Origin of the sequence: Roseibacillus persicicus (assembly GCF_014651675.1) — a bacterium.
Lineage (GTDB): Bacteria > Verrucomicrobiota > Verrucomicrobiia > Verrucomicrobiales > Akkermansiaceae > Roseibacillus > Roseibacillus persicicus.
Genome location: NZ_BMXI01000022.1, coordinates 1 through 57,671 on the forward strand (window position 1 = coordinate 1; position 57,671 = coordinate 57,671).

At 54.7% G+C, this 57,671-nt stretch carries 29 protein-coding genes (1 of these 29 running past the window's edge); 11 read left to right on the forward strand and 18 right to left on the reverse strand.

What is annotated here, in order from left to right; all coding sequences use genetic code 11:
* Window positions 1-94: 94 nt before the first annotated feature.
* The 3 genes from IE099_RS19370 (at window position 95) to IE099_RS19380 (ending at window position 6,692) form a co-directional block, all read left to right on the forward strand.
* A complete protein-coding gene (locus tag IE099_RS19370) occupies window positions 95-2,185 on the forward strand; it encodes a PKD domain-containing protein (RefSeq protein WP_189574018.1) in 2,091 nt (696 codons plus the stop codon).
* 367 nt (window positions 2,186-2,552) lie between these two features.
* Complete coding sequence (locus IE099_RS19375; protein WP_189574020.1) at window positions 2,553-5,066, forward strand: autotransporter-associated beta strand repeat-containing protein; 2,514 nt, start codon at window positions 2,553-2,555, stop codon at window positions 5,064-5,066.
* 141 nt (window positions 5,067-5,207) lie between these two features.
* Window positions 5,208-6,692 (forward strand): sulfatase, encoded by a 1,485-nt coding sequence (locus IE099_RS19380; protein ID WP_189574022.1) that lies wholly within the window; start codon window positions 5,208-5,210, stop codon window positions 6,690-6,692.
* Between the two features lie 52 nt (window positions 6,693-6,744).
* Here the strand turns inward: IE099_RS19380 and IE099_RS19385 are convergent, their stop codons facing one another.
* A complete protein-coding gene (locus IE099_RS19385; RefSeq protein ID WP_189574025.1) occupies window positions 6,745-8,148 on the reverse strand; it encodes a sulfatase-like hydrolase/transferase in 1,404 nt (467 codons plus the stop codon).
* Window positions 8,149-8,462: 314 nt separating this feature from the next.
* On the opposite strand from IE099_RS19385, the gene IE099_RS19390 reads away from it, so the two are divergent.
* Together IE099_RS19390 and IE099_RS19395 are read left to right on the forward strand one after the other, a co-directional pair.
* A complete protein-coding gene (locus IE099_RS19390) occupies window positions 8,463-12,062 on the forward strand; it encodes a pilus assembly PilX family protein (RefSeq protein ID WP_189574028.1) in 3,600 nt (1,199 codons plus the stop codon).
* A 44-nt stretch (window positions 12,063-12,106) separates the two neighbouring features.
* Window positions 12,107-12,814 carry a hypothetical protein gene (locus IE099_RS19395; protein WP_189574031.1) on the forward strand — a complete coding sequence of 236 codons (708 nt, stop codon included), beginning with the start codon at window positions 12,107-12,109 and terminating at the stop codon, window positions 12,812-12,814.
* 698 nt (window positions 12,815-13,512) lie between these two features.
* Here the strand turns inward: IE099_RS19395 and IE099_RS19400 are convergent.
* The 5 genes from IE099_RS19400 to IE099_RS19420 form a co-directional block, all read right to left on the reverse strand.
* Entirely contained in the window at window positions 13,513-16,056 is a 2,544-nt protein-coding gene (locus IE099_RS19400; RefSeq protein ID WP_189574035.1) for an autotransporter-associated beta strand repeat-containing protein, read from the reverse strand.
* Between the two features lie 397 nt (window positions 16,057-16,453).
* On the reverse strand, window positions 16,454-19,120 hold the full coding sequence (locus tag IE099_RS19405) for a BNR repeat-containing protein (protein WP_189574037.1): 2,667 nt from the start codon (window positions 19,118-19,120) through the stop codon (window positions 16,454-16,456).
* 189 nt (window positions 19,121-19,309) lie between these two features.
* Window positions 19,310-21,262, reverse strand: a complete 1,953-nt coding sequence (locus tag IE099_RS19410) for an ulvan lysase-like protein (RefSeq protein WP_189574040.1) — start codon at window positions 21,260-21,262, stop codon at window positions 19,310-19,312.
* 300 nt (window positions 21,263-21,562) lie between these two features.
* Complete coding sequence (locus IE099_RS19415) at window positions 21,563-25,024, reverse strand: PVC-type heme-binding CxxCH protein (RefSeq protein WP_189574042.1); 3,462 nt, start codon at window positions 25,022-25,024, stop codon at window positions 21,563-21,565.
* 96 nt (window positions 25,025-25,120) lie between these two features.
* Window positions 25,121-26,251, reverse strand: a complete 1,131-nt coding sequence (locus tag IE099_RS19420; RefSeq protein ID WP_189574044.1) for a Gfo/Idh/MocA family protein — start codon at window positions 26,249-26,251, stop codon at window positions 25,121-25,123.
* 121 nt (window positions 26,252-26,372) lie between these two features.
* Here IE099_RS19420 and IE099_RS19425 point away from each other — a divergent pair, with 121 nt between their 5' ends.
* Window positions 26,373-27,119: an AraC family transcriptional regulator gene (locus tag IE099_RS19425; protein ID WP_189574046.1), complete on the forward strand. Its 747-nt coding sequence runs from the start codon at window positions 26,373-26,375 to the stop codon at window positions 27,117-27,119.
* Window positions 27,120-27,126: 7 nt separating this feature from the next.
* On the opposite strand, the gene IE099_RS19430 is transcribed toward IE099_RS19425, so the two are convergent.
* The 3 genes from IE099_RS19430 to IE099_RS19440 all read right to left on the reverse strand — a co-directional run bounded on the left by IE099_RS19430 (window position 27,127) and on the right by IE099_RS19440 (window position 34,218).
* Window positions 27,127-28,623, reverse strand: a complete 1,497-nt coding sequence (locus IE099_RS19430) for a tryptophan 7-halogenase (protein WP_189574048.1) — start codon at window positions 28,621-28,623, stop codon at window positions 27,127-27,129.
* Between the two features lie 145 nt (window positions 28,624-28,768).
* On the reverse strand, window positions 28,769-29,656 hold the full coding sequence (locus IE099_RS19435; protein ID WP_189574050.1) for a LamG-like jellyroll fold domain-containing protein: 888 nt from the start codon (window positions 29,654-29,656) through the stop codon (window positions 28,769-28,771).
* A 185-nt stretch (window positions 29,657-29,841) separates the two neighbouring features.
* Window positions 29,842-34,218, reverse strand: a complete 4,377-nt coding sequence (locus IE099_RS19440) for a beta strand repeat-containing protein (RefSeq protein ID WP_189574052.1) — start codon at window positions 34,216-34,218, stop codon at window positions 29,842-29,844.
* 347 nt (window positions 34,219-34,565) lie between these two features.
* Here IE099_RS19440 and IE099_RS19445 point away from each other — a divergent pair, with 347 nt between their 5' ends.
* Genes IE099_RS19445 through IE099_RS19455 form a run of 3 tightly spaced genes read left to right on the forward strand, consistent with a single transcriptional unit; the run spans window position 34,566 to window position 42,245 of the window.
* A complete protein-coding gene (locus tag IE099_RS19445; protein ID WP_189574053.1) occupies window positions 34,566-40,118 on the forward strand; it encodes a LamG-like jellyroll fold domain-containing protein in 5,553 nt (1,850 codons plus the stop codon).
* A 21-nt stretch (window positions 40,119-40,139) separates the two neighbouring features.
* Window positions 40,140-41,444, forward strand: coding sequence for a hypothetical protein (locus IE099_RS19450; RefSeq protein ID WP_189574055.1), 1,305 nt, complete (start codon window positions 40,140-40,142; stop codon window positions 41,442-41,444).
* 27 nt (window positions 41,445-41,471) lie between these two features.
* Window positions 41,472-42,245 (forward strand): SHD1 domain-containing protein, encoded by a 774-nt coding sequence (locus IE099_RS19455; RefSeq protein ID WP_189574058.1) that lies wholly within the window; start codon window positions 41,472-41,474, stop codon window positions 42,243-42,245.
* A 41-nt stretch (window positions 42,246-42,286) separates the two neighbouring features.
* Here IE099_RS19455 and IE099_RS19460 read toward each other — a convergent pair whose 3' ends face one another.
* The 8 genes from IE099_RS19460 to IE099_RS19495 all read right to left on the reverse strand — a co-directional run bounded on the left by IE099_RS19460 (window position 42,287) and on the right by IE099_RS19495 (window position 52,267).
* On the reverse strand, window positions 42,287-43,948 hold the full coding sequence (locus IE099_RS19460; protein WP_189574061.1) for a GH39 family glycosyl hydrolase: 1,662 nt from the start codon (window positions 43,946-43,948) through the stop codon (window positions 42,287-42,289).
* Window positions 43,949-44,369: 421 nt separating this feature from the next.
* Window positions 44,370-45,668 carry a TRAP transporter large permease gene (locus IE099_RS19465; protein ID WP_189574064.1) on the reverse strand — a complete coding sequence of 433 codons (1,299 nt, stop codon included), beginning with the start codon at window positions 45,666-45,668 and terminating at the stop codon, window positions 44,370-44,372.
* A 3-nt stretch (window positions 45,669-45,671) separates the two neighbouring features.
* Complete coding sequence (locus IE099_RS19470; RefSeq protein WP_189574067.1) at window positions 45,672-46,166, reverse strand: TRAP transporter small permease; 495 nt, start codon at window positions 46,164-46,166, stop codon at window positions 45,672-45,674.
* The gene (locus tag IE099_RS19475) at window positions 46,163-47,188 is read right to left on the reverse strand and encodes a TRAP transporter substrate-binding protein (protein ID WP_189574070.1); all 1,026 of its coding nucleotides are present in this window, start codon (window positions 47,186-47,188) and stop codon (window positions 46,163-46,165) included. The genes IE099_RS19470 and IE099_RS19475 overlap by 4 nt, the downstream gene beginning before the upstream one ends.
* A 9-nt stretch (window positions 47,189-47,197) precedes the next feature.
* A complete protein-coding gene (uxuA, locus tag IE099_RS19480; RefSeq protein ID WP_189574073.1) occupies window positions 47,198-48,412 on the reverse strand; it encodes a mannonate dehydratase in 1,215 nt (404 codons plus the stop codon).
* A 3-nt stretch (window positions 48,413-48,415) separates the two neighbouring features.
* Window positions 48,416-49,234, reverse strand: coding sequence for an SDR family oxidoreductase (locus IE099_RS19485; protein ID WP_189574076.1), 819 nt, complete (start codon window positions 49,232-49,234; stop codon window positions 48,416-48,418).
* Window positions 49,235-49,242: 8 nt separating this feature from the next.
* Window positions 49,243-51,342: a hypothetical protein gene (locus tag IE099_RS19490; protein WP_189574079.1), complete on the reverse strand. Its 2,100-nt coding sequence runs from the start codon at window positions 51,340-51,342 to the stop codon at window positions 49,243-49,245.
* Window positions 51,343-51,508: 166 nt separating this feature from the next.
* Window positions 51,509-52,267 carry a hypothetical protein gene (locus IE099_RS19495; protein WP_189574081.1) on the reverse strand — a complete coding sequence of 253 codons (759 nt, stop codon included), beginning with the start codon at window positions 52,265-52,267 and terminating at the stop codon, window positions 51,509-51,511.
* Window positions 52,268-52,449: 182 nt separating this feature from the next.
* Here IE099_RS19495 and IE099_RS19500 point away from each other — a divergent pair, with 182 nt between their 5' ends.
* A complete protein-coding gene (locus IE099_RS19500; RefSeq protein ID WP_189574084.1) occupies window positions 52,450-53,649 on the forward strand; it encodes an AraC family transcriptional regulator in 1,200 nt (399 codons plus the stop codon).
* A gap of 3 nt (window positions 53,650-53,652) precedes the next feature.
* Here the strand turns inward: IE099_RS19500 and IE099_RS19505 are convergent, their stop codons facing one another.
* A complete protein-coding gene (locus IE099_RS19505) occupies window positions 53,653-56,967 on the reverse strand; it encodes a hypothetical protein (RefSeq protein WP_189574087.1) in 3,315 nt (1,104 codons plus the stop codon).
* Between the two features lie 428 nt (window positions 56,968-57,395).
* Here IE099_RS19505 and IE099_RS19510 point away from each other — a divergent pair, with 428 nt between their 5' ends.
* Window positions 57,396-57,671, forward strand: partial view of a c-type cytochrome gene (locus IE099_RS19510; protein ID WP_189574090.1) — the beginning only. The gene runs 726 nt beyond the window's last position; 276 of the gene's 1,002 nt are visible here — the first part of the coding sequence; it begins with the start codon at window positions 57,396-57,398; the stop codon falls past the right edge of the window.

A 57,671-nucleotide genomic window follows, 5' to 3' on the forward strand; every position in this document is an offset into this window, starting at 1 on the left:
GATTTTATCTGGGTTTCGAGGCATTCAATAACTTGAGGCCCCTTGATGCGGTGTACCAGACTTTTTGCCTTCTATCTGCGGTAGGATCCCTAGCTTGATCGCCCTGGGTCGCATCGCCATTGTGGCGGATGGCAATTCACCCGATCCGGATGATATTGGTGCGACGGCGGTGATGCTGGGGCTTTTCAAGGGGGCCGGTTTGCGGGACAAGTTGGTTCACCTTTCACATTCCTGCGACTTGGACCCATTTCGGAATCCCGGTCGACAGGTGATTGATGCTACCAACGAGCTGCGCCGCCAGAACAAGTTGCATGAGTTGTGCGGGGAGGGAATCGACTTCTTCGGGCCTTTTGAGAAGCTGGTAAATTACTACAATTGCAGAACCTCGATGGTGGGTGAATACAATGTGCAAGCAGTCAATGATCTTCGTAATGCGATCAATGCCTCCAGCGTAGAGGATCCGTTGTGGATCATCGAAGCAGGGGAGCCGGATGTGATCGGATATGCTCTGCAGGCAGCAATTCCTTCAAGGCGCCAGCATGTGCACGTCATTTCGCATCATCCAGCAAACGACAATAGCGGTGATTTTTTTACCTGGCAGCAGATTCTGGATTTCGGGGTAACCGAGCATCAGGTTGGTGACCAGAATGTTGGGCTGCAGGTGCTCATCAGTAGTGGGCTTTGGGATTGGGCTGAAAATCATTCCTCTCCTGGAATAGCGTGGATCTGGGACCAACTGGATTATGCTGAGAAAGATGGCGTGGTGAGCTTTCAGAACAACAAGTTCGATTGTTCCGATGCTGGCATGCTGTATTGGTGGATGACGGGTGGACCCAATGGGGGCGACGGAAACTCCACTCCAGTGGAGATGCGCAACCTGCTGCTGAGAGAGCACGAGGATGCAGATCCTGCCCGCATCGAGCTACTGGCAGCTTGGGACCAATGGAGCAATGGAGAGGCTCCGAACCCGACCTTTTTGGCCGCGAACGTTACGGCCACAGCGGCCGCTACGAGCGAGGGCTTGTCTTGGGGAGTGAACGATGAACGGGGGGCGAGTAACGACGGGTCCTGGGGGAGCTTTGTGGGAGAACCCGCGGCGAGTGTCGGAGTTGCAGATCAGGAGAACCTCTCTCTTTTCAACGCGACCACTGGCGGGACTTTGACTTTCACGATTTCTAACAATGGTCCTCAGGCATTGGTTCTGGATGGCTTTCATTTTGATGCGTATGCCTTCCGGCCGAAGGCCGCACGAAGTTTCCGATTGGAAGTGTTGCCAGGAGGCGGTCTAACAGCAGGAACGGTTTTTACCTCGGCCGATCAAGCGATAACAAGCGTCGCTGGAGCCAATAACAACGGAGCTCATGATGACATCGACCTTTCTCTGACCGGGTTGGCGGACCACACCCTGGCTGTGGGAGAATCAGTTTCGCTGCGCCTCACGTTCACGGGAGGGGAAGGGGACGGTTCGGGTGGCCACCATTTGTTTGTGGACAATGTTGCGGTTACTCATGCAGTTCTTGAGGGCGCAAAATTAGCTCCTGAGGTTGAGGCGGGTGCGGGGGCTTCCATTAGCTTGCCGGTTGATGAGGTGATTCTAACAGGGAGTGCTTCCGATGATGGGGCGGTGGCTTCGACAGTATGGACTCAGGAATCTGGGCCAGCGATTGCGATGCTCAGTGATAGTGGCTCTCTCAACCCCGTAGCCTCCGGATTAAAGGAGGGGACCTACCTTTTTCGGCTGACCGCGATTGATGATGAGGGAAATAGTGCCTTCGACGAGGTGGAGGTGGTTGTGCTTCCTTCCGACTTCACGGTTTGGGCGCGCGGACAGATTATTCCTACTGAGTTGGACACGAGCGAGAATGGAGATCCCGATGGAGACGGGCTCAACAATCGGGTTGAGTATCTTTTTGGCTTGAACCCAATGGACAGTCGATCGGCGAATCCCTTTGCGGAAGGTCTCAGCAAGAGCGCTGGCACTTTTCGCTACACTCGCCGGAACCCATCCTTGAGTGGCACCTTTGATTACCAAATCTGGACCTCTGAGAATTTATCTCAATGGTTCCAAGACCTGACTGCTAGGCAAGAGGTCCGGATAGATAACGATGTGCAAGAGGTGGAAGTCACTCTCACGGGAGAAGGCCGATCGGAGAAGACTCTTTTTGTCCGCATTGCCGTGGAGTAGGGATGGGAGGATTCAATGAGGATGGTGGGTTTAAGCCAAAGTTCCTCGACCTTGCCGCAGAAAACGAATCCCGGTGAGGAAATTTGTAGTCAGACAGCAGGGCATTGATTCACCTGCGTTCCTGAAATTCTATGCACGTTCTTCACTGGAAAGTAGAATGAAAACCCTACTTTGCGTAAAGAATCCCCATGATCGCTTAGTCACTGATTTGTTAGATTAGGCAATGGTTTTGGGCGTAATTGAACTTGTCAATGCGGGGGCAAACCGAGGAACTTTAAAAGAATCCTTTCTTTTCGTGAAGCGGAACAAGCTTTGTTTTGCAGAACTATCGAAAGTAAGAGCGACACCAAAGATCCCATCAAATAAAATGAAATTCAGAAAAAAATCCGTTTATATATCGGTGCTTCTAACAGCCTGCATCGGACAATGTGCGAGTGCTCTCACAGTTGTGAGTGGAACGCCCTCCAGCTATGGAGTCCTTCAGGGTGAATTCCAAGCTGACCCGGAAAGTGCCCCTACCTGGGGACCCTCCAATAATAATGCCGACCGTTCGGGGGCGGGCGGCGGGAATACTGCGCAGCGGGTTAATGAACCGGTTTGGGGGTTTCAGGTTCCTTCAATTACCGCTGGAGAGTCTGTCTCCGAGGTGGTTTTCACATTTGATATGGCCAGCACAGCGGTTCAATCAGGGGCCAATCACACGGCGGTGGTGAGCCTGATGACTCACGATGATTTTACTGACTTTAGTGGCGGTGATTTTGTGTCGAGTCAGACTGCTCTCGGTGCAGGAGTTCTGGTGGGAACCTTTGACAATACCGACCTTTCCAATGGAGCTACTATTTCCTTCAGTCTGGAAGGCGCGGCGCTTACCCAGTTTGCCGGGCTTTATGATGCTTCGGGAAATCCTACCCAAGCTGAAGTTTGGTTTCGGATTTCCTATGACAATTTCACTTGGGAGTGGCCGGTAAACGCCAATGACCGATATCAATTTGCTGATAACAATGATGGCAATGTGACGCGAACCCTCACTGTCACCTCAATTGATGCCGCCACGATTGCGGACAGTTTGCGGGTGGAAACTGCCGATGATGGGAGTGGGGTCGTGGTTCCTTCTCAAACTTTAACTGCGGGAGATCCTGCTTTGACTGTTTTCTCTATTGGTCGAGACGCTTCCAACGGGTTCATTGGAAATGCTCCAGCCAGTTGGAGTCTCAATGTCATCGAGGGCAATATCACTGCGGCGGACCTTGTTCCGGCTGCGGATAATCAGAGCGCTCTTTTCTTTCCGACTGGGCCTGGTAGTGCCGAAATTGTGGTAAGTGGAGCGGCAAACAATTTCGTTTCTTCGGGCGTGATAACCGTGGTCGCAGGTCCTGCCGCAACCCTTACGGTTGAGACCGCCATTGATGGTAGCGGAGAAGTAGTTGGAGATACCGTTCTTCAGCCGGGTGAAGATTTCAATGTCTATGCCATCTTGCGGGATGCCGCTGGTAACTATCTCGACAGTGAACTCAGCGCCGACGCCACCTTTACCCTGGCCAATGTGACAGGAGATATCGAAGCGATCGATTTGTTGGACTTCACCGATGGTAGCGCGAACTTCTTGGCAGTGGGATTGGGAACAGCCAATATCCGGGCATCTCTAACAGGTTTCGCTGACGCTGATTCCGGGCTCATTACTGTCGAGCCTTTGCAAAATCGCTGGGTTTCGACGGGGGCTTCCAGTTGGCCGGTTGCCGCTCATTGGCTCAACGGCGTGTTGCCGGATTTCGACAATACCACGGACCTGTTTTTTCACGACGCTAGTGCGACCAAGAGAAACACCTATCTGCAAGGGAACCACACTGTCCGCTCGCTCAATTACAACGAGTTTGCGGATTCTCCATTCAATGTTAGATACACTACGAACGGATTGACTGGAGCGGAGAATCTGACCTTTGACACTGACTCGGTCGATAATCCCGCTGAGATTAATATTGATGCAGGAGCGGAAGGTAGCTTCAAACTTGGAAATGTGGGGAGCACTGCCAACGAATATGGAGTAACCATTCTTGCCGATGATTTGTTGATCACGCACGAAGGAACGGGAACTCTCACGTTTGACGTGCCCATTACAGAGGTGAATGGTTCGAAAAGCATTATCAAGACTGGCGCAGGCACAGTCTCCTTTGCCGCCGAAAATACTTTCACGGGCACAACGACCGTCAACGAGGGTCTCCTGTTGCTCAATGGCAAAGCGATCCACGACAGTGCGACTCTCTCCATCGATGGCTCCGGCCAAGTGCAGGTCACGGAAGGAAACATTGAAAATGTGGGCTCACTAGTGCTCGGCGGGATTGCGCAAGCCGATGGAACCTATGGACCCACGGGTTCAGGCGCAGAGACCATCAACGATCTCTACTTCGCCGCTACTTCGGGTCTCGTGAATGTGGGGGCGCCCGTGTTGAATGCATATGAGAGCTTTGTTTCAGTGATAGTGGACCCGGCTGATAGAGGTATCGAAGATGATCCTGATGGGGACGGAATTCCTAACGGAATCGAGTTTGTAATCGGCGGTTCTCCTCTGGACTCGAGTGACCTGGCCTTTTTGCCGACAGGAGAGTTCGTGAATGTGGACCTGGGCAATGGACCTTCGGATTATATTCAGTTCACCTATCGCTCTAGGTCGGATGTCGCTCCTTTGGCGCCTGGTGTTGAGTATGATACAGACCTTCAAGGGGATGATTGGGTCTTGTCGGCTGATGGAGTGAACGGGGTAGTGATTCAGACAACTGGCAATGGCTTCGAAGCGGGCATTGATCGAGTTGATGTTTATCTCCCCAGTAGCCTCGCTATTGACGGAAAAATCTTTGCCCGTCTTTCTGTTCGTCTTACCCAGTAATCTGCTAAGAGGACTTTGAAGTCTGCTTCGTGAAAGCGAGGCAGGCTTTTTTGTGTCCCGAGAAGAGGGGACAGCAATTGCGAGTGTTTTGTTTGGTTGTTCAAGCAGTATTGGGGACACTCGGGACTTATCCATATTAGAATGAAACAAAATCTCTCGCTGTTCAGTTCAGTTTCGCGCGCATTGATAGCCACCTTTCTCTGTTGTCCGCTGCTATTGGCGGAATCTGATGGGAAGAAGAATGTCCTCATCTTCTTTATCGATGATCTCAGGCCCGAATTGGGATGCTATGGGGTGGACAAAATTCAGAGTCCGGCAATCGATGCCTTGGCTTCGGAGGGGGTTCTCTTTGAGCGGGCCTATTGTCAGCAGGCGCTCTGTGCACCTTCACGGATTAGCATGATGACGGGGCAGTATCCTGACCACAATGGGATCGACGGCCTGTTCACTCCCTTGCGCCGTCACGACAAAGAGGCCATGACATTGCCGCGATATTTTCAGAAGCAAGGCTACTTCACTGCTTCGTATGGCAAGGTCTATCACCACCAGATTGACGACAAGGAGCATTGGTCTGATCTCCCGGATATTTCGCGGGAAAAGTTTGCCAATCCTGAGACCCTGGCGCGTATTGCAGAACGAGTCGTTGAAGCCAAAAAAAGTGGGAAAACTGTGGATGAAGTTCGTGCCGCAGGAAAGGGGCCGGCTATCGAGGTGGTCGAAGGACCAGACGAGCTCTATCGTGATGGTAAAGTCGCGAAGGCGGCCATCGAATCCCTTCGGAAAAACAAGGAGAAGCCATTCTTTATGTGCGTTGGATTCGCCAAGCCGCACCTTCCTTTCGCCGCACCCAAGCGCTACTGGGACCTGTATGAACGTGAGCAGTTTATGGTTCCTGAGCGTATCTTACCAGAGGGTGCTCCTTCACTGGGGGTCACCAAGTGGAACGAATTGCGTGGCTATCGCGGAATCCCGGCAGAAGGGCCATTGAGTGACGAATTGACTCTGGAGCTTCGGCACGGATATGCGGCGAGCGTGAGCTTCGCCGATGCTCAGGTTGGCAAGGTGATGGCCGAGCTGGATAGGCTGGGTTTGCGAGAGGAGACCCTTGTGATTCTGTGGGGAGACCACGGATACAAGCTGGGTGAGTATGGGCTCTGGTGCAAACACACCAACTTCGAAGTCGATACCCGGGTTCCTCTTATCGTTTCAGCCCCCGGGGGAAAACAGGGCAAGCGGTCCCACGCGCTCGTGGAGATCGTTGACCTCTTTCCAACCGTTGTAGAGATGACTGGAGGCACTGTTCCCGCCGGACGTGACGGAATGTCTCTTGCTCCTGTGTTAGAGGATCCGAAGCGCAAGTTTCGTCCCTTTGCTTTCATGCAATATCCCCGTGGTTCACAAATGGGATACGCGCTGCGCAATGAGCGCTGGCGTTACATCGAATGGATCAAATTCGATACTCAAGAAGTCGTGGCTAGGGCTCTCTACGACCACCAAGAGACACAGTTTCCAGATAAGAACCTCGCAGCCGATTCAGAGTATTCGGAGCTAGTTGCCGAGCTTTCCAAGCAGTTGGACGCGGCGCGGAGAGTGAAGGAAAGTCGGCTGAACCCTGCGAACAAATAGCAACAAGCGAACTCCAAGACTTTGCCACTGTGTTGATGGTGGCAATGACCGGCTAGTCCTTATACTTCTCCAAGAGTTCGCTGAACTCGCGATGGATTTCTGGTTCGGAATTGGAAAGTTCAGTTTCTTCACCGGGATCGGAGTCGAGGTTGTAGAGCTCGACGGGGCCTTGCATGGTGTAGCGGACAGCCTTCCATGGGCCTCGGCGGGCTGCCTGAAAGACGTCGCCGATGATTCCTGAGTTCGGATCTCCGGCTTGTTTCCCAAACTCCCAGTAGAGGTAGCGTTCGGGGAGTTCTTCGGGAGAGTCGCCGAGACGAGGGACTATGGAAGTTCCGTTGGTCTTGACGCGTGGAACCAGGTCGAGGGAGACGCCTGCAAGTTGAGCAAAGGTCGGCAGGACATCTGCGAACGCCCACGGAGTGTCGTCGACGCGGGCTTCCTGAATCGCTGCAGGCCAGCTCACGATCATGGGAACATGGATTCCGCCTTCGTAAAGGTCCCGCTTCATGCCTTTGTAGGGGGCGGAGGCTTTAAAGAACTGAGGATCGGCTCCGCCCTCGTCGTGGGGACCGTTATCGGAAGTGAAGAAGATGAGGGTGTTCTCATAGAGACCCTGAGCTTTGAGGGTTGTGATGATCTCCCCCACATAAGAGTCGAGCGCAGTCACCATCCCAGCAAGGGTGGCATGGGGATGTGGGACAGGTTCGGGATAATACCAGGCATACTTGTCGGACGGCTGTCCATCCACCACTCCTGAGTAGGGGGCCTTCGGAAATCGTCCTCGATAGGGCTTTTCAAATTCTTCGGGTGCAGCCAGTTCGGCGTGAGGCGAGGAGTAGGAGAGCATTACGAAAAAAGGACTCGTCCTCTCTTCCTTGAGATAGGATATGGTCTCATCAGTAAAGAGTCTCTGCGCGTAGGCTCCCTTCTTGCCTCCCTCGTTCTCCTGAATGCGAATCTGCCGACCATCGCGCCACAAAAAGTGCGGATATTGGCGATGGCCCTCGAGAATTGAATACATGCCATACCAAGTGTCGAAGCCCATTGCGAGGGGATCGGTGACACCCATCTGGGAACCAATGGAATACTTTCCGAAAAGGGCCGTATCGTAACCGGCATGTTTCAGGACGTGGGCGAAGGTGACGTCAATATCGCGAAGCTGGACGGTGTTCGAATTATTCTCCATCAGCCTGCCGTCCCGTCCGGTAAAGAGTGAGACCCGCGAAGGAGAGCAGACCGTGTTTCCCGAATAGGCTTGGGTGAAGCGAATGCCGTTGGCTGCCAGCTGGTCCAGATTCGGGGTTTGAATGGGCGTGTCCCCATAGGCACCAATCTGGTTGAATCCCAGGTCGTCAGTCAGGATGAAGAGGATGTTCGGTTTTTCGCGTGAATGGGCCGAGGTGATATTGGCGAAAAAAGCGATTGCTGCGCAGAAAAGGTGAGACTTCTTCATTTTGAGAATAGAGAGGCTGAATTCTGGAATTTAAGAACTGATTCTTTCATGATTCTACAGACCGTGTATTACTTGGCTAGCTCATCTTCGAGGGATGGTTTTTTTTGCGCCGAAGAGTGAACGCAGGCTGTTTTGATTCCTATTGCCAAGGCACGGAGAATCTGGCTAAAAGTCAGATGTCCCTAGGGTTTTTCTGTGGAGACGGTTTGAAGGAGAGACAGGTTGTAGCCTGTTTTTGTGACAAGAGATGACTTGTCAGAAACTCATTCGAATCTCATATTTATCCCGTATATCATTTGTAAACCCGCGAACCCATGAAGAACCCATTCTTGTTAAAAGCCGCCAGGACTCACCAGACTGAAGCGGGATTTTCGCTTATCATCACCGTGACGATGCTAGTTCTGCTCTCTCTGATTGCAGTGGGGCTATTGTCTCTCTCGTCAGCCACACTGAGGAGCTCGGGGAATGAGCAGGCCTTTCGCGAAGCTCAGGGGAATGCCCGGTTGGGGCTTCAGCTGGCAATCTCGGAGCTGCAGAGGACGATGGGGAGTGACCGCGCGGTTTCGGCCCCTGCTGCCGCTTTCGTTGCGGGTGCTGCACAGCCACACCTGGTGGGAGCTTGGGAATCGTGGTCATGGGATCCCTTGGCTTCATCCGGCGCTCCCGACTACCTCCGGGAAAAAAAGGACCGCTTTCGTGGGTGGTTGACAAGTCGCCAGTCGAGCGAAAACAGCGGTCAGGAGGTAGACTACGCTGCGACCCTGCCAAGCGGAAAGACGGTAGAGCTTCTCGGAGAAGGCTCATACGGCACAATGAGTGATGAAGAGCCAGTGGTGAGCGAACTAGTTTCTTTGTCTACCGAAGATGAAGGTGGAATTGAGAAGGGGCAATACGCTTGGACCGTTCTTTCCGAGGATACCAAAGCACGCATCGATTTGATTCGAGATGAAGCACGGCCCAAGGATGGTGAGCATCTGGCATCGAGTTTGACATTTCCCGAGCGCTTCCATCGCGACGCGCTCGAGCTTCAAGGTTACAATCCAAGTGATGAGAAGGAATGGGCTCGATTGATCTCGAGTCGAACCTTGGATGCTGCCGCAGATGTGGGAGGGGATAATTCGATTTCCCAAAAGCATTTTTTCGATTTCACCACCTATTCACGAGGGGTCCTTTCCGATGTTAGGAAAGGGGGCCTCAAGCGGGATTTAACAACGATTCTCGAGGAAAGGCTTCTCGACGGGGAAAGGGTCTATTCCGAGACCACCGATCCGATTGGAGTTGCCGATCCTCATTGGTCGTACTTGTCTGACTACTACAACCAGTATCTATCCTTCCAGGGAGGAGGCTCGGTTCAACCTATCGACGTGACTCGGAATATTACCGAGCCACGATATGATGCGAATGATTCAAGCCCCGAGCAGCTGACCTTGAAGCCGGTCATTGCCAAGATGCAGATCGTGTTTTCAATGGTCACGCATCCCTTGAATCTGAAAGATCGGCACAATCTGGCACCAAAGTATGCCACCGCTGACCGCCGCTATGCAGGCCGGCACTTGCGGCCTTGGCTGGTGTTTGAGCCCATCGTTACTCTTTGGAATCCCTATTCGGTTCCAATTGAATTCGAGTCTCTGTCAATCGGTTTGGATAAGATTCCAGTCGCCTTTCGTTTTGGCAAAGGGGAAGGGGGAGAAGAGTATGACTTCCGTGTGGTTGAACGGGGAGGAGGTCGCAGCAGCCGTTCGTATTGGCCTCTGTCTCACTTCGTCCATGGCGGGGGCAAGAACGATGCGATTAGTAATTTTTCATTCAACATCCGGGGCGGCAATATGGCAGAAGGGATGAACCGTGACCCGATTGTTCTCCAGCCCGGCGAGAACAAAATCTTCTCTTCATTCGTCAAGGAGGGGCAGAACTGGGGGAGCGTCATGGATGACTTTTCGATTGTTGGCTCGGACACCGTGGGTGCGGGTAACCAGCGTTCGCTGATCAAGGATGTGGACCTCGTCGAGGGATGGAACACGGTGGGTGGCTTCCGATTCGATCACCTGTCGCGGAACCATGAGAACCGAAATCCTCTCAGTCTTTATCCATTTGAGAAGAAGGACCCGGTTCGTTCCGGTTCCTATCACTCGGTCGCATTGAGGCCGCAGGATTCGATTATCGTCAAGGCAAAGCTCTCTAACAACGATGCCAACTCAGATAGCGAAGATGATCAACGGCAGGACTTCACAATGTTGGTTGAGATGGATCGGATCGGAGGAATCGAGAGCGACAAGATTCTAGGAAGTTCCTTCACCGTTCGGGAAAAGGAGCTGCTCTACGAGGAGGATGCGGACACCTTGATTGAAAGAAAGTTTCCAGCAGTGACTCTCCTGCAACAGGCCTCCGACACCACACGAGGCGGAAAGACTCCATTTGCCGTTTTCACCATGACAGCCAAGTCATCTCGCAATCTTCTAAGCCCGACCAAAGGATGGTTGTTTGGTAACCCTGTTCTGACTGCCTATGAACAGGATGAGAACGAGGCACCGCAGCCGCTGCAAAGCTATGAGTTTAGTTTTCGCGAGGTCAATTCCATCAACTCCTTTCCCATGGTTGAAATTGATCCCAATACGAACCGGGGATACTTCGGTTCCGGACAGAGTGCGGAATATGGACTGACGGCCACTCCCATGTTCGTTCTTCCGACAAGCCCCATGGTTTCATTGGGACAGTTTCAGGCCGCTAATCTGATATCAGCAGTCAAGCCACCGTTCTTTAACTATCCGTTGGGTAACTCGTTTGCTCATCCTCTTCTGGATTCGAACTCGGTGGTCTCAGGGACTTTCGTTGACCATTCCTATCTTCTCAACCAGCGACTGTGGGACAGCTTCTACTTCTCGGGGTTGAGTAAAAATGGAGGAAGCAGCAACAAGCGATCCCTTGAAGAGTTCTTTGACGGCAACAGCACTCTCACTCCTCGTCTCCAGCCGTATTTAGGGAAAGGTCGCTCCAAGGAAGACGTGGTCACCGAACTAGCGGCAGACCCTGACTTTGCTTCGCGTGAGATTGCGGCGAGTCAGATGTTGATGGGCCCGTTCAATATTCATTCGACTTCGGTGAAGGCGTGGAAGGCTCTTCTGCTGAGCGCCTTTGATGTCAGTGTGCCTACTCGCGATGCAAACGAGCATGAAGTGAAAGGGGCCGGTGCTTTCACTCGCTTGCTGCCAAGTTACAGCGAGAGGCTCGGGGACTTGGAGCGGGCCGCCGGATCGGGAGACGTCGGAAATGATGGCCTGCGCCGAGCGGAACGTTGGTTGGGATTCCATCAATTGACTGAAGAAAAGGCTGAGCTTCTGGCCGAGCAGATCGTGGAACAAATCAAGTTGCGGTGTTCGGAAGACAAGGGCCCCTTCCTGTCCCTTTCAGAATTCGTGAATCGTCGGGTTGGTCGTTCGAATGAAAGCTTCACCAACCGGGGGGTCTTGCAAACCGCAATTGACTTGGCCAATGACCCGCAGGAGCAGTCCAGTCAGCCGGGAGAGGGGTTCGAAGGTGAGCTTTTCTCTTTGGAGGATGGGGTCGGGATTAATAATATCGACGCCCGGGTCACCAATCCTGAAGCTCTTCGCGGAAACACAGCTGAAGGTTCTCCCGCGACCTTGATTCAGGGAGATCTCTTGCAGCATTTGGGCTCGGTGATTTCGGTTCGGTCCGATACTTTCCGCATTCGTTCTTATGGCAATTCGATGGCTCGGAATGGCGAGATTCAAGCCGAAGCCTGGTGTGAAGCGATTGTTCAGCGGGTGCCAGAATTCGTCGACTCCAAGCAGACCGCTGGAACGCCCTTTGACGAACTCAATCCTGTGAACCAGACTTTCGGCCGCCGCTTCGAGGTCGTCTCCTTCCGCTGGATGACGGCAGATGAGGTTTGAGTGAAACCTGTTGTTAAGCCCTTCAATTCAACCATTTTAGATTTATGATTCGATATATTGTTCTCTTTGCCCTTGCCGGACTCTCTCCCTTGCAAGCCCAGTCTCCTCGCTCTCTGGAAGTCCGGACTCTTTGTTTCGGCTATTCGAACCGAGTCAAAGAAGTCACTTTGGCGGGGGATGCCGAGGGCCAATCATCGATTGACTGTAAGCTCGTGAAATATTTGGAGCCCCAGCAGAAAAAGATGACTGTGTCGGAGGACTTTATCCTGATCGGAGAACCTGGTGCCGACGGCTTCGATGAGTGGAGTAAGGTAAAGATTGAAAAGGGGATCACGGAAGCTCTGCTCGTCTTCTTCCCTCTGCCTAGCGCTGAGCAGCCCTACAAGGTCGTGGTGCTCGACGATTCCAGCAAAGAGTTTCCGCTCGCGTCTTTTCAAATCGCCAACATGAGTCCCAAGGCTCTTCGGTTCATCGTTGGTGAGAATCCGATTCAGATCCAACCAGGGGAGACCAAGTTGATCTCGAAATTCAAGAATCAGAAAGCCAATGGTCAAGTTTCCTACTTCGCATACTATCAGGATGGAGATGAGTGGAAGCGATTGAGTACAGGTTTTTGGGATGTTATCCCTACCAAGCGTAACCTTCAAATTGCTTTCGGGAATCCCAAGTCCAAAACTGTCGAAATGCGTGGGTATGAGGATGGGCTCCCGGTTCTGAAGGCGCTGTTGCAAGAGCAGCAGGAAAAGAAGTAGCTGCGGGCGATTCCGACTCCTGTCGGAGTCCTTCGAAAGACGGAGGGTCGTGTCCAGAGTTCCTTGTGCTCAAAATTGGAGCGTCATTTGAATGAAGTTGTGAGGGAAGTACGCGAGGCCCTGACATCTGCGCATCGTCAATTCGCTCGTGCTGTGCCGGACTTCTGACTCAGTTCTTTCTGCTTCCTAAGTTTGATAGCTGCACTTCGGATGTAAGACGAAAGCCAGAAAGGTAATTTTTCCCCTCGGTTCTTTTTTTCAAAGTCTAGCCCTGAGGAATCCCTTGGATGTTTCGGCGGCGCTTCGAGGTCGGAAGTAGGGGCAAAGATTTGCGAAGGCGCGTGCGAAGTGAAAAATTCTCATCGGACATCGTTTGAACGTGGATGTGGGTTTGAGCTTTTCTCGGGCTAGCTCGTTAAGAAATTAGAATCGGTCTTTACCTTGGACCTTGGATGGACCGTGCCCGGACGAATGATGAAGAAAGGGTGAGTCACGAGCCCCAACCCTGTGCTCGATGAATCCCGGTCGAACGCGTGATTGGTCCCAGATGGAGTGTGGCTGAAGGATGCTTCTTGAGCCGTTTTGTTGAAACGTGGCGCCCTTTAGGAACAAAAGGGGAGTGATGGGTTCTATCCGCCTCAGCGTAAAAAAGCCCGCTCCGTTTTCACGAAGCGGGCCTTCAAGCGCAATGGAAAAGACTAGTTTTGGGAAACAGCGCTCAAGCGCGCAAAGAGCTTTCCATCCACTGCAAGGCTAGCCGGAAGGTAAGTGTCAACTCTGTCGACTCCTTCGCCGTAACCATTTGGCATTACTTCGATTACAATTCCATCGAAACCATCGAGAGCAAAGGTCCAAGGGTCAGCTAGCAGATTGGTGTCATATTCGACCCCTGGATCCACAAGAGCTGCGTCAGCTACCGAGCGGTAGCTGTAGAGTAAGTAGTCCGTTGGACCGTTACCGAGGTCGGTATTCACAACCTGGGCTGTGGGAAGGAGGGAAAGGTCGCTCCCATCAAGGGGAGTTCCTCCAATCACAAATTCAATTCCGTTGGGAATTCCGTCCCCGTCCGGATCGTCCTCGAGGTCTCTATCCGCAGCATTCGTGATGACTGAGGCGAAAATCTCGTAAGCATCAAGCACGGGAGCGCCCACGTTGATGAGGCCAGATCCTGCAGTGAAATTGACATCATCGATGGTGTCTGCACCTGAGCCGGTCGGACCATAGGTTCCGTCTGCTTGAGCGACTCCGCCAATGATCAGCGAGGTGACACTCTCAGTCTCCCCGAAAGCGACTTCCACTTGTCCCGTGCCTTCGACGACCAGAGTTCCGCTGTCGTTGATGGCATTTCCATCCAGAAACAGAATACCGTCACTGACAGTTGTGGTGCCGGTGTAGGTGTTGTCTCCCAGCAGTTCCAGTGTTCCGGTGCCAGCTTTTGTGATGCCGTAGGAGCCACCCATTTCGCTAATCACGCTATTCAATCGAAGGTAGCCAGTGCCGTTGTGAGTGACGAGAAGGTCGTCGGCCAGGACTGTTTGACCTGCCTCCGGAAGAGCGCCGTTGGAGCCCCCGAAGGTGATGTTGGTCGCGCATATTGCGTCGACATTGAACTCTGCCGGCTCGGTTGTCGAATCGGTGTCGAAGATCAGATCGACCGAATTGCTCAATCCGTTCTGCACATAACTGACGATGAGGTTCCCGGTGGTGGCTTCGTTGAAGTTGACTGAGCGAACGCTCTTCTCGATTCCGTCGAGTGGAATCCCGAGATAGTGGTTTCGCTTGGAGATGCTATCTTCGAAGAGGAAGATATCGGTTTGGTTGTCAAAGACCGGAAGAGTGTCAGCTTCCCACACAATCGCAGAGCTCCAGTTTGGAGAAGAATTGGTTCCGCCATCATAGCGATTGACCAGGTCTGCTACCGTTATCAGTCCGGAGACAGCGTCGGTGAATCCTTCAACGGCGGCACTGATGTTGGCTGTGCCATTCAGGTTGGGAGTGAAAGTGGCGCTGCCATCGAAGTTGTCGAACAAGTCGTTGGCATCGATTTCGCCTGTGATGTTGATAAGTGAGAATTCAGCAGCAGTTTCCAGGTCGACGAAGTTTCCGGATGAGTCACGGGAAATTGCGAAGACCTCGAAAGGATTACCCAAGAATGCGGACATATCTCCCACGACTGAACCGGAGCCGTCGCTCTCGGTTTCGATGGTGAGTTCTGTTCCCAGCCCGGCCGAAACGGTGATTACCGTGCTCTCTTCGCTCAGCAGGAGTGGGTCGCCGCTGGTTTGGGCGGCAGCGAGGGTGATGTCCTCTGCCGCTGTATATTGCACCGTGTTGAGGGTCACTGAGCTCGTCCCACTGAGGATTGTAGCAGTGTTTCCAGTCAAAGTGCCGCTACCCGAAGGAGAGAGAGAAATCTCTGTATCCTGAGAGACATTGAGAGGATTGCCATTCACATCCTGGGCTTCCACCGTGACCGAAAAATCAGACCCGGCGGTGGCGGTCGCGGGGACCGAGGTCACGGCGAGCTTGTTGGTGAGGTCGGAGACCAGAGTCACCGCGACGTTGTCGAGAAAGAGGTGATGGCCACCGCTACCGTCGCCTGCGCCGCCGGTAAACCTCAGTTGAAAGATTGCAGTGCCCCCGATCTCGAGTGTCGAGTCGGCTAGTCCGGTGAGGTCGATGTCAATTTCATCGTGCTGGCTGTGGCCCGAAAGACCTCCTCCAAGGCTGGTGATGGCACCTTCTTCCGATGTGAAAACGATCCCTTCGGTAATATCGCTACCCGATAGCACTTCCAGCTCATATGTTCGCGCAGCCTTGGGGCGGAAGGCTACCGCATCGAAGTTGAATGCGCCTAGATCCAAATCGACGGCATCTACTCCGTCATTGAAGATGGTGAAGGTGATTTCGCCATCGGTCTTGGCATTGGTTAGAGTGAAGTTGGCTGGCCCCACATCGGTGATCGTGCTTGCTGCGACGCCTGTGCTGTAGCTGCCCCAGGTGGTGTCGTCGCTGGAGCCCCGGCCGCTACCGTCATTGTTCGTCCAGTTTCCCTGGCCGCCGGATGCCGATGCGGTGGCGTCTACTCCTGTCGCAAGCACAGAAACAAAGGGAGCCGTCGGGCTGTCCCATGTGTCCCAACCAGCGACCACTTGGGCATATCCGGTTGTGGTTGATAAAATACCGAGGGCGAGTGCGGACCAGCACAAGCTCGGGGTGATAGGTGGATTTTTGAATTTCATTGCTTAGTTTTTTTTGGGGATTTTGGCACCTCTCGTGGTGAAAGAGCTGGCGCAAGAGATAGCCTTCATCTCATACACCCTAGTCAAAAGAATCAGTTCTTGTCCTGTCCCGTATTGATGTGACAAGTGAGATGAGCCGGGTCTTCAGTTTCAGAAATCGAAATTGGGCTTTTGGAAGGTTGAAGGACGGAAATGAGGGCGATCACAAGGGAATTCCTGAGAGGAGCTAATAGGGAGGCTGCTCGATAGGTATCGGTTCTTGATTGTTTGGCTTGATTTGAAAAATGCTGCTGGCCTTTCGGACAGCAGCAGCCCTAGAGATAACCAAAAACTCCGAGGACAGATGACGTTAGCATGAAGTCCGATTTCGTCTTGTCCCATGAACTAGTGTCAGGTTTTACCGGGTGATCCGCAGCCGGACGAAACGGCGTCCATTACGTCCCGTAGGGAGGCTGATGTTCACTAGTTGGACGAATGGGTCATCGGCTTCAAAAGTCTCAGCAACGCCCTCGGTGGACCATGAGTCGGGAAGAAGGGTTTCGCTCCACTCGACGATAAATGGAAGTTTGTCCGCGAGAGCCGCGCTACTGCGCGGATACTCGAAAATCAGCGTGGTTTGCTCTGGGCTGAGGCGGAGAGGTGTGGAGGCGAGACTGGTCCCGTGAGGGTCCTGTCCAGTGGCGAACTCTAGGAAATTGGATTCGCCGTCCTCGTTGGGGTCGGCAAGGGGGTCGGCTGTTCCGGTAGGAATGATTGTTCCGAAGTGCTGGTATCGCCATTTCTCTTCTTCGGTCGCAGTATTAGTCGTTCCAAATTGAATTTGAGGTCTTGTATCACTGCCGGAAGAGTTGCTTCCCCCCTCGGACATGGTGATCTTTGCCCGGTTGATGCCGCCACTGTTGGCAGCGGTATTGAGGCGAAGAAAAATGTAGCTGCCTGCTCCGGCTCCACCATCATACTGGGCGTTGAGGTAATCCCCAAGCGCACTCTCTCCAGCCGTGGAGGTGGTGATGATGCCGAACGGAGTGCTATTGTCCAAAATGCCGCCTTGGAAAAAGGTCGCGTCGCTCGGATCCAGGGAACGAGTCTGCCCGTAGTAGTCTTGGGCGAGAACGGCTTCAGAATTTCTACGGCCAAGCCCGTAAAGGTCGCAGACCTCGAGGTTGCCATCCTTATCGGTGTATTCGAATTGAAGGGTTGCGTGAGTGAACGGGGACTCAACCACTCCCAGATTGGGCAGCTGAAAAACGAAGACCGTGCAGCGATCAACTCGTGCACCTGAGGGGCCTCCGGTGCCGAGCAAAGTGGTGTTGCTGTCCGTGTCGATGACATCTGGAATGTCGCGTATGCTGGCATCGCTGGAGAGGGAAAGGAGGACCCCGTCCTCAATTGACGGAGTCGCGGCAGTGGTGAAGGACCAAACCTTTCCCTCTCGGATATTGTTGCTGCTGTCGACTTCGTCGATTCGCCAAAAGTAAGTGGTCGCTCCGGCGAGGGGCGAGGGAAGAAGATAGCTGGATGAGGAGAATTCGCCCCTGAATTCCGTAGACGTTTGGGAAGCCGCTTGGACGGCATTGGGATCCGTTCCCAAGTAGACGTGATGCGCGATGGCATTGAACCCCGGGGTCCATTGCAGGGCGGAGGGGCTGACCCCGCAGGTCTCGGGGAAAGGGATGGGTTGAACCGCACGGGTGGAAACTTGATAGTCGCGGATGTGGAGAGAAGTGGCAGCCCCATCGGAATTTGCTTTCTCCTGTCCGTAGACCGAGAGGACGTTGTCCAACTCCCAGCGGGTCGTGTCGATATGGCCTTCGCCCCCTTCGGTCGAATCCGACTGGGTGTGAATCAGGGACCAGTTCCAATGACTCTGGTTGGCGTGAGGCGTACCCTTCGCAATTCGGAGCCTATTTCCGGACGCATAGGCGAGGAAGAGATTGCCATTGTCTTCGCCTACCAATTTGGGACGGCTTCCGTTCAAAGGGAGGACCGAATAATGCCAAGTGCCGGAGGCGGACCGCCAATGGTGGTGGTATCGACGAGTGGACGTTCCCGCTTCATGATATGAGAGCATGATATGGCAGCTTCCGTCCGGATAAGCGTAGTGGGTGAACTGGTTCGACAGGCCGGTATTCTGGGGAATAGCGGCGACGACGAGACCCGGTGAATCTATGGAAAGAGCGCCCGAACCAATGGTGCCAATCTGACTGCCGGCGGAGTTGAACCAAGTTCGGCCATGGTCGTCGCTATAGGCATAATTGAGGTCATGGTTGTTGCTGGAGCCATTGGAGCTCTCGCGCCATCCCCAGGAAACATGCAAGCGATTGCCGCCGTAGGAGATACCATTGAGATAAGGGTTTCGGCTCGAGCTATTGGTGGAAACCGCCCCAGTGTAGCTGCCGTTTTTGGAAATGATTTTTCCCATCCCGGCACTCCATTGGCTGGTGGTGCCGTCGTATTCTTGCAACATCCCGTCTCCATTGCCCGAGCCACCGTCGCGATAGTAGAGCATCAGGTCGCCATTGGGGGCATTGAAGAAGGTCGGGTATGTGAAGCTGCTGCCTACCGAAACGGAGCCGAGTTGGTTAGAGACCGAGCCAAAGAGAGCGGAGTTCCATTCGACCGTTTCGGGTTCGCTGGCTGCGCCGGGGGTCGAAACGAGGTAGTTGAGTGGATCCGCGTGATGGTCGAAGGCGAGGTGAATGGTGCCATCCAGATGGCAGATTCCTATCGCTGTCGAATTGTGAGAGTCATTGTTAGTGATGTTGTAGTCAGGGTAACGAATCACCTCCCAAGTGCCCGAAGGCAATTTGCGACGTCCGACGCAGACTTGGCGATCCTGGTCGTAGTAGGTCGTATACTGATAACCTTTGAAGGTTGTCATCGGATGCCGCTGATAGGTGCGACCATTCACATTCTGGCTGAAGTTCGCGGCAGAGGATGAGAAATTGAGAGCGTTGGGATCGACGATGTCGTCGCCCAAGACCACCAAATCCTGGCCAAACAAAGAATGGCTCAGAGCGAGAGCAAGCAAAGTTGTGGTCGAGAGGAAAGGTGGATGCCGCATGAGTTTGTTCAATTGCCTGAGTCTTGGAATACGACAAGTCCCCAAAAATTTGGGAGCAAGCCGACTCTCCTTTCTACGATGTAGACACGACTACTCTTAGCCCGAACATCGCTCAATTCATGGTCTTGGCAACATCTGATGTCTCGTTCTCACAGGAATACGACTTGTCTCCGCTTTTGCGAAAACTACTTACAATACAGATATCGTGCAGGTCGCCCTCATCCCGGAATCCCGTGGGAGTTGGGCTATGATGGGGACTGCTTCGGCTCCGGGAACCATGTTGAAGACGCGGCCTCTCTTCGTCTCCTGAATGGTGAGGGGCACGGTGGACTCAATGACCACGATGCCATTTGGTTTGGAAATTTCGATGCGGGTCTCGGAGACTTGTTTGACCGCCTCTCCGGTTGGAGAAAGAACGGGCAGGATGAGAGAAGCTTGCTCTTTGGAGGCGTCGCCGTTTGTGCTCTGGGCGGTGATGACGGTTCGATTTTCCTCAAAAAGATATTCTAGATCGAATCGAGAAACTTCGTCCGCAAGGGCTTGGTAGTTGAGATTCGTCAGGGTTGTTTGCACGTGAAAACGGATTTGTTTTTCATTCTCCTCATGGGTGACCTTGGCGGTCAAATCGTAGAGATTGGTAAACCACTTTCCGTTTTTTCTGATCTCGATTCGTGGAGTGAGGGGGAAGTCTCCGCCGGGGTTTTCTTGCTGATTGAGAGGTTCGACTTGGAGATACTTGGGCATGCTTCCAGCGAGGAGGAGACCAACTTTGTCATGGTAAAGGACGGAGAGCGAACCACCGGTTGCATGCAAAATATGCTCGGGCTCTGATTTAGTGCGGTAAATGGAATCATAGGCCGAGACCGTGGCCCGCCAGGGCCCCTTCGCAGCGAGGGAAACTGCAATTTCTGGGAAGTGTTTGACGCCTTTGGCAACTTCACGGGGAAGGGGGGTGGCGTCGTCGACATGCTCGAGCGACTTTTTGTGATCTTGCACGAAAGCGAGAGTCTTGGCGTGGGCGAAGGTGTGATGGATGCAGGGTCTGACACCGTGCGAGACGTAATGCGGACCCCCATGAAGCAAGCCGTTTGCGGTGCAGCGGGCCAGAAGCTCGGTGCTTCTCACTGCTGCGGTGCCAAGGGCCGGATTGCGGTGAGCCATCATGGCAAAGGCCGGCTGGCAACCATCACAGGTGCGGCTACCCCAGTAGGTCCATTTGAACTGACGGGTGCCCCAGCTATTGTCCCATCCACCGTCGGGCAACATGAATTGAAGGTGGCCTTCGAGGGATTTCTGCAACAGTTGGAGCAGTTCCTCGTCCTTTTGGTGGAGGGCATAGAGGGTCACTCCGTTGAGGGATTCTTCGACGTTGTAGCCGAGGTCTACTGGCAGGAGGTTGCGAGCGCTGCGGACGTCGTATGGCTTCCCTTCGCCAAAGAGGAGCTTGTTGGGCTCTGTGAAGTATTCTTTGACTCCACTGGCTAGTTCGCTGCTTCGGTCGAGGTATTTTTGCTCGCCAAGAACTCGTCCCAAGAGGTCGAAACCATGAACGGCGGTGAAGCCATAGTTGACGTTGGTGAAATTGAGAGTCTTGAATTTTTTCCAAAGGTAATCGCTGGCGGCGTGTTTCAGCCGTGCTTTCCAAGTCGCGAGCTGCTCTTCGCTCAGTAAATCGCCGTGATACTGAATCGCCTCCGCCAGCGCGATTGCTCCGAAAATGGAGGTGCCGTGCCAAGACTTTGGATTCAGATCGTTGGTCCAGCGTCCATCAGCACCCGAGACGTTCTTGGACCAGTCGAAGAGTTTGATGGCTGCGGCGAGATACTTCTCGTCGCCGGTAGATTTAGCCATCCGAAGAATGGGGTAGACCGCCTCCCAACAACGTCCGTGAATGTGTTCGCAGGATGGGCAAGCGAGTGCGCCATCATGAATGGGATTGTCGGGTTCGTCGATTTGGTGGGCAAGCATGCCATCGACCCAATCCGCGAGGAGATTGCCGCTGAGAGAGTCAAAGTCAGAGAGCGATTTTCCGGCGCTGTCGTCGGCGAGGGCCAATGAAGAGGTGAGAATTCCCCCGGTGGAGAGAAAGATTCCGGCGGAGCCGAAGGAGAGTGATTCGATGAAGGTTCTGCGATTTTGCATGAAGGTGCGACAAGGTGGGGAGTTGGCGTTCTCGTTAGCTTTTCAGGCTAGAGACTGGGACAACTTTGTCGTGTCGCTGAAAGAGGGGACATTTCTCCCGCCCCATCGAACTTTCCTAGCAAGACGGTGTTCTTAAAGAATCGTCGGGGTAGAAGGGTGGGCATCGGAGAAGGAACAGTGGAGCTGAGCTCGCTGTACCTTTGAATTCTTGGATCGGCTGACGGCGGGGAGGGGGCTCTGGACACACTTTTCCATCAAGGTGCCGGAGCCATAGAGCCCCCAGCTGATTTGAGATAGTTCCTAGTTCTCCAGCTCTTTGACCTGATACATCATCTGCTGCTTGGAGGTGTCTTGGCGGACTTTTTTAACAAAGTCGGCCGAGACAGGAGAAGCGTCGTTGCTCCATGTCTGGCGCACATAGGTCATCACGTCGGCGATTTGCTGGTCGTCAAGGGTGGAGCCGAGGGGCGGCATGGCACTATTGAACTGATCTCCATTCCGTTCCAGCGGACCCATGAGACCGTGGAGGACAATCTTCGCCACACGTTCGGGGTCTCCCGTAGCCCAGGAAGAACCATCGAGCGGTGGGAAGGAGTGTGGAACGCCCTTTCCGTCCACGCCGTGACAAGCGACACAGGTAAGGCTATAAACGGCGAGACCACGTTCGTGGATTTCGGAGTCGGGTTCGAATTTTCGCTGGGTGGGAACGCTCGGTTTGTCACCCTGATCGGCGAAGGTCTGCAGGCTCTCGAGGGCACCCGCGAGGCTGTTGCTATTACCGAGCGCAATCAGAGAGAGGTCGTCGAAATAGACGGTCCCGCGGCCTACGCCATACCCGCTTAAGAGACAGTGGATGAGAGCGTCGCGGTCGGAGCCGGCCTCGAATTCGACTGAGACTTGGGTCCATTCGTTTGTTCCTTTGAGGCTCCGCGTGCGTTGCCCGCCGTGCAAATTGATCAATGCTCCTGGTGCATTGTTGCGAGTTTCCAAGTTCTCAGTTTTGAGCCAACCGGAAAGACGGTAGCGGACGCCACGCTTGACGGGGACTGAAATGGCAACACCGCAGTCGGAGTAATCCTTGGCGGTTATCTTCAGGCAGTTGCCCGAACGTCCGTCGGGAGAGGTAGAGACCGTGATTTGATCGGCACCTGCGCCGGCGTAGACCCTGAGGTCGTTCCAGTTGCTGGGCTGACCATTGTCGGCTTCCTCAAAGTCTCCGTTGGGCAGGAGGTTTTCAGGCTCGGATTTTTCTTCCGTGGTCCTGTCCCCGGCGGCGGCGAGAACTGTGGTGGCGTGGCGTCGGGCGGCGATGTTCCATGCGTCGCGCAGAGTGGAGTCCTCAAAGATGACCCCAGGCTGGTTGGCCGCCAGATTGTGAAGAGCCTCCCCGATTGCTGGGTCTGAGCCGGCGAGGGAGAGTCCGACCAGAATGTCGGCTAGTTCGCGACCTTCCGCCTTGATGGTTCCGTCCGAGAGGAATGCTCTCTTCAACTGGTCGGGATTCGCCAGAGCGATGGCAGCCCGGCGGGCTGCAGGCTGCCCTTGCGTCAGGAAGTCAGTGAGTAGCGAGGGTGTGAGCTGTCCCAAACTGTCGAGGGCGTAGAGAGCATGCGAGCCTGCCTCCGCGTTGGTTTTTGCCAAGCTAATCAACTCCTTCGCAAGAGTGACATCACCTTGTTCTTCAAGAAGTCGCTGGGCGGTAAGGCGCCAGAAGAGATTCGGGTGTTGGAGTCCCTTCAAAAGGCTGGCCGGCCGGGACGGGTCGAGTCCGGGATTGGCGTCATCTTTACTCCCTGTTGGATAGAGTCGATAGATTCGACCATGTTCCTTATCACGATGAGGGGTCTCGTAGGCATTGCCTTTTCCTGTTTGCGCATTGATTCCGGCGGAGTTGCGCGAAGGCGTCGGGTTGTGCTGGATGATGATATTATACCAGTCGCAAATCCAAAGGGCTCCGTCGGGTCCAACTTCCGCGCAGACGGGAGCGGACCAGGCGTCGGCCGAGTTGTAGGTATTGTTCGGGGACTGGGTGGCCTTCCAGCCCGCTCCTTGACGCTCGAGGTCGAAGTGACCGACTAGCTTCGCCGTTGGGCCACAGATGAACGCCACCTGATTGTGATAGGAACTCGGAAAGCGGTTGGCAGTGTAGATGGCGTGACCGGCAGCCGCAGTGTAACGGTCGAACTGATCCACCTGACGAATGTCGGCCGAAGACGGATTGAGCAGGGGATTATCATCCGCGCGCGGGGTTCGCCCTTGGTCTAACGAGACCGAATCGTAGGTCTTCCTCGGAAAGGTCATGTAGAAGCTGGGGTTGCCATTGGCAGTGGAACCGAGGATGTCGAATTCTGCCGTGAAGCCGAGTCCCCAAGTATTATTAGTAGTGGGTTGTAGCCATTCCATCTGGGAACCGTCGGGAAGAAAGCGGAAGAGACCTTGCGCGAAGCGGTGGTTCTCGTCACCAACCTTTCCATTGAAACCAGAGTAGCCGATGGTGGCATAGATCCAACCGTCGGGTCCCCACTTGAGATTGGAGGGGCCGGCATGGGTATCGCCCATATTGAAGCCGTCAATAAGGACTTCGCGAACGTCCGCCTTGTCGTCTCCATTAGTGTCTTTGAGAAAGAGAAGCTCGCTACCATTCGTGCAAATCACGCCACCATTGGCAAAGACGAGAGAAGTTGGGATGGAAAGCTTTTCCGCGAAGCGGGTGAATTTGTCGGCGCGGCCATCGTTGTTTGTATCTTCGCAAATTGTGATGCGGTCGTGACCGAGGTTGCCCCGCTGGAGGTTGTTGGGGTAATCAATGGTCTCGATGACGAAGGCGCGGCCGCGATGGTCCCAATTGACGTAGATTGGATTGACGATGTCGGGTTCGGACGCGAAGAGGGAGAGCTCGAAGCCGACGGGCACTTGTGCGAGCTTCATTGACTCTACGGGAGAAAGAGGCTTCTGGGCCATGGTGATTTCCTTCCGCTCGCGATAGCCGGGGAGTGAAACCTCCTCTTGTTCCAAGGTAGGGATAGCGAAGCCCTTCAGGAGACGGTATCGATCGGAGCCAACGGACCAGTACACGGCCCGCTTAATCAGTTCGTGAAACTCGGGAGTGTCCCACACGCGGTGGTCGTGTCCGGAGGCGGTGTAAAAGACCCGGCCTTGACCCACTTCGCGGACCCAGGTCCAGGGTTCGTCATCCCGTTTCTGAAGGATAACCCGGTCATCATTGTGGTCGGAGTGGACATAGGTCTCATCCCAAGCGTTCACCGGTTCCAGATCTTTCGTGATCGGATGGGTGCGATTGACATTTTTCGGCGAGAATACTGCGTCGCGGTGGGAGCGGAACTTGGCACCCACCAGCTCGACGAACTTTTGGGATTGTCCGTAGCAAGCAGAGGCACAATGGATGGGGAGAAAGGCTCCTCCGTTCTCCACATAGGAGATCAGAGCCTCTTCCTGCTTGGGTGGCATGGTGCCATTTTGTTCCCAATTTCCATACATGAGGACCGCGTCGTATTGCTCGAGAACTTCGGGATTGAAAACCACGGCGGGATTTTCCGCGTAGGTGAAGTCGATGCCGTCCGCCCCGAGGTGCTTCTTAATCGCCCGGTAGCGAGTGACGGGATCGTGGCCGGGGCCGTTCCCGGTTGGCGCTCCGAAGAAGAGAACGTTGAGACGGCGGGCATCCTCCTTGGGGATGACGAGCGCTTGACCAAGGGCCAAGGCCACTAGAGCCAGAGTGAAGAGAAGAGGCAGTTTTTTCATGTAATGGAAATTTGCAGAACGGATAGAAGAGGCTTTCCGGCTTCGGTAAAAGAGGCCGAAAAGCCTACGCTGAAGATCAGCTGGTGAGTTGAAAGGCTAGCTCAAGGTGAACTCGGGAAGCCTGACCAACTCGCCGCCTTTTTGCGCGGATTCGTGGGCCAGAATACCCGTGCAGGTAATGTTCGCCGATTGGACGGCGTTGGGATAGCCCTCGCCCCGTCCCGCAATATACTCGAGGAACTGGTGGACGAGGTGTGGGTGGGACCCGCCGTGGCCTGCACCTTGGGTGAAGGAGAGATGTTCTTCGCCTTCTTCTCCGCCGTAGACTCCGCCGGTGGTGAAGGGGGCGATCTCTTCGGGAAGGAGGTGGGCGAAGTCCGGGCATTCCACTCGTTCGGGAATTTCCGGCTCAGGCTTTTTGGCGGTGTGAATGACGAGCGGCTCGTGCTCGATAAGAGGCCATTCGACGGACTTCTTGGAGCCGTAGACTTCGATGGATTCACGATACTGGCGAGCTACGTCGAATAGGGACCGATAGACGAGAGCGGAGAGGTCGCTGTCCTTGAACTTGATGTGACAAGTTTCCACTGCATAGGGAGAGCCATAGCAATCGTGCATCTCCTCGGCGATGGTGCCCGAGGGAAAACAAGACACATACTCCGCCTGATTGCGTCCCAGGCCGAGAACGGGGCCGACGCAGTGGGTGGCATAGTGCATGGGGGGGAGACCGGGCCAATAGCCGGGCCAACCCTCCATGTCCTGCTGGTGCGACCCTTTCAGGAACTGGAGTTTGCCGAGCTCGCCCTTGTCGTAGAGGTCTTTCATATAGAGGAATTCCCGTGCGTAGACGACGGTCTCCATCATCATGTATTTCAGTCCAGTCTGCTGAACGAGATCCACGATGGTCTTGCAATCTTCCACGCTGGTCGCCATCGGTACGGTGCAAGCGACATGCTTCCCGGCCTTGAGCGCCGCAATGGAGTGCTCGGCATGATCTGGGATGGGAGTGTTGATGTGGATAGCATCGATATCGGGATCCTTCAGAAGATCTTCGTAAGATTGGTAGCGCTTTTCGATGCCGTATTTGTCGCCCACCTCTTTGAGCGTAGCTTCGGTGCGCTGGCAGATGGCAGCCATATTGGCACCCTTGTGACGCTGGTAAATTGGGATGAATTCGGCTCCAAAACCGAGGCCGACGATGGCGATGTTAAGTGGTTTTTCAGACATGGTTGGTAAAGGGTTTATTAACTCCAAAGATGCGAGCTCAATGGCGTTGAGGAGATAATCCTAGGATCTAAAGCGAGAAAAGTCTTGCTGGATCAGTTCTTAATTTGTGTAAGATTACGACATGGAGACCCAAGAGACGGCAGCGCAATGGTTGGACGGTTTGCGTCCGGGGACAGTGCGGGAGTTATTTGAATACTTGCCGAACATGTTGTATTTTGCAAAGGACGCCGATTTGCGGATTATGGCCGGCAACCGGGCTTTTGTTCAGCGGTGCGGATTCGAGAATGAGGCAGACTTGATTGGGAAAACCGACCAGGAGATCTTCCCGGTCGAGCTTGCCGAAAAGTATTCTCAGGATGACCGTCTGGTTTTGGAGACCGCGATGCCTTTGAAGGAAATTGTCGAGATGTTTCCCAATGAGATGGGAGATCCAGAGTGGTTCGTCACGGATAAGATCCCGCTTTTCACGCGCAAGGGGAAGGTTGCCGGGCTGTGTGGACTGGTGCGAAGCTACAAAGGTGCGCACGAAGATCTACAGCCCTACATCACCCTGCAACCAGTGATGGAGTATCTCAAAGAAAACTACGCCGAGAAGGTTTCGGTTCACGAGATTGCTAAAATCGCGGGCATGTCAGTGAGGCAACTCGAGCGCTGTTTCCGGCAGACTTTCAAAACCACTCCGAGGAGCTACATCATGAAGTTGCGGATTCTCCGAGCATGCGAGTGGTTGTCTGGAGGGAACAAGCCCATCACGGAGATCGCCCTGGATACGGGCTTTTATGACCACAGCTCTTTCTCCAAAAAGTTCAGCCAAGTCATGGGAATGAGCCCACGGGATTATCGGAAGCGCTTTCGGAATCCGGACTGAGTCCTTTCTATCCCTGCGGATTGTCGTGCCATTGCCATCGCGGGTCTCGCACGTAGGCGAGTGCTTCCTCGACCGTGAGACCGCCTTGAGCTTTTCGCTTGTTGGCCTCCAAGTGCGCCCTCCAGATTTTACATTCTTCATCCGTGGGTTGATATGGTTTTTGGTGGGGGACCCGGTGGCCCAGGAGCATTACGAGATAGCCTTCGAGGCCAAAGTCGTTCTGAGTTGACTGGAGGCTGTAGCGGCAGAATCCAGTAGGTCCGTTCTCCCGGTAGAATTCCAGCAGTTCTTCAATTCCGGAGAGATCCGTCTCCTCCCGGCATCGGTCCCAGAAAGGGGTTTTCATCGCCGTATCCGGCTTGTAGTGGAGCCCCAGAAAGTCACGGATGTCCAACCAGGTTTCGTGGGTGACGCGGTTGTAAAGGTCGCGCATGGAAGGGCTGGGAGCCAGCTGGGAATGTTGGATAAAGTTGATCAAAGTCTGCACGTGGGAGCAGACGATCATGAGAGCGGTGGCCTCCAGAGGCTCGACGAAACCTCCCGCATTTCCAATCGCAACCACGTTGTCAACCCACATTCGCTGGTAGCAACCACTGCGAAACTTGACGATGCGGGGATCGTCCGGAACCTTGGGGTTCTTGGCGCGAAATTCGTTCGCAGCCTCCTCGTCGGAAATCATGTCCGAACAGTAGACGTAGCCTCGATTGATGAGGCGCTCATGTTCGATTTGCCAGCACCATCCCGTGCTCATTTGCTCGGAGGTGGTGTAGGGGAGGATCGGCTCTTCGGTGCGTTCCCACCCGCCCACTACAGCCCGATCGCAGAAGAGGGTCTTCTTGAAATCGAGGAAGGGCTCTTGCAATGCCTTTCCCAACAGTTCGCTCCGGAATCCACTGCAATCGATGAAATAATCACCCTCTATCAATCGGCCGTCCTCGAGCAGAATCGCCTTCAGTCCATTGTCGTTTCTTCTGCAGTCGTCGACACGTCCGTCGATGAATTCGACTCCGGAAGCAACCGCGATTTTTTCGAGAACCGCAACAAACTTTTCGTTTTCGATGTGAAAGGCATGCCAAGGCTGAATATCCGGGCATCCGTTGGCTTGAGCAGGGAACACCTTCCCCTGGTTCATCAAGGCTGACGAGAGATCCAAGTTGTCGAAGACCTCGTCGCAATAGAAGCCGTTCGGGAGGGGGAGTTGCGCCAATCGTGCGTCAAGTTGGGGCGCGAACGTGTAGTTGAAATGTTCTCGAGCTCCCCAGTTGAAGCGGATTCCCAGCTTCCAAGTTGGTTCAGCAAGCTCGTAGAAAGTCTTTCGGGGAATCCCGAGATAGTCAAAGAGGTGGCGGGGGAAATTAGGGGTCGTTCCTTCTCCTACTCCGATCACTCCGATGCTGGGGTCCCTCACCACGCTTACCTGAATCTGAGGTAGTTTGCGTCGAAAGGAGAGGGCGGCGATAAGGCCGGCGCTACCGGAACCGAGGACGACAAGATTTTTGATCATGCGTTTGTTAGTTTGAAGCGAGATGCCTGTGACGACAAGCATAGAAGAGAACAAAGCCCACCGGAATGGTCGGCGGTGGGGCTTTGTCTCTGGAGGAAGATCCTGAAATGATTGTCAGGAGTTCCCGAATCGTCGTGCGCCCCGTTTAGCGGCGACGACGGAGGAGTGCGAGGAGGCCGAAGCTTCCGAGGAGCGACGAGGTTGGCTCGGGGATCGCGAGTGGGATCAGGTCACCGGCCTCGAGGGCACTGTCACTGAAGCGGACATTGTCGATCACGCCCGTGGTATTGTTGCTCTGTCCGCCATTATAGTAGTCGCGGAAAAAGGCGTAGTTGTCAGTTCCCGGGGTTACACCCAAATCGCCGGAAAGCCCGGTCAGCTGGCTGTCTAGCGCGTAGCCAGAGCCATCGTCGATAAACATCGAGATGGTTCCGGTGGTGGAATCGGCCGATACCGCGATGCCATACCACGTGCTTTGGGTCAGACTGATAGTGCTATTCAAGACCAGACGGTCGGCATTGGTGGCGGAGCCACTCATGTTAGGAACATAGTTCAAGCGAAACTGCCCGTTGGCTCCTTGGTCTCCCCGTCTTTGAAAGTAGAGGTCAGATTCGGCGGCACCATAGCTACTCCCCATCCGCGCAAAGAGAGTTTCCCAACCATTGAGGTCGTCAATGCGAGCGTGCATCTCGAGGGTCCAGTTGGGACTGGTCCATCCCAGCAGGGTTTCTCCGGTGTCCCCTGAGAAGATGTAGCCGTCTTGGTTTGCCGAGGACAGGCCGAGAGCTCCTCCGTTGGGGGAGGTGTCGGTGGTGTAGCCCGCTCCGCCGGCGCTGTCCCAGCCATGGATGCGATTGCCATTGAGGCCTTCCGCGTAGCCACTGCCACTGGGTTCACCGGCAGGAGTGAGCGGGCCTGCGGTGCCGTTTTCAAAGTCCCAATATTCCACCACGGCCGAATGGGCCAAGGGGGAAGATGCCAGGAGCAAGAGGTTGGAAAGAATGACTCCGGAGAGTGTGTGATTAGGTTTCATTGGTTTGTTAGGTATTTCTTATAGGTTGTTGGTGTTTTGAAAAAAGGCCCTTCATTCATCGCGAGTGGATGACTCGCGAAATCGACGAAGGTTTGAGTTTTTAAAGAATAGAATTCTTGTGGAAAAAGGAGCCGCCCGGATAGGGGCGACTCCCTCTATGGATTGCCTGCGAAGGTTTTTAATCCCTATTGTGTGACGCGGAAGAACGAGTCACCGTTGCCGTCGGGGTCGAGGTTGGCTGAGGCAATGGTGATTGTGCTGCCACTGATGGTGGCCGCAACCGCAGCCCAGTTGGTCAGATTGGTTGATTGCTCAACCGTCGCACCGGTGGCATCGCCCGCCAATTGAATCTCGAAGTCTCCGAAGTTGTTGAACCCGGAGGATACGATCTCCAGAGTTGCGGGGCTTGCGCTGCCGAAGATGACCACCGTGAAGTCGTCCAGTTCCACAGTGCCAGGACCGGAACCCGCTCCGTCGTGTAGGCTGAAGACCCCCGCGTTGAGGTCGGCAGTGCCGTCCAAAAACACGGGCTGTGCGATGGGAGTGGCTGCATTCCCGTTGGTCGTGGCCGACCACACTCCACCAATTCGTTCGATAATGACGGTGAGATTCCCGTCGAACACGCCAGCCTCTCCTGCAGTTCCAAAGAAGGCATCGGCGTCATTGGTGCCGTTGGTGTTCACTCCCAGTGACTGGAAGGAACCCTGAATCGAAGACGAGCGCGTGAGTGCGGTGGTACTAGTTCCCACGTAGGCGCCAATTTGATCGAAGCTCGCGGTCGCGGGCAAACAGGCATAATGGGCGCGGATGCGGAAGTCCTCTGCTCCGGTAAAGCCGAGGCTGGATAACTCGAGGCCGAAGGCTTCCAACACATCCATCCCAAGTTGCCCATTGATATCCGCTGGACTGCTGGTGATGGCGAGAGTGCTGTTCGCAATGTCCAGGTCAAGATTCGCATCCTGAGCCGCCAGAGCAGTGCCGGAGCCATCAAGTCGTGTGAAGGGCGTAGCCTCTCCTTCGAAGTCCAGAATCCCGCTCCCGGTTGCATCCATGCCCAGGAAGGTGACCGAGTCGGTCGTTCCATCACCGTTCACATCGCTCGCCGTGGAATTGATGTCGCGAGGGTCGGAGGTGGCTTGATACTCGGCCAAGTTGCTGTCGAAGTCTCCATCGGGGTCATCGTTGGCTCCGAATTCACTGAGCAAGGATGCTCCAAGAATGTTGATTTCCCAGGTGTCGGGAAGTCCATCGCCATCGCGGTCATCAAATTTCACCACGGGTTCCAAGGGGTTGGCTGGATTCGTCAGGCCAAAGAACTCGTCGACATCGCTGGAATTATCCTCGTCGAAGTCGCCCAAGCCGTCCCGGGAAAGGTCGCCGAAGAAATTGATTTCCCAAGCGTCACCCATTTCATCGGTATCACTGTCAGTGGCATCGGTTGGATCCGTTGGGTCAGTGAAGGTGCCGCCCAGTTCGTCTGCGTCGGATTCAAAGTCCCCGTCGAAGTCGCCGGTCCCGTCACTGGTGGTGAGGTCGCCGAAGTAGAAGAGTTCGTCGTCATCCAGCAGGCCGTCGGCATCGCTGTCGTTCGGTGTGCTGGCACCATCGTTTGGATCTGTGCCGACAAGAAGTTCGTCGCGATTGCTCACGGAGTCATCATCGGAGTCGTCCAAGAGGTTCTCCGCGAGATTGCCGAAGTAGAACTGCTCGAACTGGTCGGGGAGACCATCCGAATCGGAGTCCGTCATGGAGATGCTGGCAGCGTCGGGTCCGAGATCATGCAAACTCTCCAATGCCCAAGGAAGAAGGCAGCCGTCGTAGATGCGGAACTCGTTGTAGCTAGCGCTTGCCGTGTTGTCCGCCCAGCGGGAGCGACCAAGAGCGGCCACCAGATCGTTCAACGAGGAAATCCGGGCGTTGATGGTAAAGCCGCCTTTCGCCGCTCCCAGATCCAGGGAGGAGGCTTCCGCACTATAGAAGGTCACCACAGAAAAATCCGGGTCTTCCGGATCGGGGCAGATGGTGACCGCGACGTGGTATTCTGTTCCCAGGGTGAAGGTTCCATGGATGTCGGGAGCGCTGGCATCAGCACCATTGGAGTCGGGGTCGTTGACGTCGTTGTACCACGAGCTTTGATTGGTGGCGTTGTCGGTGCCTCGGGTCCAAGCCATGAAGAGGCTTTCTGCATCGGTCGTTCCGGAATCATCGTGGAAAGAAAAGATTCTCGCCCAGTTCTGGATAGCGTTGTTAGTCGCCCACGTTTGGAGCGTTACAGCCGTGTTTTTCTCTGGGAGAAGATTACTACCCAACTGAATCCACTCGGAGTCAGCCTTGGCTCCGCCGACCATCACTACTTGATTGGCACCCACGGCAGCTGTGTTGGTGGAGGTGGTGTCTCCCGCTTGGATGGTGGCGGTCACTCCTCCCACGGAGTCAGTGAGGTCCCCATTGAAGCTCCAGCGGTGCGCAGGAAGGGGGAAAGCAGGGGACCAGAGGCCCGTGCTCGGGTCTGAACCATGCTGATACTCTTCTAGGTTCGAAAAGTTGTCGGTATCGAAATCGCCGGAGTCATCTTGCGAGAGGTCGCCGAAATGCGCGATCTCGTAAGCATCTGGCAGTCCGTCGAAATCTGTATCGGTGAAGACTGAGGCACTGGTTGGATCCTGAAATTCGTTAACCTCATCGACGTCGAGTTCGCAGTCGCCGTCGGTGTCTCCGGTTCCATCCGAATAGTCGAGAGACCCGAAATAGAGATTCTCATCCGCATCGAGCATTCCGTCGTCATCGACATCGAAGGGGTCGTCGCTGGAATCGGTCGGGTTGGTTCCCGCGATGAACTCTTCTCCGTTGGAGGCAAAGTCATTGTCGAAATTGTCGTCGTATCCCTGGCTCAAGTCGCCAAAGTTCGCGATTTCATAGTCATCGGGCAATCCGTCGTTATCGGAGTCATTGAGGATGACTTCGACTGTGATAGCAGAGCCAGTGTCCGCGAAATTGTAGACGAAGCCAACCTCAGAGTTTCCAATCGAAAAGTTGCTGAGGTCCCCGGAGAACGAGCCTGTGTATTCAAAGATTGTATAGGTGCCCTCTATCGTTGCTTTTGAGCCATAGAAGGCGGTGTCGTCGGGGACAAGATTCACCGTGACAGAACTTCCTGCGGTCAGAGCGGTGGCTGTAATTTTATCGGCCATGTCGGTCTCCGCGATGTCGAGAACGACTGAAGTATTGTCGCCAAAGGTCAGGCTGGCCAAGGAAAGGGTGCCGAGTGCGTCGAAGGTCGGGTCTTCATCGGTGACTCCGATACTGCCGTTGGCGGGGATGATGATGCTTTCATTTGAAAAATCTCCTCCAAGTCCGATCCCACCCTCGCTGACGATGATATCTCCGGTGAAGGTGACGCCACCATCTCCGTCGCCAACGATATACAGTTGACCGGCTCCGGATTTTGTCAGGTTGCCGACTCCGCTGAGTGGGACGTTCATTGTGACGTCGAATCCCTCGCTGTCGATGAAGGCACCGCCTGCCTGAATGTCGACGTTGACCCCGGTTCCGATGAAAGTTTCGTCATTCTGGGTAGCGTGGAGAGTGCCGCCATTGAGGTTGAGTTGAGCGGTTCCGCCGCCGACCCGGATGCGTGAGGTATGGAAATCGCCTCCGTTGAGATTATAGGTTCCGATGCTGTCGGCATTCTCGCCCAGAAAGGTTCCATAGTTGCCCGTTCCAGCCGTGCCATCAGTAATAGTGCCGCCGTTCTGGTTGACCGTTCCGTCGGCGCCACCGTTGGCACCGATGGTGAAAAAGGAGCCTGCGCCGACCTTGTTGATGACTGTTTCGTCTCCCGAGACGTTCATGACCGCGTTGCCACTCACGTGTCCCACTACGAACCAGGAATTGGAGCTAATCGTTCCTCCCGTGACATCCAGTGTGTGGGTTCCACCTTCGCCCGCGACCCCAATGAGCAGCTGTCCTCCGGTTGAAATCGAGCCGCTATCGATGGATGAGTTGCCGCTACCATTCATGCGAATATTTCCAGAGACATCGATGATACCGTCGTTGGTCACCTTGACAATTCCAGTGCCGCCTCCTTCATCGAGTCCGCTTCCTCCCACCGAACCTCCATTGACATTGAGGGTTCCGGTTCCACCTCCTCTACCCAATCGGATATTGTTGTCTCCTACGAAAGAACCGCCGGAATTGACGTTGAGAGTACCAGCGCTTCCAGCTCCGTTCCCGACGAGGGTCCAGTTGCCCGAACCATCCAGCGACCCTCCGTCATTGATGTCCAGAACTCCTTCGCCACCCCCATTTCCAATGAACATATCTCCGCCTCCACCGTCTGGATCGAGGGTGTAGGCAGTGGTCAGGACGGGCGCGTGAAGGGTTCCGTCACTGACGTTGTTGATGGTCACATTTTCGGTGCCGTTGGGGACTCCGTTGTCCCAGTTGGCGGCGGTTGACCAGTCTGAACTGGTGCCGCCGGTCCATGTCGTTGCCATCGAGATGCTGGTGGAGCAAATGAGGCATCCTGCTCCATGCAGGAATGGTTTGATTGTTAGTTTCATAGGTTTTGTTTTTTTTGAAATCCGCGCTCTGTGTTGTGCCGGAGAGCGAGGCTTGCTTGATCCTGAAGTAGCAGTTTTCAGCGTTACCACTATGAGTAAGGTCTCCTTCATAAAATAGGTTTCACTCGACGTTATTGTGTAAAGATGCGCCATCCGGGTTTCGGTGGGTCTGACTGAGTATTTATTTTTTTCTAAGATAATCCCTACCTTTAGGCGTTCTTGGAGGGTCTATGGCTGTTTTAGGGATTTGTGTTTTGGTATTTTTGTGTTCTTGTTTTATCTCTAAAGGGCGGTTTGGTGCTCGCGGTTGTTCGGTGAGATGCCGTCGAGCGGTGAAGAGAAACGAGATGAAAAGCGCAAACAAAGTTCGAGATTTGCTGGTTCTTGCCGTAGCGGCAGGTTCCTCTTTGGCGCACGGCGACTTGGTTCACCGTTGGACTTTTGACGAGCCGGTCGGGTCAGCTCCGAGCGGCACGATCGTGGCCGATTTGATTGCCGGTGCAGAAGCGGTTGTGATCGGCGAGTGGCAGGCACAAGCGACCTTCACCGGAGAGGGAATTCGTTTGCCGGGGACTTCCAATGGAAATCATTCCCTCGGTTTCATGTCACCCTATCTCGACCTGCCCGATGGTCTCATTTCGTCAAAGGTGAACCTGACTATTGAAATTTGGGCAGCTCCTCATTCAGTGACAAACTATGATCGCCTTTTCGATTTTGGTCGGTCGAATTTGACCCATGGACCCAATGCGGAACCGGGGGAAATCAACGACATCAATGGCCAAGGTGCGATTCCCGGAGCATCCAATGCAGACGACAATCTTTATTATTCCTTTGCAGTAGGAGATGACCCCAATGTCCAGCGGTTGGATGCGGTCGTTAATGATGAACGGGGAAATCCCGCCTATCACCACGATGTCGCTCGGGCAACCAGTCTGGGGCAGACCTACCATTACGTGTGCACCTTCGAGGATGGAGTGGGCACCTACGGGCAGCAGGGGGGCAGGTTGACTTGGTTCCGGGATGCCGAGCTAGTCTATTCTGCGGACGTGGACTTTCGCCTGAATGAGATGGAGGACGTGAACAATTGGTTGGGACGATCGCAATACACGAACGATTGGAATGCGGATGCTGAGTATGTTGAAGTTCGGATCTGGGACCATGCGCTGAGCTCACAGGAGATTGCAAACAATTTCGTCAACGGTCCCGACTTTCTCCAAGATAGCGATAGTGATGATGACGGGCTTCTCGATGTGGCGTTCGAGGACGTGTATTTCGGGAATCATGATGGCGTGGCGACTCCCTCTGAGCTGGCCCTCCACGATGGAAACGGCGACGCGGATGGGGATGGCTTTTCCAACTTGGAAGAGCAAATGATCGGCACTGATCCCACCGATCCGCAATCGCCCCCACCACTCCCGAATCCAGACCATCTTTGGACATTTACTTCCCAAGCTGATTCTGCGGTAGAGTCAGGATTAATATTTCCTGATGAAGGGGGAGGAGACCGCAAAGTGACCTTGGTGGGGCAAGGGGGTGCGCTCGATGGGCGGCAGGTGATTTTACCAGGGAGCACGACAGGCAATCAGCCTCTTGCCGGAATCGCAGCTTACCTGAACTTGGATAATGGAATTGTTTCGTCGTCGCCGAGTGTGACGTTCGAGGCATGGGCGACCCCTTTGTCGAACAAGACTTGGGCCAGGCTCTTTGACTTTGGTCGGACGGTGGAAACCAGTGGCCCGGGGGCGGAACCGGGTGAGGTCGTCGATGGCGTGGGGAATCCCGGCAACTACAGCGCGCATGATAATCTGAGCCTCACCTTCAATGTGGCGAATGACCTCAACCAGCAACAACTGGAGGGAGAGATTGATGACAACGGGCCAGTCTTCACATTCTCCACTGCTCCCACCATTCCTGGAACCGAGTATCATTACGTCTTCGTGGTCGAGGATGGGGTGGGAGAATTCGGGAGTGCTGGGATTCGCGTGAGTTGGTATCGCGATGGGGTCTTGCAGAATTTCGACGATTTCAATTTTCGTCTCGAGGACCTGGAGGACGTGAATAATTGGGTTGGACGCTCCATGTATGGGGGAGATTCGAATGCTCATCTTGCTCTCAATGAACTCCGGATTTATCGCTCGGCTCTCGGTGAACAACAGGTTCAGGCGAGTGCTTTTTTGGGGCCGGATCCTACCAGTGGTCCGCCTGAACCCCCAGCCCCCGCGGTGATTCCGACCTTGCGCTGGGACTTCGATGTTTCCGCTGGTAATGCGGAGGAGGGGATGACTTTTCTCGATGCCAGTTCGCGTGAAGAGTTGGTGGTGAAGGGGAATGGGGCTCTACTGAACGGTAGTGAGATTATTCTCCCCGGTGGCACGAACGGCGAGGAAAGCGCGGCAACAATCTCCGCATATCTCGAGCTGCCAAATGGCCTCATCTCTTCCTTTCGGGAGTTTACTATCGAAGGATGGATGACGCCTCTTTCTTCGCGCTTTTGGCAAAGAATTTGGGACTTCGGAAACTGCACGGAAACCCATGGTGCCGGAGCTTTGCCGGGAGAGATCGTGGATGATGCCGAGGCTCCAAATTTCTTTCAGGCCAACGATAATCTCTTTCTCTCCTGGAACATGCAGGGGACTTTGGGCGCTCATCGTCTTGGGGGCAAAATCAATGCCGGAGGGGAGACGCAAGTGGATACGGATTTGTCGGGCACGACTTCCGTTGGGAGCGAATACCACTTTGTGATGACTGTCGAAGAAGGCGCCGGAAGCGCGGGTGCGGGCGGGTGTCGGGTGAGGTGGTATCGCGACAGTGTTTTTTCGGGGAGTATCGATTTGCCGTTTCGTTTGCAAGATATGGAAGATGTAAACAATTGGATTGGCCGTTCCAATTGGTCGCCTGACGAAAATTCCCATCTTTCGCTAAATGAGCTTCGGATCTATGATTCCGTGTTGAGTGCGCAAGAGGTGAAGACAAGCTTCCAAGACGGTCCCAATACAGTGTTCGCACCGCCGGTAGCAGAGGATGATGCCGCCACACTACACGAAGGGCAGAAGGTGTTGCTTGATGTTTTGCGCAATGACTCAGGCAATCCTGACCCCACGACGGTCGCGGTGGTCTCGCCTCCTGTGCGGGGAAGTACTGAAGTTCAACCTGATGGGAAAATTCTTTATTCACATACCCACGGGAGTGGCGCATTTGATTCCTTTACATATACGGTAGAAAACTTTGCAGGCGCTTCAGTGCCAGCTTCGGTGGAGCTCACAGTAACTCCTGACTTGCGCATCACCAATGAGGCCTGGACCATGCCGGAGGAACTCCCTCCGCCGACTTGGACTTTGGAAGACGCGTTGCCGGGCTTGACCTTCGAGCGTCCGGTCTGCCTGACTAACGTTCCGGGGGATATCAATCAGATTTATGTCTGCGAACAGGAGGGCGTTATCAAACGAGTGGCAGATGTCACGGCGCAGGCACCAGTGGCGAACAATTTTCTCGATCTGACGGCCTTAGGAACCGGCTTCGATGAAGGCCCCTTGCTTGCCGGTCAGCCCGAAAATGGATTGCTTGGTTTGGCCTTTCATCCGGACTACGAGAACAACGGTTTTTTCTTTGTGGCCTATACGGTGAACGAAGGGGGAGACTACTTTCAAAGGGTATCAAGATTCTCTCGGGATGCCTCTGATTCCACGGTTGCGGATCCAAACAGCGAAGTCGTTCTCCTCCACATCGATGACTTTGGACTCAATCACAATGGGGGAGATCTTCACTTCAGCCCCCTTGATGGCTACCTCTACTATGCGACTGGAGACGGGCAAAATTCCTCGAGCGGACAGGCGCGTAGTCAGCAGATTGACGACGATTTTTACTCGGGGATTTTCCGTCTGGATGTCGATAAGAGGCCTGGAAACCTAGCGCCCAACGCCCATCCTTCCATCCCGACCAATGGCAGTGGAGAAGCCGGTTTTTGGGTGCCGGTGGACAATCCTTTCGTTCACGCCAGTCTTGGTGGCGACTGGGATGGGATGTTCAATGGAATCGATTATTCGAGCTCATTGGGCACAATTCGCACTGAGTTCTGGGCAACTGGAATCCGTCACGCTTGGCGGATGTCGTTCGACGTGGAGACAGGCGAACTCTGGGTGGGCGATGTGGGACAGGTTCTCTATGAAGAGATCAATCGCATCGAGCGGGGCGGAAATTATGGGTGGGCCTATCGCGAGGGCGCTCATGATTTCAACGGGGCTCTCGGGGACGCTCCGGTCGGATTCAGTTCCATCGATCCAGTCTACGAGTATGTGCACACCGCCCAACCAGGGGATCCCAATTTCAAAGGGAATTCTGTAGTAGGAGGTTCGGTATATCGGGGGGCGAGCTATCCCTCGCTCGTGGGGAACTACGTTTTTTGCGATTCTATTTCGGGCCATGTTTGGAAAATGGATCTCGAGAGCGGGGCTGTTGAAAGGCTTACCGGCTTGCCGGGGGCTTACGGGGTTTTCTCTTCCATGGGGACCGATCCAGCGACTCAAGACATCTTGTTTTGTGCTTATCTCGAGGGCAAAATTATGCGGTTGACCCTTGGCAGCGCAGACTCCCATGATTTCCCCCAGACTTTGAGTGATACAGGGTTGTTCGCTGACCTCGGCGAGCTCTCTCCTTCTCCAGGGCTTCTGCCTTATCAACCGAATCTTCGTTTCTGGAGCGACCATGCGACCAAGAACCGGTGGTTTGGGATCCCTCATTCGGACAAACGGATGACTTGGACTCGCGAAGGTGCGTGGACTTATCCGTCGGGTATGGTCTGGGTGAAGCATTTTGAATTGGCGACTGAGCGCGGGAATGCGGCAACCAACAAACGCTTGGAGACTCGAGTTCTAGTGAAGAACGAAGAGGGTGCCTACGGGGTCACTTATCGCTGGAATGAGGAACAGACGGAGGCCTATCTGGTTCCCTCTTCGGGAGCGCAATTCGAGTTGGCAATCGATGAGAGCGGAGATGAAAGCGAACCTCATATCCAGACTTGGGAACTGCCAAGCCGAAGTGCCTGTATGACCTGCCATCAAGGGGACCCGCTCTCTTTCACCACACGGCAGTTGAATCTTTCCCAAGAGGTCAACGGATTCTCTGGTAATCTCCTGACGCTGCTTGAGGCTGGTGGATACTTGTCCAATTCTCCTGATCCGTTAGAGACCTTGCCCTTTCATGTTCGTCCCGATGAGTTGCAATACTCTCTGGAGCAAAGGGTGCGATCCTATCTCTCGGTCAATTGCGCCTACTGTCATCAGGATGGTGGGAGTGTGGGAGGATTGTGGGATGGAAGGGAGGCGCTCATGCTGGAGGAGACAGGGCTAATCAATAGGGCCCCGATAGTTGATGGGGGGGATGCGCGAAACAAATATGTCGTTCCTGGTGAGGTGGCTCACAGTGTTCTTCTCCACCGCATTGCGGCCACCCCTCCCTTCACCCGTATGCCTCCTTTATCGACCTCAGAGCTCGACGAAGAGGCGATCGCCCTGGTAACGGAATGGATTCAGTCCGGTCTGCCCCAGAACCGCCTTTACCCCGACTGGGCTGGCCCGAACGGTTATCAACTCACTGGCACGCGAACGGACGATGACGATGGTGACGGACGGAGTAACTATGATGAATTTCTATTCGGAAGCAACCCGCTCACACCGGATTCTGAAGCTTTGCTAAGTCTGACAGGCCATGGCGAGCTGACTTTTAGACGACAGCCCTTCCGTCGCTACACAGTTGAGACCAGCTCGGACCTGTCTGGTTGGGAGAGCTGGAATGCGTTGCCAAATACAGATTCATTTTTCGATACCAGCTTTCTGGAAGTCACACCATTTGACACCAGTAACGAAGCAAGGCGCTTCTGGCGTTTGCAGGTTCGAGAGCCATAAATACGATAAAGAGAGTCTGTTATGAAAATAACACATTGGGTCCATCTTGTATGGTTGTTGGTAGCTGGGGGAGCTTTTCTCGCAGGGCGAAGTTTGTCGGGCCCCGCTTCAGGAGAACAGTCCGCCCAGACCGCTCCCACTCGCTCAACGGCTGCACGACAGCAGTCGACATCTTCATTGAGTCGAAGCGATAGTTCGGTTGGGGGTGGTGAGTCGAATGCATCTTCGGGTGAGTGGATCCCCGGATCGGGCAAAGAGTTGAATCCCGAGGCGATGGCGGAAGCTTTGACCACCATACTCGGTGAGCCTGATCCTCTGAAGCGTCAGCGGGAGTTTGCGACCTTGCTGGAATCGTTGACGAAGGAAAATGCGGCAGCAGCAGTGGAAGCTTTCGAAAAAATGCCGCGGTCGGGTTGGAGTTATGGGCATGAGTTTACCTTGCTGACCAATGCCTGGGGCAGGCTCGATGGTCCTGCCGCTACCGAGTTTGCCATGGCGCGTGAAGGCCGTGGACGTGAGTGGGCTCTGGGTTCGGTGATGTCCGGTTGGGCCTCCGAAGATCCTGAGGCGGCCAGGCAGTTTGTTGCTGGAATCGAAGGGGAAGGGGAGCGGCACACCCTGATGCGGGGATTGGTTACCGGAACGTCCCAACGCGATGTGAATGCTGCCACGGCTCTCGTTTTGGAGTTGGAAGATGAAGGACGCGCGCAGGATTTGATGGGTCATGTGGCCCGACAGCAATTGATGCAGGGTTTCGAGCTAGCGTCTTCTTGGGCCGATTCGCTCCCGGAGGGGCAGGTGAAGGGGAGTGCCTTGCATTCATTGGCGAATGGTTTTGTCAGAAGCGATCCTGAGCAAGCAGCGCTTTGGATTGGACAGTATGCGAATGATGAGCACGCCACTGGCGCGGTCGGTGAAGTTGCAGAAGAATGGGCAGAGCGGGAGCCCGAATCCGCAGTGAGCTGGGCTGCCAGTTTACCCGAAGGGGAAGGCCGCAATCGCGCCATGTCGGAGACGATGTGGGAGTGGGCGGGGCGTGACATCGTCGCGGCTGGCGAGTTCTTGGCAAGCTCGCCGCAGGGAGAAGATTTGGACCATGCCGCAGGTTCTTATGCTCGTCGGGTTGTTCGGGAGGAGCCGGAATCCGCTATGGAGTGGGCCTTGGCCATCGGCAACGACGAGGTGCGCCGGGATGCAATCATCAACACTGCCCGGGGATGGATTGAGCATCACCCTGACTCTGGTCAGGAGTGGCTCTCCGGTTCGAATCTTCCTGAAGATGTCGTGGCCGAGATTAACCGCCCCCGCGACCGACGTCGCCGCTAGAGAAGTGAGAGGATGAGAAATGAGTCTATGAAGAGTTCTATACAAAGATGCGGGGCGATGGCGTGTTTCGCTTTCTTGATTGGCCAAGACGGAAGGGCACAAGTTGTTCGGGAGTGGACTTCTGCCGACGGGCGCACCCTGCAAGGGGCCTATCTCGAGGGTGACGAGGAGAAAGTGAAGTTGAGAAAACGAGGCGGGACTGTGGTGGAGATTCCCTTGAAGCAGCTTTCGAAAGAAGACCGGGAGCTGGTTTTGGAGAAAGTGGAAGCGGAGCAAGAAAGAGCAAGGGAAGCCAATGGCGAGCTGGAAAAGGAAAAGCTCTTAGCCGGCCCCTTTACCTATCAACTATCGGATGGACATGAAAATTGGCCCGAGGACCGAAAGAAGCGAATCGTGGACGCCATGGAAGCAGCGGTGATTTACATGAACAAACACGGTAAGTTTAAGAAGCATGTCTATGCCAACAACAGCCCGGGAACACCCACCGCTGATGCGAACTTTGACGGTTGGATCAACTGGGGGGGAAGCATTAGCCGACGAGTCGCGCTACACGAGTTTTCCCACACTTTGGGAGTTGGCACTCATCCCAATTGGAGGAAGAACATTAAGGATGGCAAGTGGACCGGCGAACATGCACTCACCCAGCTTCGGGAGTTCGATGGTCCCGACGCTGTTCTGTATGCGGATCGCCAGCATTTTTGGCCCTATGGTTTGAATTTTGACAACGAGTCTTCCGAAGTCAACGACCTGCGCTTTGTCAAAATGCTTGAGGCTCTCCGCAAAGATATGGGGCTGGAGTGAAGCCTTCTTCGGCCTGCATGCTTTCGACAGGCGGATGCCCGTTACTCAAAAACCAACAGCGAAACACCTTGTCGGGGAAGTGTAAGGGAGAGCCGGGTGTGGTCGTCGCTCACTTGAAGGGTGGAAGTGGTCTTTATCTGAGCCAGTTGGCCCGCTGATTTGAGTTCAACGAGTTGTTCGTTCGTCGGTTCCTGCGGCGAACCGAGAGCCAGCCAGAGATTGTAAGAGTTGCTGTGTTGTTCATCGATCCGGAAGTGGCTGAGCTTCTTGTTCCTCGCGGAATAGCCATCGAGTTGGAGGGTGATGCGAGCGTCTGCGCCCGGGACGTCGAAGTCGTGATAGTGCCAGAGCATAATGGCGAGGCGCTCTCCGGATCGAGTGGCTACCGCTGAGACATCAGGGCGGCCACGCACACCCTGTTTGAGCATTTCGTCGAGAGATACCTCGCAATCGCTACGCACGAGTAGACGGTCACCCTTTAGCTGGGACATCATGCGAAAGGTATTGAGTACGGGCTTGTCGATGCCCCGGGTGGCAAGTGCCCGGAAGCCGGCGAAATAGGGTTGGTCCTCGAATTCGAAGGCCCACGTGAGCGCGCCCTCCAGATTGACGCCACGGCGGGTAGCGAGATCGAGCTTGCGGGGGAAGCTGGCAGCGGTGTAGCTGGAATACATCGTGCCATTGCGGTAGGCCAGATTCGGACCTTGGCACGCGGCACAGCCTTCGGGATCTGACTCGCCAATGACAATTGGGGTGTTTTTAAGTTCCGGAAACTGGGCGATGACGGCAAAGGCACGGTCGATATCGCGTAGTTGATTGGCGATTCCCATTTGCACGTGGCCGTCTCTGTGTTGGGGCGCTCCTTTGGCATGGAAGGACAGAAAATCGAGCGGGGTGCCCTTTTCTCCGGTCGCGTGGTTCTTTCCTTCAAGACAGTGTTTGATATATCTTTCCAAGAAGTCTCCTCCCGGTCCACCTGCGACATCAGGGCCTCCGACCTTGGCGTTAGGAATGGCTCGGCGCACTCCGGCCAAAGCATGATCATTCAGCTTCATGAATTCCTCGGTGGTTCCTCTCCAATAGCCGATGTTAGGTTCATTCCACGTCTGCCAATACCAGTTCGCAACTTCGTCTTTCCCGTAGCGTTCCAGGCAGTGCTTGGCCCATTGGTAGCAGAGCTCTTCCCACTTTTGATAATCTTTCGGAGGGTAGGTCCATCCGGTATAGATCTCGTCGTAGCTGGCCCTTGGTGTCCAGTGGTGACGGTAAGGGGTTGGCTTGGAGGAAAGAGCTTCAGGCATAAAGCCGAGCTGCATGTAGGGTCGCACATCATTCTCGAGGTAGGCATCGATGATGTCGTCGATAATGGTGTAGTCGTAGATGGGATTGCCCTCCTCGTCTTCGGTGTAAATGTTGGTCGAGCCCCATTTCAGAGCTGCGGTGCCATCTCCGGTCGTGAATAGATTGTGAGCGCGAAAGTAGACGTTCTTTGGACTCATCTCGCCAAGCTCTCCCAAAAGTGAGCGCCCGTCCTTCATCGTGGCGTAGTTGGGTTCGTCGGCCCCAAAGAAACGCCAGATGGGTTTCCACGAAGTGAGCGGTTTGTTCGTTTCCACAGTGATTTGGACTTCAAATGGTTCGGCGGCGAAGACTGGGGTAGCCAGCGAAAGACCGGTGATGAGGGGCAAAAGGTGTTTAAACATGGTTTCGGAGATGGTGGTGGTTGGAGTGTTTTTTTGGTTCTCTCGGTATTGTTCGAGTCGCTGATGATGGAGCCGCTTGATGCAACCTTGCTCCCAAGTGGTCTCGCAGTGAGAACGACAATGACTCGAGCCTTACCCTCGGTTCCCGTGGGAAGGATGAAGAGTGTTTTCTTCCAAGTTTATGTCGCTAATATACAAAAGGACCTTATTTGTTTCCTTTTATACTGGGGTTGAAGGGGGTATTTTTCATTTTTCGATGCGGTTAGATACAATTATGGTTCCCCCGAAGGTGTATTGGAAGATCAGCTCAACCGGCTTCCACTTTGTTCGATGGAACTATCAACGCAACGGAGTATTCGAGTGCTAGGACGGCTGAAACCCAAGAGCTGTTAGAAGTGAATCTTCCTATCGCTAAAGTCTGCTACAGGTCAAACAAGCTGGGAAGCCAGAGGCTAAGCTGAGGGAAGAAGGTGACGAGGAGCAGAACAAGAATCATCATGGCCAACAATGGGAGGAGGGGGCGCACCACTTCCGTAACGTTGACCTCTGCGATCGACGAGCCGATGAAAAGCAGCGAGCCGACTGGAGGGGTGCAGAGACCGATACAGAGATTCAGAACCATGATCATACCGAACTGAATCGGATCAATTCCGAGAGGGATGACGACCGGTAGGAATATCGGGGTGAAGATAAGAAGTGCCGGCGTCATGTCCATGAAGGTGCCCACTACCAACAGAATGAGGTTGATGATGAGTAGGATGACAATGGGATTATCCGATAACGAAAGTAGGGCTGCGCTGATTGCCTGAGGCAGGTGAATATAGGCCATCAGCCAAGACATTGCGACCGAAGCAGCGATGAGAACCAAGACCATGGAAGTGGTGCGCGCGGCTTGTAACAGGACCATGGGGATATCCCGCCAGGCGATGTCACGATAGATCGCAACCGCTAGGATTGCACTATAGAGCACGGCAACACCGGCAGCCTCCGTGGGCGTGAACCAACCCGCGATGATGCCACCCATAACAAGGAAAAGCAGAAGTAGACTGGGCGCCGCAGCAAAGAAGCTCTTGGCGATTTCCCTAAAGCCAACGCGAGCCTCCGTGGGATAGCCCCGGCGCTTGGCATAGAAGAAGGCGGCCGCCATGAGGGATAGTCCGACGAGTATGCCTGGTATATATCCGGCAAGGAAAAGGCTTCCGATGGAAAGGCCTCCGGCTGCAAGCGAGTAGACGATGAGCCCGTTGCTGGGGGGGATGAGAAGCCCGGTGGTGGAAGCTGTTAGATTGGTGGCGGCGCAGAAGGCGCGCTCGTAGCCAGCCTTGGTCATGCGGCCGGTCATGGCTCCTCCTACGGCAGAAGCCGCAGCTCCAGCGCTGCCGGAAATGGCTCCGAAAATCATGGAGGCGGTAATGTTGACGAAGGACAGTCCACCCGGGAGCCAGCCGATGCAGTTCTGAGCAAAACGGATCAGCCGGCCCGCGATGCCCGGCGAGTTCATGAATTGTCCGGCCAGGATGAAGAGGGGAATTGCCAGGAGGACAAAGCTATCGAGGCCGCTCGCCACCCGTTGTGCGATGGTGGTCAGGGCTGGATCGAGAGGAAGAAAGACACACAGGGTCAGGGTCGTTGAGCCGATAATGGAAAAGGCCACTGGAACGCCCAGGATCAGCATGATGGCGAAGCTGAGGGACAGGACAAGGACGGGAAAGATTTCCATGATTCAGTCGGTGACGGTTTCGGGGTGGGAGTGTGGGGAGGTCATTTGCTGAAGACAGGAGATGACCATGATGAGACCGCTGGCAGGAATGACGGCGTAGACCCAGATCATCCCGATGCCGAGCGCGGGGCTAGTCTGCTTCAGCTCGTGGGCGAGATAGGCCAAACGGGCCCCGCCAAAGACGAAGACGCTGAGAGCAATGAGGAGTACGAAGGCGGGAATGAGACGTTCCAGTTGAGCGCGGTGTGCGGGCCGGGTCTTCTGAAGAAAGTAGTCCATGCGAAGGTGGAAACCTTCTCCGACTCCAAAAGCCGCGCCGAGGCATCCCAACCAGATGAGAATGAATCGAGCGAGTTCCTCGGTCCAAACGCTGGGGTCACCTACAAAGAAGCGAGTGAAGATCTGCCAGAGAACGTCCAGAGCCATAGCTGCCATGAGGGCAACGAGCAAATGCCGGAGGCCCTTTTGTAAGGAATTGTCGAGGGTCTGCAGATTCATGGTTGGCGAAGGGGTTCAATCCGGCGGTAGAGCTTTGGTTCAGTGGCTTGAAAGTCCTGATAGAGAGGTTGCACGGCCTCGATGAATGCGGCTTTGTCCGGACGATGAATGGTAACGCCTTGTTTTTGCAGTTCGATCAACGCGTCTTTCTCGGCTTTGGCCCAGAGTTCGTGTTGGTAGGCGACTGCGGCTTTCAATGATTCACTGACCCAAGCCCGTTCTTGCTCGCTGAGCCGGTTCCATGAGGCGGCGCTATAGGTCACCACATCGGGAATCGCGCTATGTTCGTCGAGGGAGAAGTAAGGTGCGATTTCATAGTGCCGCGCAGTAACCAGAGAAGGAGGATTGTTTTCGGCGGCATCGACAACCCCTTGCTGCAGTGCGGTATAAAGCTCTCCCCAAGAGATGGGTGTAGGCGAGGCTCCGAGGGCGCGAACGGTGCGAATGGCCATGGGACTCCCCAAGACCCGGACCTTAAGACCCGCGAGATCCTCTGGTGTACGGACGGGAGCGTCCTTGGTGTAAAAGCTACGGCTTCCGGAATCGAAGTAGGCCATTCCCCGCAGTCGGTAAGGCAAGCCTTCCTCCAGAAGGCCTTGACCAAATTGACCCGAAAGAGCGGCCAAGCGTTGCTCCCGATCCTTGAAGAGATAGGGGAGTCCGAAGATTTTAAATTCCGGAATGAAACCCTCCAAGACCGCCGCGGAGGTAACGGTCATGTCGAGACTGCCGATTTGAAGAAGCTCCAGGCACTCGCGATCGCTACCCAGTTGCCCGCCTGGATAAAGAAGGGCTTCCATCTTTCCCCCCGACTGTTTCGCCAACTCTTTCGCAAAGAACTCGAGGGCCTGATTGTTGGGGTGGCTGGCATTGAGTGGGTGAGCGATCCGGAGGGTAGTCGCCAACGATCTGGAGCCGTCCTTGCATCCGACGAGTTGGAGAGCGGTGATGAAAAGCAATAGAACCCAAGACCGCCGACGGAAGCGGGAGGTAGAACGGCAGGCGAGTAAGTATTGAGGCATAGCGAGTAGTTAGGATTTTTCCGCATGGCGGAGTCCGTGCATAAGCCCGCGAATCTCAGCCAGACCACGGGTGCGGCCAATTGCTGGGTATCCGGGGGTGATGCCAACGGGCTTCTCCAGGTCGTCCATCATGACCTGTCCATGGTCAGGACGAAATAGAATTCTCCAGTCGTCACGTCCCTCGCTCTGACGTCGGTCCTGTTCTCGCAGCAATGCATGCACGATGCCGGCCATGTCAGCGGTTCCTTCAAGCTGACCACTCTCGTGGAATCCACCCTCTTCTTCGCGTTGGGTGTTGCGGAGGTGGGCGGCATGAATGCGAGAAGCGGAGAGCTCAATGATTTTCAAAAGATCGTTGTCGGAGCGTGCGCTGAAGGAACCGCTGCAGAAGCACAAGCCATTGGCCGGACTATCAACCATGGCAAGAATCTGCGCGACATCATCGAGTGTGCTCACGATGCGGGGAAGGCCCAATACTGAGAAGGGAGGGTCATCGGGATGGATGGCCATGCGGATGCCACATTCCTCGGCGACAGGAATGACGGCTGTTAGAAAGTGCGCCAGGTGGCCTCGGAGTTTCGCCGAGTCAATTTCACTGTAGCGGTTGAGCATATTTCGAATGTCGTCGAGAGATAGGCCCCACTTTACCCCCGGAAAAACATCGATGATGCTTTGGATAAACTCTTGTCGAGAAGTTTCGTCCCGCGATTGCCACCATACCGCAGCCGCCTCCTGTTCGGACTCGGAGTAGCTGTCTTTTGCGTCGGGTCGGGCCAACGCGTAGAGCTCAAAGGCCGCAAAATGGATGGGGTCGAAGCGGAGGCAGCGTGCGCCACTCGGTAGGGTCCAGTTCATATCCGTGCGCACCCAATCGAGCACCGGCATGAAGTTGTAGATGACGGTTTCGATACCCGCCTCCGCGAGATTTCGGAGGGTCTGGGAATAGTTTGCCAAGAGGGTGGTGACTTCACCTTGCCCGGTCTTCAAATCCTCATGAACAGGCACCGATTCGACCGCGCGCCAGACGAGCCCAGAGCTTTCAATGAGGGACTGGCGTGCGCGAATGGTCTCTAGAGGCCAGACTTCGCCATAAGGAATTTCATGCAGGGAGTGAAAGAGCGAAGTGGCTCCCGCTTGTCGAATATGACTGAGCGGAACAGGGTCGTTTGGGCCAAACCAGCGGAAGCCTTCCCCTAAAAATTCGCGATCGTGAGAGAGCTTCATGAGTTAGACACCTGAGAACGCGATGAAGCCGCCATCGACGGGCAGAACGGTCCCAGTGACGAATTTTGAGGCGTCGCTCAAGAGATAGTGAAGGGCTCCATGCAGCTCATCCGCCTGACCGAAACGATTGAAGGGGGTGTTCCGTATCACCTGCTGCCCTCTTTCCGTATAGCTTCCGTCCTCATTCATCAGCAAACTGTGGTTCTGCTCACTGAGGTAAAAGCCCGGCAAAACTGCGTTGACCCGGACCTTCCCTCCAGTCTTTCGCGCCAAGTCTACGGCGAGCCAGCGGGAGAAATTTTCGACCGCTGATTTGGCGGCTGAATATCCGACTACCCGGGTGACCATAAGGGGAGCTGAGACCGAGGAGAAGTTGACGATAGAGCCACCGGACTCGAGCAATGCGGGGGAAAAGACGAGGGACGGTAGGACCGTGCCATTTAGGTTTAGGTCCACCACCTTGCGAAAGGCTTCAAAGTCGAGATCGGTGAAGTCCTGCTCTGGAGTGATGGTGGCCTTGGGCATGTTGCCTCCTGCGCCATTGAGGAGACCGTCGATTCGGCCCCATTTCGCGAGCACCTCGTCGCGGGCTCTTTCCAAGGAGGTTCGATCGAGAACATCAGCGATCACTCCCATGCACTGCGCCTCGGGCGATTGACTGCGACACTGCGCCAAGGCCTTGTCGTTCTTCTCCGCATTGCGTGCAAGGAAGACGACGCGTGCACCTTCGGCGGCCAGGTAGCGGGCCGCCGACCCGGTGAGAGTTCCGGTCGCGCCAGTGATGACGACAACTCTATTTTTGAGATCAAAAAGCTGATTCATGAGTGGCTTTATTCCGGCTGGATTTCCTCGACAAGGTAGAAGGCTTGCCCAACGGGAGGGGTGGTATCCGTGAAGATTTCGTTCTCGGATGAAGGTTGCTTGCTTTGGACTTCGAGGGTGAAGTCGAGGAGGTCGCTGCTACGAAGGAGGCGATAGCTTTTGGCGACATCGAGCCCGCTAGCCCTAATCTCGAACTCACCTGATGCGTTCAGCCCAATTGCCTCGGCAAGAAGAGGGGCGTCAATGGGGAAGGAGTTTGCATCCAAGGGATCGGAGCCTTCGGAGAGTTCGACATCGTCATCGAAGCCGTCCCCATCGGTGTCCGCGAGAAGGGGATTCGTCCCAGCTTGAAATTCGGCAAGGTTGTCGAGAGTGTCGGCGTCGCTTTGGTCTGCCGCATCTTCCGGGACCTGAGGATCGAGACCGTAGCTCAGTTCCCAATCGTCAGCCATCCCGTCGGCGTCCGCATCGAGCGATAGAATGCGCAACGAGACTTGATCAAAGGCGATATTGCGAACGGTGCCCACTCCTGCTCCCAGATTGTCGTTGAGGTTTCGGGCACTGAGAACGATGTGCACTGAACGGGTGCTGGCTGGCGGGTAAGCTGGGAAAGTGAGTCGCTGCCAATTGCCGACATTTCCCCGACTCGCGAAGGACGCTTGGCGACCGAGGTCTGTTCCTGAGGCATCAAGAAAGCGCATTTCAACGATGCCCAAGTCAGACGGATCGGAGTCGAAAACATCGAGACTTATCAAGATGGAATTGGGCTCATTGTCGATGTCCGTCGCGAGGGCTCTGATATCGACTGTCTGTTGGACGGACATGGTTGCGGCATTTCCGCCCTCCAGTGTCGCAGCTTCGATATCAGGATTTGGCGACTGCCGGTTCATGGTGAGAAATTGTAGTCCTTCGTTGGAAAAGCCCGGGTCTGCCGTGCTTCCGACTTCGAAGCCGTCGGCGACCCACGCATCGTTGGTGAGTGTTGTCCAGCCTGGGAAGTTACCCGAAGAAACCGGATCTCCGATGAGAGAGGTGGTTACTAGACCTTCTTCGAACCCACCGTTGACGATTGTGACCGGGGAGCCGGGGAGACTGAGCTCTTCGTTAGGGTCCGAGCCGTAGACGACCTCCTGTCCGTCGTTGAATCCATCGAGGTCGGAGTCTTCAGCGAGTGGGTCTGTGCCTGTGTCCGAGGGGCTTTGATAGTTGCCGGTAAAGGTTTCCACTCCGTCAAGTAGTCCATCGTCATCGGTATCGGGATCGAGAGGGTCGGTGAACTCATTGTATTCGTCGGAGTCGCTGAGACCGTCGTTGTCGAAGTCGGTGGTGAAAGAGTCATTCGGGCCTGCGACATGGCTCAGGTCCGTTACCGCATCATTGGGGTCCGCGTTGATCAGGGTTAACTCATAGTCATCAGGCAGTCCGTCGCCATCTGAGTCTTCATTCGTGATTTCCGCACTGAAGAGGTCGAAGTGAAGATTGGTCGCGGAGCCTCCGGTTCGGTTGGTCGAGATATTGATGCGAAGGGAAACCGCATCGGTAGGCACCGGATCGATCAGAGAGGAGAGAGTCCAAGGGGCGTTGACGGGATCGTAGGGGGTGCCGTTCGGAGCCACGTTGGGCAGCTCTCCCGTAGTGGCGGTGGCAATGAGTTCACCGGTGTTGTCCAGATAGTCAACCGTCACGGTAGCGGAATCGTTATTGTCCGTGTCGCTATAGAGAAAGCTCAGATTGAGAAAGGCGTCGCCGGATTGCACCAGGGCGAGATCAGATGAATCGATGGCGGCTTCCTGGCTCAAGGTCGAAGTTGCGGGTTGGGCACCCGCTGCGCCGGCGAGTCGGTTTGCACTCAAGTAGAGCAAGCCAGCCCCAGGCTCGGAAGGGTCTTGGGGGAAGGAGCCTCCTCCGGTGCCATCTTGAAGAAAGAAGCCCGCCTCCGTCGCACTGCTGTCGGTCCACCCCGCAATTGGGGTTAGACTGGAATCGCCGTCGAGCCCGGACTCAAAGCTGGGATTGATGATAGGCAAAGGAGCCGCTTGAGCGACGAGGGAAAGAGCCGGGCTGAGGCCGAGAAGGTGACGGAATGTCAGTTTTGGAAGAGAGTTCATGGTTGCGTCATTGGGGGGGGAAGAGTTGATGGAATGGGGGAGCGAAACAGCGCCCCCGCTGAGGGGGCGCTTTTCTGGGGAAAAGAAAAGACCGACCGAAAAAGGAAACCTATACCCAAAAACGGTCGGTCTTATTCTGCTTGGAATCGATAGAAACGAACTCGCGCTAGCGTTTTCGGCGGAGGAGCGAGAACAGCCCCAAGCCGCCCAAGAGAGCAACACTCGGTTCCGGGATGATGGAACCGGTAAAGGCATCGAAGTGGGTGTTGCCTGCTGAACCACTGGTGCGGTCGTTGACGATTTCAATTTGCAGAGAGCGTGCGGAGGCTGGGACTGCGCCAGAGAGTGAGCGGGCGGCCCACGGCGCATTGCCAGTGCCATCGGCGGCAGTTGGGGTGATCACACCCGTGGTGAGCGATGTTCCGAGGAGTTCGGAAGTTCCCGCGATATCGGAATAGAAAGTAATATTCACCAGACCAAGGTCGGCAGGGTCGGAGTCTGAAAACATGAAGTCCAGATTGACCGTGGCAGTGCCCAGGTCGACTAAAGAGGAGTCGGCAGAGATATCAACAAGCTGCACGATGGTCGCAGGGTCTGAAGTGGAACCGAATCCGCCTGCGAGCCGGTTTCCCGAGAGCCAGTTGCTGCCTTCCGCGGCCGCATCTGGATCGATTGAAGAGTGAGTGAGGCCCGCGGTGGTGGTGAACCAGTCACCGTTCCCCGAGGTTCCGGCGGAAGTGATGGTCCAACCGCTTGCACCCAAGACTGCCGATGCTCCCGAAGAACCGGGCGTATCTGCTTCGAAGCTTGGGTTGACGATGAGGAGGGAGGCTGCGGATGCATTTGAAGCCAGGACTACTGCCAAAAGGCAAGGCGTCGCAACAGCCGTGGACTGAAGGAAGCTTTTGGGAAGGTGTTTTTTCATGGAGTTTTCGCGGGTTGGTTTTTCTGGTTTTTTGGGAACATGACAACAAACGGTATTCTGAAGCCGAGTAGGAACTCAGCTAGCGGAACTCATCCGTTGATCATCTTTGAAGCAGCAGTGTCTGGAATGGATGGCTTGCGCTCAACGGAAATTATGCGCATTGTTTCTAGCGATTTGCGCAAATGAGTTCTGTTCCCAAAATCGCTGTAGTCTACCCGGCCTCCATTCCTTGGATGGGTCAATTTTTGGATGGAATCCGGCGCTTTTCAGGCCCCTTGGGAGGGTGGCGCCTCTACACCACTCCTCCAGCCCTGGCTTCGACCGGAGAGCGAACCTTGGCAATTTCATCATTGGTGGGTTGGCAGGGTGATGGGGTGATTGCGGTGGTTAGCAACGAGGAGGAGGCGCGCGAAGCAAGATTGCTCAAGGTGCCTATCGTGAATATTTCCAGTTGGGAAAAAGAGAGTTTCGGGTTCCCGCGGGTCGGCGTTGACAACTTTCAAGCCGGGCGGCTCGCTGCGGATCACTTGCTTTCGCGGGGGCTGAAGAATCTAGCCTTTATCGGATGGGACGGTGTCTACTACTCGGATCTTCGTCGCATGGGATTTATTGGACGAGCCCATGAACTCGGGAGCGAGGTCAGTGAATTGTTGAAGCATCCCAACGAGTTCGATGAGGAGAACTGGGGGCAGCGTCTGAGGGTCTTGTCCCACTGGATTCATCAGCTCCCCAAGCCGTGCGGAGTCTTCGCCGTGCATGACTATCGAGCCCAATTGGTGATCGATGCCTGCGATGTGGCTGGGGTTCGCGTTCCGCAAGATGTGGCAGTTATCGGAATGGATAATGATGTCATTATCTGTCGTCACTCTATGCCAACGATCACCAGCATATCTCGAAATTCTGAAGAAGTCGGCTGGCAGGCCGCCGCCTTGCTTCATAGGCTGATGGAAGGCAATGCGGACCTAGCAAAAGATGAGGAAATCAGAGTGCCTCCGGAATGTGTTGTGGCCCGGGAAAGCACCGACACTCACTATCACGGAGATGAAGTCGTTCGCGTTTCGATACGATATATTGAGAACCGACTGCGCTATCCTTTCAACGTGGAAGAGGTCGCCAATCATGTCGGAGTTTCCAAACGCAAACTCGAGATGCGGTTTCGCGACTGTGTGGGCAAGTCTCCCCATCAGTTCATCACCGAGGCACGGGTTGCTCGTGCCCGCGAGCTCCTGAATCGTCCCGGGGGGCAGTCACTCCAAGTGATATCCGAGAACTGCGGCTTCGTCAGCTATTCGGCATTTGTCTCGTCCTTTAAGAGAGTGACCGGGGTGTCGCCCAAGGAGGCTAGGAACCAGAAAACGACGGGAGAAATTAGTGAACTCTGAGCGCTACTCAAGACGCACGCGAAAGAAGCCGAGGTCTTCGGAAAGGGTGATTGGGCGAGTGACTTCGAGAAGATTTCCCGTCCCGATTTGAGCCTCTCCCAGCTCTAGCCAAGAGTCGGCCGAAAGCGACGGTGAGAATTCAATCTGGTAGGTGCGACCCGTCACCGAATCAGTGACGCTAAGATGAAGGGCGGCTTGGTTGCCCTCGATATGGGACAAGGTGAGTCGAGTTGCTTCGAGCTCCTCATCTGTGACAGGTGGCAGCTCAGCTCTTGGAAAAATGAGGACTCGGTCGATGAAGACGGTGTTATCACCCCCGTGGTTATTAGTTCCCAGGAAAGCGATGGTGTGACTCGCGGCGCTGGCGGTGAAATTGCTTTTCTCTAACTCATACCCGCTGTTGGCCTGCGAAGGGGAAAAGCTATCGAGGAGGACTCCGTCGAGGGTGAGGTCGAAAGTTTGGCCTGTCTGTCCGCCGGTCTTATTTTGCCGTTGTGAGCAGAAGAAGCGGACCTCGTAGCTGATGCCTGGCGTGAGTCCGCTCAGTGTCTGAGAGCAGCTTGCCTCGGATTGGAGAAAGGCGACTTGAGTGCCCTCGGGAGCTTCGCTGTTTCCGTTAGTGAAGCCACTGTTGTTTGTCGTGACGCCAGCGCTGGTAAAGGCCCATCCGGCATCTGCAGGGGTATAGAGATAAGAGGTGGTGGAAGGGGATTCGAACCCACCGTTTACGGGAGCGAAGGGAGGGAGTGAAATCTGGTCCAAAGGCGAACTCCCGGACTCGACCTCGATTCCGTCCAGATAGCCATCTTCGTCCGTGTCTGGCATTCGAGGGTCTGTCGTGGCTACGAATTCGTCGTTGTCGTTTAGTCCGTCGTTGTCGAAGTCCGTCACAAAGGTGTCGTTCGGACCCGCGATGTCGGTCAGACTTTCAACTGAGTCGTTTGGATCGTCGTCAATGAGGAGCTGTTCGTAGGAGTCGGGGAGTCCATCTCGATCGAGGTCGGCTTCGAATTGAGCAGAGAAGGAGTCGAAATTAACATTGGTGGCCGAGCCCCCGATGCGATTGGTGGTAATGTCGATCCGAATGGCGGTTGTGCCGCTGGGGACGGAGGATGCGAGTTCGATTTTTTCCCAATCGCCATTGCCGGGTAGGACGCCGCTGGAGATCGAGTCGATAGGGCTGCCGGAAGAATTGAGAAAGTGGGTGACGACCTCACCAGTGTCATTGGAATCACCGTCCTGATAGTAAAAGCTGAGTGTCCAGAGAGCGCTTCCATTTTGGCCCAGGTTGAGGTTTTCGCCATCCAAAGTAATGGTTTGGAAAAGGGTTGACGATGCGGGCTGGGAGCTAGCTCCTCCGGCGAGTCGGTTGGAGCTGAGGTAGGTGCTACCGCCTTGTGGTTGGGAGGGGTCGCTAACCGAGCCGCCGGCACCGTCTTGGAGCCAGAATCCCGGGTTGGCCGGATTGGAGTCGCTCCAGCCATTGATACTGGACGAGCCATCGGTTCCCTCGAAGTCCCCGTTGTTGAGAAGACGCGGATTTTCAATGGTAACGAGAATGGCGAATTGTTGGGTCCAAGCGCTGCCTTGGGAATCATGAACAGTGAAGTCGAAGCCCGCACGACCCACAGAGTTGTTGGTGGGGGTGAATTTGACAATGGGTCCGTCTGGATCGGGAGTGATTCCGTCGGAGGCGAATTGCTCGGTGGTTCCTCCTTTGAGATGGTGAAGAGTAAAGGTGGGTGAGGCCGTAAAGCCATCGGTGTATCTGTGGAGGTCTATGAGCTGAGTCGAGGGTCGGGAGCTGGTGCCGCGCGGCATCATGGCGTGTGGAACGGCCTTGAAATGCAGATATTCCTCGAGGTGGGTGTAGCCGACAGGGGTGCCAGCGGGGAAAAAGGTGCTCGCGAGTTGGGTGGAGGTGAAGACGGTATTGTTGTTAGATGAGGTCACGGGATAGGAAAGGCCGTTTCGACCATCAAGTGAGAACTCCCAAATGTTAGGAAGCCCGTCGCGGTCCTCATCGATAGGGGGAGCGGTGCTGTTGAGTGTTCCGATCCCACCGTTGGAGACACCGTAGGCGTCGGCGAGGTGTTGCTCGCCATTGTTGGGACGGTTGGGGTCTTCGCCGCTTACTTTTCCGTCCTTTTGCACGAGAACGCTGTATTGATTGACGACGCTGTCGATGAGCAGGGTATCGGGCTCGTCACGAAGAGGAGCCGGGTGATTGGCATCGTAGCGCAAGGGGCCAACCGAGGAGATCACTTTCTTGTAGGCCGTGGGAGCATCGTCGATGGTGACGGTCGCGAGTCCAGCCGCACCAGGAAAGCGGCTGTTGGATTTGGCATAGCGGTTTTCTCCCTCTGCATCGCCGGGAGAGAATTCAGTTCCGGAGACGATGGCGTAGCCGAGGTCGGTCCCATCAACGAGCCCGTTGTCGTTATTGTCGAAATAGGTGTCCTCGAGATAGAGGCTAAAGTTGGGTTGACCATTGGAGGCAACACGTGCCTTGGAAAAGGCTTTGCTGCGAATACCGTAGCCATCGTCGGGGTCGTCGATGGAGAGGTAATAGTTGCCAATGGCGTTGGTCTTCCAATTGGCGGGGGTGGTGGAATCTCCCATGATGAAAGGTTCGCTGCGCCAGTGGAAGGTGACGTTGTTGATCCACTCGAGGACGCCGTTGGGGCGGGCTTTGGGATTGCGGGTCTTATGATGGGCCCAAAGGGAGCGGAGGCAGGAACCGTTGTTGAGGTCCCAGAGACCACCCGCATTGTGACGCTCCATGCCCCAGGCCGAAGAGGAGTTTTGCATCGTGAAATTGTTCACGTTGCCGCCAAAGAAGGAGAAGTTCTCGTCGGTGCTGAACATCATGGAGATGTGGTCGAGCATTACGGTGTGGGCAGAGGAGGCAATGTTCAGGCAATCACCGCCGGTGCCGTTGCGGCGGTGACGGATTCGGAAATGACGCACGACGACATTATCACCGCTGATGAGCATTCGGCCACCGGTGAGGCTAATGCCGTCTCCCGGGGCGGTCTGGCCCGCGATGGTGACATGGGAAGGAACGTTGAAATTGGTGTCTGAATTGACCGGAATGTGACCACTGACAGCGAAGATAATAGTGCGTCCGGTGGAGGGTGCCGTGTTTAATCCTTCGCGGAAACTCCCGGTTCCGTTGTTGTTGAGATTAGTGACGTAGTAGACGTCGCCACCACGACCTCCCGCTGCAAAGGCGCCGAAGCCTTCTGCCCCTGGGAAAGAGGGGATTTGTGCGGTGAGGGGCAGCGAGAACAGAAGGGAAAGGAAGGGGAATCTCAAGGTTCGAAATCTATGGCGACTCAATTTTGATGAATAGGATGTTTCGGTATGATTATGTGGAAAGTTGAGTTTTTTTACCTTTAAGAGTTTCATTCGGCAAAGCGTGAATCCTGTTTCTGTAAATGGTAATAATGCGACATGGATTAGGGGTCTTTGCGCGTGAAAGACATGAATTTTCTCTGGCGTGAAGTTTCTGGTTGTGAGTGCTAGTCCTGCTTGCTAGTTCCCAATTTGGACTCGGATGAAAGCGATCTGATTTATTTTTTTCTTAAGATAGAATGATATATTGGTCTTTCGAGGAACGTTTGATTCGACGGGAGAGCGAGGTTCTTCAGGAATTGAGCTCCTCTTTCATCCTTCTCTTTTGATGCGTAATGAGAAATTTCTTTGCCTTTGTTAATTGTGTTTTTTGGACGTTTTCAGCTTACTTGTCTGCTGGACCTCCCAAGCATTTGAGCTATGAGAACTTGCCGATGGGGGAGGTCGTTCGCCCTCTTGTTTTAAGAACCTATATTCCGAATCTTCATTTGGGTTCGGAGGTGTTGAAGAATCATGGAGAAGGACGAAAGACCCCTCGCTACTCTCCTGCTACCGGTTTGCTTTCGCCGATTTATGACAAGCCGGCTTTGGGCCTCCCTGCCGCAATTGCCGTCAATTCCGGTCCTTCTTTTTCCTATGTTTGGGATACCACCGAATGTCGCCTG

What these genes read in the sequence shown, in the direction of transcription:
- IE099_RS19375 (WP_189574020.1), top strand. Translation starts at nt 2,553, where the DNA reads ATGAAATTCAGAAAAAAATCCGTTTATATATCGGTGCTTCTAACAGCC.
- IE099_RS19380 (WP_189574022.1), top strand. Translation starts at nt 5,208, where the DNA reads ATGAAACAAAATCTCTCGCTGTTCAGTTCAGTTTCGCGCGCATTGATA.
- IE099_RS19385 (WP_189574025.1), bottom strand. Translation starts at nt 8,148, where the DNA reads ATGAAGAAGTCTCACCTTTTCTGCGCAGCAATCGCTTTTTTCGCCAAT.
- IE099_RS19390 (WP_189574028.1), top strand. Translation starts at nt 8,463, where the DNA reads ATGAAGAACCCATTCTTGTTAAAAGCCGCCAGGACTCACCAGACTGAA.
- IE099_RS19395 (WP_189574031.1), top strand. Translation starts at nt 12,107, where the DNA reads ATGATTCGATATATTGTTCTCTTTGCCCTTGCCGGACTCTCTCCCTTG.
- IE099_RS19400 (WP_189574035.1), bottom strand. Translation starts at nt 16,056, where the DNA reads ATGAAATTCAAAAATCCACCTATCACCCCGAGCTTGTGCTGGTCCGCA.
- IE099_RS19405 (WP_189574037.1), bottom strand. Translation starts at nt 19,120, where the DNA reads ATGCGGCATCCACCTTTCCTCTCGACCACAACTTTGCTTGCTCTCGCT.
- IE099_RS19410 (WP_189574040.1), bottom strand. Translation starts at nt 21,262, where the DNA reads ATGCAAAATCGCAGAACCTTCATCGAATCACTCTCCTTCGGCTCCGCC.
- IE099_RS19415 (WP_189574042.1), bottom strand. Translation starts at nt 25,024, where the DNA reads ATGAAAAAACTGCCTCTTCTCTTCACTCTGGCTCTAGTGGCCTTGGCC.
- IE099_RS19420 (WP_189574044.1), bottom strand. Translation starts at nt 26,251, where the DNA reads ATGTCTGAAAAACCACTTAACATCGCCATCGTCGGCCTCGGTTTTGGA.
- IE099_RS19425 (WP_189574046.1), top strand. Translation starts at nt 26,373, where the DNA reads ATGGAGACCCAAGAGACGGCAGCGCAATGGTTGGACGGTTTGCGTCCG.
- IE099_RS19430 (WP_189574048.1), bottom strand. Translation starts at nt 28,623, where the DNA reads ATGATCAAAAATCTTGTCGTCCTCGGTTCCGGTAGCGCCGGCCTTATC.
- IE099_RS19435 (WP_189574050.1), bottom strand. Translation starts at nt 29,656, where the DNA reads ATGAAACCTAATCACACACTCTCCGGAGTCATTCTTTCCAACCTCTTG.
- IE099_RS19440 (WP_189574052.1), bottom strand. Translation starts at nt 34,218, where the DNA reads ATGAAACTAACAATCAAACCATTCCTGCATGGAGCAGGATGCCTCATT.
- IE099_RS19445 (WP_189574053.1), top strand. Translation starts at nt 34,566, where the DNA reads ATGAAAAGCGCAAACAAAGTTCGAGATTTGCTGGTTCTTGCCGTAGCG.
- IE099_RS19450 (WP_189574055.1), top strand. Translation starts at nt 40,140, where the DNA reads ATGAAAATAACACATTGGGTCCATCTTGTATGGTTGTTGGTAGCTGGG.
- IE099_RS19455 (WP_189574058.1), top strand. Translation starts at nt 41,472, where the DNA reads ATGAAGAGTTCTATACAAAGATGCGGGGCGATGGCGTGTTTCGCTTTC.
- IE099_RS19460 (WP_189574061.1), bottom strand. Translation starts at nt 43,948, where the DNA reads ATGTTTAAACACCTTTTGCCCCTCATCACCGGTCTTTCGCTGGCTACC.
- IE099_RS19465 (WP_189574064.1), bottom strand. Translation starts at nt 45,668, where the DNA reads ATGGAAATCTTTCCCGTCCTTGTCCTGTCCCTCAGCTTCGCCATCATG.
- IE099_RS19470 (WP_189574067.1), bottom strand. Translation starts at nt 46,166, where the DNA reads ATGAATCTGCAGACCCTCGACAATTCCTTACAAAAGGGCCTCCGGCAT.
- IE099_RS19475 (WP_189574070.1), bottom strand. Translation starts at nt 47,188, where the DNA reads ATGCCTCAATACTTACTCGCCTGCCGTTCTACCTCCCGCTTCCGTCGG.
- uxuA (WP_189574073.1), bottom strand. Translation starts at nt 48,412, where the DNA reads ATGAAGCTCTCTCACGATCGCGAATTTTTAGGGGAAGGCTTCCGCTGG.
- IE099_RS19485 (WP_189574076.1), bottom strand. Translation starts at nt 49,234, where the DNA reads ATGAATCAGCTTTTTGATCTCAAAAATAGAGTTGTCGTCATCACTGGC.
- IE099_RS19490 (WP_189574079.1), bottom strand. Translation starts at nt 51,342, where the DNA reads ATGAACTCTCTTCCAAAACTGACATTCCGTCACCTTCTCGGCCTCAGC.
- IE099_RS19495 (WP_189574081.1), bottom strand. Translation starts at nt 52,267, where the DNA reads ATGAAAAAACACCTTCCCAAAAGCTTCCTTCAGTCCACGGCTGTTGCG.
- IE099_RS19500 (WP_189574084.1), top strand. Translation starts at nt 52,450, where the DNA reads ATGAGTTCTGTTCCCAAAATCGCTGTAGTCTACCCGGCCTCCATTCCT.